This window comes from Amycolatopsis sp. NPDC052450 (assembly GCF_044547565.1).
Lineage (GTDB): Bacteria > Actinomycetota > Actinomycetes > Mycobacteriales > Pseudonocardiaceae > Amycolatopsis.
The window spans coordinates 1-51915 of the sequence record NZ_JBIUAQ010000030.1 but is presented as its reverse complement, the minus strand read 5'-3'; the positions used below and the strand labels follow the sequence as shown (position 1 = coordinate 51915).

Annotated in this window: 44 protein-coding genes; 11 read left to right on the top strand and 33 right to left on the bottom strand. The window is 69.1% G+C overall.

The window, feature by feature from the left end:
• Positions 1 to 128: 128 nt before the first annotated feature.
• On the bottom strand, positions 129 to 1517 hold the full coding sequence (locus ACIHAO_RS34435) for an amino acid permease (protein WP_396565097.1): 1389 nt from the start codon (positions 1515 to 1517) through the stop codon (positions 129 to 131).
• Positions 1518 to 1711: 194 nt separating this feature from the next.
• The gene (locus ACIHAO_RS34430; protein ID WP_396565003.1) at positions 1712 to 2599 is read right to left on the bottom strand and encodes a LysR family transcriptional regulator; all 888 of its coding nucleotides are present in this window, start codon (positions 2597 to 2599) and stop codon (positions 1712 to 1714) included.
• Between the two features lie 72 nt (positions 2600 to 2671).
• Here ACIHAO_RS34430 and ACIHAO_RS34425 point away from each other — a divergent pair, with 72 nt between their 5' ends.
• Positions 2672 to 3667: a YeiH family protein gene (locus ACIHAO_RS34425; protein ID WP_396565001.1), complete on the top strand. Its 996-nt coding sequence runs from the start codon at positions 2672 to 2674 to the stop codon at positions 3665 to 3667.
• On the opposite strand, the gene ACIHAO_RS34420 is transcribed toward ACIHAO_RS34425, so the two are convergent.
• The 3 genes from ACIHAO_RS34420 to xsc all read right to left on the bottom strand — a co-directional run bounded on the left by ACIHAO_RS34420 (position 3664) and on the right by xsc (position 8143).
• Positions 3664 to 4653 carry a phosphotransacetylase gene (locus tag ACIHAO_RS34420; protein ID WP_396564999.1) on the bottom strand — a complete coding sequence of 330 codons (990 nt, stop codon included), beginning with the start codon at positions 4651 to 4653 and terminating at the stop codon, positions 3664 to 3666. The genes ACIHAO_RS34425 and ACIHAO_RS34420 overlap by 4 nt on opposite strands.
• A gap of 70 nt (positions 4654 to 4723) precedes the next feature.
• Entirely contained in the window at positions 4724 to 6088 is a 1365-nt protein-coding gene (locus ACIHAO_RS34415; protein ID WP_396564997.1) for an aspartate aminotransferase family protein, read from the bottom strand.
• A gap of 246 nt (positions 6089 to 6334) precedes the next feature.
• Positions 6335 to 8143 carry a sulfoacetaldehyde acetyltransferase gene (gene xsc / locus ACIHAO_RS34410; RefSeq protein ID WP_396564995.1) on the bottom strand — a complete coding sequence of 603 codons (1809 nt, stop codon included), beginning with the start codon at positions 8141 to 8143 and terminating at the stop codon, positions 6335 to 6337.
• Positions 8144 to 8287: 144 nt separating this feature from the next.
• On the opposite strand from xsc, the gene ACIHAO_RS34405 reads away from it, so the two are divergent.
• The 3 genes from ACIHAO_RS34405 to ACIHAO_RS34395 are packed head-to-tail and all read left to right on the top strand — an operon-like array spanning position 8288 to position 11715.
• A complete protein-coding gene (locus ACIHAO_RS34405) occupies positions 8288 to 9088 on the top strand; it encodes an IclR family transcriptional regulator (RefSeq protein WP_125782937.1) in 801 nt (266 codons plus the stop codon).
• 9 nt (positions 9089 to 9097) lie between these two features.
• Positions 9098 to 10030, top strand: a complete 933-nt coding sequence (locus ACIHAO_RS34400) for an AAA family ATPase (protein WP_396564992.1) — start codon at positions 9098 to 9100, stop codon at positions 10028 to 10030.
• Positions 10027 to 11715, top strand: a complete 1689-nt coding sequence (locus tag ACIHAO_RS34395) for a cobalt chelatase (RefSeq protein ID WP_396564990.1) — start codon at positions 10027 to 10029, stop codon at positions 11713 to 11715. The genes ACIHAO_RS34400 and ACIHAO_RS34395 overlap by 4 nt, the downstream gene beginning before the upstream one ends.
• Here the strand turns inward: ACIHAO_RS34395 and ACIHAO_RS34390 are convergent.
• Positions 11698 to 11895: an Rv0909 family putative TA system antitoxin gene (locus ACIHAO_RS34390; protein ID WP_396564988.1), complete on the bottom strand. Its 198-nt coding sequence runs from the start codon at positions 11893 to 11895 to the stop codon at positions 11698 to 11700. The two genes, ACIHAO_RS34395 and ACIHAO_RS34390, sit on opposite strands and share 18 nt — an antisense overlap.
• Positions 11896 to 12247: 352 nt before the next feature.
• On the opposite strand from ACIHAO_RS34390, the gene ACIHAO_RS34385 reads away from it, so the two are divergent.
• Both ACIHAO_RS34385 and ACIHAO_RS34380 read left to right on the top strand, forming a co-directional pair.
• Positions 12248 to 12763, top strand: coding sequence for an OmpA family protein (locus ACIHAO_RS34385; RefSeq protein WP_396564986.1), 516 nt, complete (start codon positions 12248 to 12250; stop codon positions 12761 to 12763).
• On the top strand, positions 12760 to 13983 hold the full coding sequence (locus ACIHAO_RS34380) for a polysaccharide pyruvyl transferase family protein (RefSeq protein ID WP_396564984.1): 1224 nt from the start codon (positions 12760 to 12762) through the stop codon (positions 13981 to 13983). The genes ACIHAO_RS34385 and ACIHAO_RS34380 overlap by 4 nt, the downstream gene beginning before the upstream one ends.
• A gap of 117 nt (positions 13984 to 14100) precedes the next feature.
• On the opposite strand, the gene ACIHAO_RS34375 is transcribed toward ACIHAO_RS34380, so the two are convergent.
• The 5 genes from ACIHAO_RS34375 to ald form a co-directional block, all read right to left on the bottom strand.
• Positions 14101 to 15540 carry a sodium:solute symporter gene (locus tag ACIHAO_RS34375; protein ID WP_396564982.1) on the bottom strand — a complete coding sequence of 480 codons (1440 nt, stop codon included), beginning with the start codon at positions 15538 to 15540 and terminating at the stop codon, positions 14101 to 14103.
• Positions 15540 to 15752 (bottom strand): DUF3311 domain-containing protein, encoded by a 213-nt coding sequence (locus tag ACIHAO_RS34370; RefSeq protein ID WP_037339284.1) that lies wholly within the window; start codon positions 15750 to 15752, stop codon positions 15540 to 15542. Before ACIHAO_RS34370 ends, ACIHAO_RS34375 begins: the two co-directional genes overlap by 1 nt.
• On the bottom strand, positions 15749 to 17410 hold the full coding sequence (locus ACIHAO_RS34365) for an amidohydrolase (protein ID WP_396564979.1): 1662 nt from the start codon (positions 17408 to 17410) through the stop codon (positions 15749 to 15751). The genes ACIHAO_RS34370 and ACIHAO_RS34365 overlap by 4 nt, the downstream gene beginning before the upstream one ends.
• 112 nt (positions 17411 to 17522) lie before the next feature.
• Positions 17523 to 18986, bottom strand: coding sequence for a PLP-dependent aminotransferase family protein (locus ACIHAO_RS34360; protein ID WP_396564977.1), 1464 nt, complete (start codon positions 18984 to 18986; stop codon positions 17523 to 17525).
• A gap of 240 nt (positions 18987 to 19226) precedes the next feature.
• A complete protein-coding gene (ald, locus tag ACIHAO_RS34355) occupies positions 19227 to 20342 on the bottom strand; it encodes an alanine dehydrogenase (RefSeq protein ID WP_396564975.1) in 1116 nt (371 codons plus the stop codon).
• A gap of 177 nt (positions 20343 to 20519) precedes the next feature.
• Between ald and ACIHAO_RS34350 the strand changes: the two genes are divergently transcribed.
• From ACIHAO_RS34350 to ACIHAO_RS34340, 3 genes are read left to right on the top strand one after another with little or no spacing between them, the layout of a single operon-like run.
• Positions 20520 to 21233, top strand: a complete 714-nt coding sequence (locus ACIHAO_RS34350; protein ID WP_396564973.1) for a TSUP family transporter — start codon at positions 20520 to 20522, stop codon at positions 21231 to 21233.
• 29 nt (positions 21234 to 21262) lie between these two features.
• Entirely contained in the window at positions 21263 to 22462 is a 1200-nt protein-coding gene (locus ACIHAO_RS34345) for a sensor histidine kinase (RefSeq protein ID WP_396564971.1), read from the top strand.
• Positions 22450 to 23097, top strand: coding sequence for a response regulator (locus ACIHAO_RS34340; protein ID WP_396564969.1), 648 nt, complete (start codon positions 22450 to 22452; stop codon positions 23095 to 23097). The genes ACIHAO_RS34345 and ACIHAO_RS34340 overlap by 13 nt, the downstream gene beginning before the upstream one ends.
• A 449-nt stretch (positions 23098 to 23546) precedes the next feature.
• Here ACIHAO_RS34340 and ACIHAO_RS34335 read toward each other — a convergent pair whose 3' ends face one another.
• Entirely contained in the window at positions 23547 to 23678 is a 132-nt protein-coding gene (locus tag ACIHAO_RS34335) for a hypothetical protein (RefSeq protein WP_396564967.1), read from the bottom strand.
• On the opposite strand from ACIHAO_RS34335, the gene ACIHAO_RS34330 reads away from it, so the two are divergent.
• On the top strand, positions 23677 to 23871 hold the full coding sequence (locus ACIHAO_RS34330) for a hypothetical protein (protein ID WP_125782913.1): 195 nt from the start codon (positions 23677 to 23679) through the stop codon (positions 23869 to 23871). The genes ACIHAO_RS34335 and ACIHAO_RS34330 overlap by 2 nt on opposite strands.
• On the opposite strand, the gene ACIHAO_RS34325 is transcribed toward ACIHAO_RS34330, so the two are convergent.
• The 20 genes from ACIHAO_RS34325 to ACIHAO_RS34230 form a co-directional block, all read right to left on the bottom strand.
• On the bottom strand, positions 23868 to 27179 hold the full coding sequence (locus ACIHAO_RS34325; protein ID WP_396564964.1) for a serine hydrolase: 3312 nt from the start codon (positions 27177 to 27179) through the stop codon (positions 23868 to 23870). The two genes, ACIHAO_RS34330 and ACIHAO_RS34325, sit on opposite strands and share 4 nt — an antisense overlap.
• Positions 27176 to 28168, bottom strand: a complete 993-nt coding sequence (locus tag ACIHAO_RS34320; RefSeq protein WP_125795572.1) for an ABC transporter ATP-binding protein — start codon at positions 28166 to 28168, stop codon at positions 27176 to 27178. Before ACIHAO_RS34320 ends, ACIHAO_RS34325 begins: the two co-directional genes overlap by 4 nt.
• Positions 28165 to 30048, bottom strand: coding sequence for a dipeptide/oligopeptide/nickel ABC transporter permease/ATP-binding protein (locus ACIHAO_RS34315; protein ID WP_396564961.1), 1884 nt, complete (start codon positions 30046 to 30048; stop codon positions 28165 to 28167). The genes ACIHAO_RS34320 and ACIHAO_RS34315 overlap by 4 nt, the downstream gene beginning before the upstream one ends.
• Before the next feature lies 1 nt (position 30049).
• The gene (locus ACIHAO_RS34310; protein WP_396564959.1) at positions 30050 to 31030 is read right to left on the bottom strand and encodes an ABC transporter permease; all 981 of its coding nucleotides are present in this window, start codon (positions 31028 to 31030) and stop codon (positions 30050 to 30052) included.
• On the bottom strand, positions 31030 to 32628 hold the full coding sequence (locus ACIHAO_RS34305; RefSeq protein WP_396564957.1) for an ABC transporter substrate-binding protein: 1599 nt from the start codon (positions 32626 to 32628) through the stop codon (positions 31030 to 31032). Before ACIHAO_RS34305 ends, ACIHAO_RS34310 begins: the two co-directional genes overlap by 1 nt.
• 24 nt (positions 32629 to 32652) lie before the next feature.
• Positions 32653 to 33540 (bottom strand): serine hydrolase, encoded by an 888-nt coding sequence (locus ACIHAO_RS34300; protein WP_396564955.1) that lies wholly within the window; start codon positions 33538 to 33540, stop codon positions 32653 to 32655.
• Positions 33537 to 34925, bottom strand: a complete 1389-nt coding sequence (locus ACIHAO_RS34295) for a serine hydrolase domain-containing protein (protein WP_396564953.1) — start codon at positions 34923 to 34925, stop codon at positions 33537 to 33539. The genes ACIHAO_RS34300 and ACIHAO_RS34295 overlap by 4 nt, the downstream gene beginning before the upstream one ends.
• Positions 34926 to 35046: 121 nt before the next feature.
• Complete coding sequence (locus ACIHAO_RS34290) at positions 35047 to 35958, bottom strand: serine hydrolase (protein WP_396564951.1); 912 nt, start codon at positions 35956 to 35958, stop codon at positions 35047 to 35049.
• A gap of 144 nt (positions 35959 to 36102) precedes the next feature.
• Entirely contained in the window at positions 36103 to 37371 is a 1269-nt protein-coding gene (locus tag ACIHAO_RS34285) for an MFS transporter (protein ID WP_396564949.1), read from the bottom strand.
• Between the two features lie 140 nt (positions 37372 to 37511).
• Positions 37512 to 39182, bottom strand: coding sequence for a PucR family transcriptional regulator (locus ACIHAO_RS34280; RefSeq protein WP_396564947.1), 1671 nt, complete (start codon positions 39180 to 39182; stop codon positions 37512 to 37514).
• 76 nt (positions 39183 to 39258) lie between these two features.
• The gene (gene menC / locus ACIHAO_RS34275) at positions 39259 to 40365 is read right to left on the bottom strand and encodes an o-succinylbenzoate synthase (protein ID WP_396564945.1); all 1107 of its coding nucleotides are present in this window, start codon (positions 40363 to 40365) and stop codon (positions 39259 to 39261) included.
• Positions 40362 to 41246, bottom strand: coding sequence for a GNAT family N-acetyltransferase (locus ACIHAO_RS34270; protein WP_396564943.1), 885 nt, complete (start codon positions 41244 to 41246; stop codon positions 40362 to 40364). Before ACIHAO_RS34270 ends, menC begins: the two co-directional genes overlap by 4 nt.
• Positions 41247 to 41277: 31 nt before the next feature.
• Positions 41278 to 42420, bottom strand: a complete 1143-nt coding sequence (locus ACIHAO_RS34265) for a M20 family metallopeptidase (RefSeq protein ID WP_396564941.1) — start codon at positions 42418 to 42420, stop codon at positions 41278 to 41280.
• Positions 42417 to 43892, bottom strand: coding sequence for an amidohydrolase family protein (locus ACIHAO_RS34260; RefSeq protein WP_396564939.1), 1476 nt, complete (start codon positions 43890 to 43892; stop codon positions 42417 to 42419). The genes ACIHAO_RS34265 and ACIHAO_RS34260 overlap by 4 nt, the downstream gene beginning before the upstream one ends.
• A 630-nt stretch (positions 43893 to 44522) precedes the next feature.
• Positions 44523 to 45860 (bottom strand): GH1 family beta-glucosidase, encoded by a 1338-nt coding sequence (locus ACIHAO_RS34255; RefSeq protein ID WP_396564937.1) that lies wholly within the window; start codon positions 45858 to 45860, stop codon positions 44523 to 44525.
• A 32-nt stretch (positions 45861 to 45892) separates the two neighbouring features.
• Positions 45893 to 46732, bottom strand: coding sequence for a carbohydrate ABC transporter permease (locus ACIHAO_RS34250; RefSeq protein WP_396564935.1), 840 nt, complete (start codon positions 46730 to 46732; stop codon positions 45893 to 45895).
• Positions 46725 to 47681 carry a carbohydrate ABC transporter permease gene (locus tag ACIHAO_RS34245; protein ID WP_396564933.1) on the bottom strand — a complete coding sequence of 319 codons (957 nt, stop codon included), beginning with the start codon at positions 47679 to 47681 and terminating at the stop codon, positions 46725 to 46727. The genes ACIHAO_RS34250 and ACIHAO_RS34245 overlap by 8 nt, the downstream gene beginning before the upstream one ends.
• A complete protein-coding gene (locus ACIHAO_RS34240; RefSeq protein ID WP_396564931.1) occupies positions 47681 to 48991 on the bottom strand; it encodes an ABC transporter substrate-binding protein in 1311 nt (436 codons plus the stop codon). The genes ACIHAO_RS34245 and ACIHAO_RS34240 overlap by 1 nt, the downstream gene beginning before the upstream one ends.
• Positions 48992 to 49134: 143 nt before the next feature.
• On the bottom strand, positions 49135 to 49656 hold the full coding sequence (locus ACIHAO_RS34235; protein ID WP_396564929.1) for a hypothetical protein: 522 nt from the start codon (positions 49654 to 49656) through the stop codon (positions 49135 to 49137).
• Between the two features lie 2 nt (positions 49657 to 49658).
• Positions 49659 to 50315 (bottom strand): GntR family transcriptional regulator, encoded by a 657-nt coding sequence (locus ACIHAO_RS34230; protein ID WP_396564927.1) that lies wholly within the window; start codon positions 50313 to 50315, stop codon positions 49659 to 49661.
• Between the two features lie 104 nt (positions 50316 to 50419).
• On the opposite strand from ACIHAO_RS34230, the gene ACIHAO_RS34225 reads away from it, so the two are divergent.
• Positions 50420 to 50851, top strand: a complete 432-nt coding sequence (locus tag ACIHAO_RS34225) for a VOC family protein (protein WP_125795556.1) — start codon at positions 50420 to 50422, stop codon at positions 50849 to 50851.
• A gap of 266 nt (positions 50852 to 51117) precedes the next feature.
• On the opposite strand, the gene ACIHAO_RS34220 is transcribed toward ACIHAO_RS34225, so the two are convergent.
• Positions 51118 to 51915 (bottom strand): transposase (locus tag ACIHAO_RS34220; RefSeq protein WP_396564925.1); only part of this gene is annotated, 798 nt, incomplete at its 5' end.

Below are 51915 nucleotides of genomic sequence, written 5' to 3'. Positions count from 1 at the left end.
TGGGTGTCGTCGCGGTGGCGCGGCGCGCTCACGGCGCGCCGCGCCCCGCCCCGCCGACAGTCTCGGTGGTGCGGCTGGCGCTCCCCCCCCGGCCCGCCCCCCCCCCCACGCTGCCGTTGCGGGGCTTGTCAATCCCGGACGGCGGCCGAGGCAGCGTCCCGTTCGGACTCGTCGGGCAAGGGATCGACGGGGGCCGCCGGAACCTGGGCGACCGGTTTGCCACGCCGCCTGCGGATCTCGAAGCCGAGGAGGATCAGCACGAGCGTCACCGCGCTGAGCCAGAACTGCGAGCGGGTCGACGGCAGCAGCGCCATCGCCAGGATCACCCCGCCCATCAGCGCGATGGTCGCGTAGCTCAGCCAGGGGAACAGCCACATCTTGAGCGTGAGCTTCTCCGGATCCTCGCGTTCCAGGCGCCGGCGGAGCCGGACCTGCGCGAGCGCGATCGAGAGGTACACGAACAACGCGACGGCGCCGTAGGAGTTCACCAGGAACTGGAAGATCAGATCCGGAGAGGTGTAGGCGGCGATGACGGACACGTATCCGATGGCCGTCCCCGCGAGGATCGCGCGCCTCGGCACACCGCTGCGGGAGAGCCGGGTGAACGCCTTCGGGGCGTCGCCTTTGCTGGTCAGCGCGAACAGCATCCGCGACGAGGTGTACAGGGCCGAGTTCAGGCAGGACAGCACCGCCGTCAGGACGATCGCGTTCATGATCGTCGCCACCGCCGGGATGCCGAGCACCTCCAGCACGGCCGCGTACGGGCTGACCGCCGTCGCCGGATCGTCCCAGGACTTGATCGCGACGACGATGAACACGGAACCGACGTAGAACAGCACCACCCGCAGGATGATCGACCGCATGGCCTTCGCGACCGCCCGCTTCGGCTCCGCGGATTCGGCGGCGGCGATGGTGACGATCTCCGCGCCGGTGTAGAAACCGATGCACGGGACCACCGCCGCGAGTACGGCGCCGATGCCGAGTGGCGCGAATCCGCCGTGGGACACCAGGTTCGTCACGCCACCTTGGGCGCCCGGCCAGAAGCCGAACAGGTACAGGCCGCCGACGACCAGGAACACGACGATCGCGACGACCTTGATCGAGGAGAACCAGTATTCGAACTCGCCGTAGGACCGCGCCGAGACCATGTTGGTACCGGTCAGGATCAGGAGCAGGCCGAGACTGAGTACCCACAGTGGCACGTCCGGTACCCACAGCTGCAGGATCCGGCCGCCCGCGACGGCTTCGACCGCCACGACGATGACGAAGAAGTACCAGTACATCCAGCCGACGGCGAACCCGGCGCGGTTGCCGAGCGCTTCCCTGGCGTAGACGTAGAACGAGCCGAGCGCGGGTTTGGCGATCGTCATCTCCGCGAGCATGCGCATGATGAGCACGGTGATCAGGCCCGCGATCAGGAACGAGACCACCGCGGCCGGTCCCGCCGACTGGATGACCACGCCGCTGCCGACGAACAGCCCCGCTCCGATGACGCCACCGAGGGCGATCAAGTTCATATGTCGCTGCTTGAGCCCTGGTTTCAGGCCGCTGGTCTGTGCCGGGTCCGACGCTGAAGTCACGTCTCCTCCTTCTCGCACGCACCGCCGGAGCGGTCGCGCTGGGAGCTCCATTGTGGTTCCGGTCACCGTAGGAACAAGTCCGGCCCTTTGCGAGGGCCAGTTACGATGTGGGAAAGGGGTCCAGATACCACTCAGGACGGTCGCCGTACCGCCAAGGCCAGCAGTTCCGCCGCCGGTCCGGTGAGACGCCGTCCTTCGGGCCACACCGCGCGCAGCACCCGGGAGAAGTCGACGCCCTCCACCGCGACGGGCACCAGTTCGCGGTCCGTGACGTCCAGCGCGCTGATCACCGCGGGGCCGGCGCCCGCGACAACGGCGTTGCGGACGGCGGACGCGGAACCCAGTTCCAGCAACGGTTTCACCGGCCCCACCCCGGCCTTGCGCAACGCCGCGTCGACGGTCTCCCTGGTTCCGGAGCCGTGTTCCCGCACCACGAGCGGCGTGAGCGCCAGTTCCGCCGGCGTCAGCGGAAGGCGTTTCCGTGCCCAAGGATGCGCGCCGGGGGCGACCACCACGAGATGGTCGACGGCGACCTTCCGTGACGCGAGCCCGGCCGGTGTCCCCGGCGACTCGACGAAGCCGATGTCGGCCTTGCCCGCACGCGCCAGTTCGGCGACCTGGTCCGAATTAGTGACCTCGAGACCGAGGTGAAGTCGAGGGTTCGCGCGGTTGAGCTCGCCGATCCAGCCGGGGACCAAGTGCTCGGCAAGAGTCATGCTGGCCGCGACGCGGAGTTCGCCGGCGTGCCGGGTCCTCAGAGCCTCGGCGCCGTCGAGCAGTCCGTCGAGTTCGGCGAGCACGCGGTACGCCCAGCCGGCGATCACCCGGCCGTCCGGGGTGAGCGCGGAACCGCGGCGGGTCCGGTCGACCAGCACCAGCCCGAGCCGTCGCTCCACTGAGGACAGTCGATTGCTCGCCGACGGCTGCGCGATCCCGATGGCGACGGCGGCCTGGCCGATGCTGCCCAGTTCGTCGACGAGTACGAGCAAACGCAAAGCGTCCAGTTCCGGAGCTGTCATAGCCAAACCGCATGACCTACCCGGTGTTCTCCCGACTACCGGCGTTGCGGTTGCCGGACGACGCTCATCACCATGAGCACCACGTCCGCGCGGCGAACGAAGCCGCACCTGACCGGTCTGGCCGTCACCGCCCTCGGGGTGGCTGTCGCGTACCTGCTGAGCACCGCAGTTCCCGTGCTCAGCGCGCTCACCCTCGCGGTCGTGCTCGGGGTGCTCGCCGGCTCGCTCCCGGTGCTCTCCGACGGCACCCGGCAGGCGATCGCGAAGGTGACCAAGAAGCTGCTGCGCGCCGGTGTCGTCCTTCTCGGCTTGCAACTCGCGCTCCCTTCGGTGCTCTCGCTCGGTCCCGGCACGCTGCTCGCGGTCGTGCTGACGGTCGGCCTCACGTTCCTCGGCACGCTCGGGCTCGGCAGGCTGATCGGCGTTCCGCGCGGTCTCGCGATGCTGGTCGCGACCGGGTTCTCCATCTGTGGCGCGTCGGCGATCGCGGCGATGGAAGGCGTCGTCGAGCGCGAGGATTCCGACGTCGCGACCGCGGTCGCCCTGGTCACCTTCTACGGTGGACTGGCGATCGCGGCAGTCCCGCTCCTCGGCGGCTGGCTCGGGATGGACGCGCTGCGAATCGGCGGCTGGGCCGGGCTGAGCGTGCACGAGGTCGCCCAGGTGGTCGCGGCCGCCACCCCCGCCGGGACCGCCGCCGTCGCGGTCGCCGTGGTGGTGAAGCTCAGCCGCGTCGTCCTGCTGGCCCCCATGGTCGCCGCGGTCAGCGTGCACGAACGCCGACGCCGCCCGTCCGCGGCCGGGAAGCGCACCCCGCTGGTCCCGCTGTTCGTCCTCGGTTTCCTGGCGATGGTCGTGGTGCGGAGCACCGGGATCCTGCCCGGCGTGGCGCTCGACGTCGCCAAAGTTGTCTGCACGCTGCTGCTGGCGGGAGCGTTGTTCGGGCTCGGTTGCGCGGTCCGGATCGGTACCCTGGTCCGCACCGGCGGCCGGGCGCTGCTGCTCGGCCTGCTCTCCACGCTGCTGGTCGGCACCATCGCCTACGTCGCACTGGCGCTGCTCGGCTAGCACGGAACATCCAAGGCCTGAGCGGCGGTCAGGAGCGCGAGCGTCTCGATGTCGGAGGCCGAGCAGCCGCGGGAAAGATCGTTGAGCGGGGCCGCGAGGCCCTGGAGGATCGGGCCGAGCGCGACGGCGCCCCCGAGCCGTTCGGCGATCTTGTAGCCGATGTTGCCGGCGTCCAGATTCGGGAACACCAGGACGTTCGCGCGTCCGGCGACCGCGGATCCGGGAGCCTTCGCCGCCGCGATGGAGGCCACCAGCGCGGCGTCGAACTGCAACTCGCCGTCCACGGGGAGGCCGGGTTCCCGTTGCCGCACCAGGGAAGTCGCCTCGCGGACGACCTCGACGCGCTGATGGTCGGCACTCCCCTGCGTGCTGAACGACAGCATCGCGACCGCGGGATCCTCGCCCGTCAGACCGCGATGGGTGGCCGCGGCGGCGAGGGCGATGTCCGCCAGCTGTGCGGCCCCCGGTTCGGGCACCACCGCGCAGTCCGAAAAGGTCAGCCGCCGCCCGTCCGGGAGCAGCAACAGGAAGCAACTGCTCAAAGTGGACACTCCCGGCGCCAGGCCCACGACCCTCAATCCCGCGCGCAACACGTCGGCGGTCGGCCGGGTCGCCCCGGCGACACAGGCGTCCACCCGGCCCGCCCGCAAGGCGGCGGCCGCCACGAACACCGGATCACGCCGGGCGGCGGCGAGCTTTTCCGGGCGACTGGCGAATCCCGCCGTCAACGCATCCGCGGTCCGGCCGTCGGCAAGGGCGTCCGCGACGTCCACGATCACGTCTTCCGGGACACCGGCGGCACGGAGACGCGGCCCGTCACCGAACAGGAGCGGCCGGACGACGCCCTCCGCGCGGAGGGCGAAAGCGGCACGGACGGCGCGGTCGTCGTCGCCGTCCGGCAGGGCGACACGGAGATTCCTGCCGCGCAACGCCTTCCGCCATCTGCCGAGCGTCGCGTCCGGCGTGGCCTCGGTGGTCAGGCTCATCGAAGTACCTCCACAGACGAAGCGGGGGCCGCCGGAAGACGGCGACCCCCACCGGGTGAAAAGAACTGGTTCAGGGCTGGACGGCCTTCTCGACGTCGTTGAGCATCGCGTCGACGCCGTGGAGCAGCTCGGTCAGCACCTCGCGATCGGCGACGAGCGGCGGCGAGATCATCAGCATCGTCGCGCCGCGATCGTCTCCGCGGAGGATGACGCCCGTGCGGCGGAACGCCTCCGGGAGCACCTCGCGGAGCACCTTCAGCGATTCGGCCTCGGTGAGCTCACGACCGCTGTCGCGATCGGCCATCAGCTCGATGGCGTAGAAGAACCCGGTCCCGCGGACATCCTTGACGCACCGGTGCGCCGACTTCAGCGAGTTCAGCGCGGCGAACAGTTCCGGGCCCTCGGTGAGCACGTTGTCGAGCACCTTCTCGTCCCGCATCGCGGTGAGGTTCGCGACGGCGACGGCGGTCGCGACCGGGTGCCCGCCCCAGGTGGCGCCGTGCGTGAAGACGCCGCCCTTCGGCGAGTCGTACAGCTCGGTGACCAACTTCTCGCGCACGATCACGCCGCCGAGCGGCGCGTACCCCGACGTCGAACCCTTGGCGAAGGTGATCAGGTCCGGCACCACCCCGGTGAGACCGTGCCCGAACCAGTGCCCCAGCCTGCCGAACGAGCAGATGACCTCGTCCGACACGAGCAGGATGCCGTACTTGTCGCACAGCGCGCGCAAAGCGGGCCAGTACCCCTTCGGCGGGACGAGCGCGCCGCGGCCGTTCTGCACCGGCTCGGCGAACAGCGCCGCGATGGTCTCCGGCCCCTCCTCCAGGATGACCTGCTCGATCGCCGTGACACAGTCCAATTCGGCCGCCGGCCCGCAGTCACCCAGCAGCCCCAACGTGTTCGGCACGTGCCGGACGCCGGGCATGAGCGGGCCGAACGGCTCCTTGATCTTCGCGAGCCCGGTCACCGAGAGGGCACCGATGGTCGTGCCGTGGTAAGCCATGTCGCGGCTGATGATCTTCGTCCGCTCGGGCCTGCCCTGGCTGCGGTGATACTGCCGGGCGAACTTCAACGCGGTTTCGACCGCCTCCGAGCCGGAGTTGACGAAGAACGTCGTCCCGAGGTCGCCCGGCGCGAGTTCGGCCAGCAGCGTGGCCGCCTCGATCGCGGGGGTGTGCGCCGAACCCCAGTTGCTCGCGTAGGCCAGCGTGCCGACCTGGTCGGCGGCGGCCTTGGCGATGTCGGCCCGCCCGTGGCCCATGTTGACGCAGAAGAGCCCGGCTAGACCGTCGAGGTGGCGGCGTCCCTCGGTGTCGATCAGGTAGCTTCCCTCGCCGCGTACGAACACCGGGAAATCCGAGGCCCAGGTGTCCTTGCGGGTGAAGTGCGGGCCGAGATGCCTGCGGGCCTGCGCTCGCAGCTGGGTGACGTCCACCGGAGACCTCCTTCGAGACACGAGTCTGTGCTTTGACTTTCGCAACCCGGCCGGCACCGGCCCAGCACCAGAGCGGCGGCGTTCGATGGGTCCAGTTTCTTTCCGGCCCGGCTGAAGATGTTTGTCGGGTGGCAGGTCCGTGAAGGACTCCTTGAGGGACTCTGGGTCCCTCAAGGAGTCCTTCACGGCAGGTGTGCCCGCATTTAGTCGACTGAACGCGAACGCGCGCGGGTGGCGAACCGCGGCCTACACGTAGTCCTTGTACTTCTCCAGGAAGCGCACGGGCTTGGACAGCGCGTCGCGGCGGAACGGGTCGCCGAGTTCGCGGGTGCACATGATCTCGATGACGGTGGTCTTGCCCTCGTTCATCTGCGCGTCGACGGCGCGCTGCAGTGCGGGGCCGACCTCGTCGAGCTTCTCGACGACGATGCCTTCCGCGCCCATCGCCTTCGCGATGCCCGCGAAGCTCTCGCTTTCCAGCTCGCCCGCGACGAACCGGCGGTTGTAGAAGTCGACCTGGTTCTTCTTCTCCGCGCCCCATTGCCGGTTGTGGAACACCACGGCGGTGACCGGAATGTCGTGGCGGACGGCCGTCATGATCTCGCCCATGCTCATCCCCCAGGCACCGTCACCGGCGTAGGAGATCGCGGGCCGGTCGGGCGCCGCGGCCTTGGCGCCGATGATGGTCGGCAGCGCGTATCCGCAGTTGCCGAAGCTCATCGGGGCGAAGAAGCTGCGTGGCTCCTCGAAGCGCAGATAGCTGTTCGCGACCGAGTTGATGTTGCCGATGTCGGTCGACACCATCACCCGTGGCGGCATGGCCTTCTCCAGTTCCCGCAACACTTCCCGCGGGTGCAGCCAGTTGCCCTCCTCGGTCTCCTGCTCCGCGATCATGTCGAGGCTGAACGGGTCGGTCTCGTGGGTCCAGGCGTCGAGTTCGGCCTCCCACGCGTCCTTCTCCGCCTTGATCTTGGCCGCGCGGGCGTCCTTTGTGGAGTCGCAGGCCAGCGTCCGGTCCGCAAGGCGCCGGGTCAGCGCGACCGCCGCGTCCTTGGCGTCGCCGCAGATGCCGACGGTGATCTTCTTGACCAGGCCGAGCATCTTGTGGTCCGCGTCGATCTGGATGATCTTCGCGTCCTTGGGCCAGTAGTCCATGCCGTGCTGCGGCAGGGTGCCGAACGGGCCGAGCCGCGAGCCGAGTGCGATCACGACGTCCGCCTGCGAGATCAGCTTCATCGCGGCCTTGGAACCCTGGTAGCCCAGCGGTCCGCACCACTGCGGGTGACTCGCCGGGAACGAGTCGTTGTGCAGGTAGCTGTTCACGACGGGGGCGCCGAGGCGTTCGGCGAGGTCCTTGCACTCCTCTACGCCGTCGGCCATCACGACGCCGCCACCGGAGATGATCACCGGGAACTCCGCCGTGGCCAGCAGCGCGGCGGCCTCGTCGAGGCTCCGCTCGCCGCCGGGACCGCGGTCGAGACTGGCGGGCTCCGGGATCTCGGCCTCGATCTCGCCGTAGAAGAAGTCGCGCGGGATGTTGAGCTGCGTCGGGCCGAGCTCGGAGTGCGCCCGGTCGAAGCAGCGGCCGGTGTACTCCGCCATCCGCTTCGGGTTGTTGACGTGCCCCTGGTATTTGGTGAACTCCTGGAACATCGGCAGCTGGTTGGCCTCCTGGAAGCCGCCGAGGCCGGTGCCCATCGTGCCCGCCTCCGGCGTCACGATGACGACCGGGCTGTGCGCCCAGTAGGCGGCCGCGATCGCGGTGACGCAGTTGCTGATGCCGGGGCCGTTCTGCCCGATGACGACGCCGTGCCTGCCGCTCACCCTGGCGTAGCCGTCGGCCATGTGCCCGGCGCCCTGTTCGTGCACGACCGGTACCAGCCGGATGCCCGCCGGCGCGAAGATGTCCATCGCGTCCATGAACGCCGACCCCATGATGCCGAAGATGTCGGTGACGCCGTTGGCCACGAGCGTCTCGACGAAGGCCTCGGACGGGGTCATCTTCTTCCGGCCGCTGACGACCACGCGGCCGTCACCCGTCTTCCGTTCCGTCATGTTCCGCTCCTTCGACAGGCGAGAGTTACAAAAATCGGTACGTGGCGTTCCTGAAATCAGGATGCGACCGACGATAGGACGCGGATCGTCAAGCGTCAACGCCGGATTCTGAAAACCGAGACTCCATGTGCTACTTTCCGGAACATGGAGCTGCTTCGCGAACCCGATCCGATCAACGGGGACACGCCGACCATGCGGCTGTTCTCCCTGCTCGAGCTGATCGCCGCCAAGGATCAGCTGGTCTCCCTGCAGGGTCTCGTCGAGGAGACCGGCCTGCCGAAACCGACCCTGCACCGCATGCTGCAGCAACTCGAAGGCGCGGGCCTGCTGGTCCGCCAGGCCGACGGCCGCCACTACGGCACCGGCCACCGGCTGCGACGGCTCGCGGAGAACCTGCTCCTCAACGCGACCCACCACGGCGCCCGGCACGCCGTCCTGCGCCACCTCGTCGACGAACTCGGCGAGAGCTGCAACGTGACCACGTTGTCGGGCAACGAGATCGTGTACCTCGACCGGGTGGAGACGCCGGAACCGCTGCGGTTCTACCTCCGGCCCGGCTCACGCGTGCCGATCCACTGTTCGGCGAGCGGCAAGATGATCCTCGCGCAGATGAGCCCCTCACAGCGGCGGAAACTGCTCGCGCACGCGCCGCTCAAGCAGTACACGAACAAGACCATCACCGACCTCGACACGCTCGAGGCCGAGTTCGCCCGCATTCGCCGTGACGGCTTCGCGCTCGACGACGAGGAGTTCCTGCCCGGCCTGGTGTGCGTCGCGGTGCTCGTCCCGGGCCGCGCCAACCTCTGCGTCGCGGTGCAGGCGCCGGTCATGCGGCTGACCCCGGACAAGGCGCTCCAGACGCTTCCGGCGCTGCAGCGTGCGGCCGAGGCGATCAGCCGCGTCGACGCCGAGGGCGCGTCCGAACCGGAAAGTGTTCCGTCGTAAGGAGTTCTCATGGTCCCCGAGCTTCGGCTCCCGGTGCGCGACCTCTTCGGCATCGATTCGGATCTCGTCGTCGGCGCGTTCCGCGAACGCGGCGAGCACGTTCCCGAGATCGACGAGGCGTACCGCTTCAACCCGGACGTGACACTGGCCCTGCTCGCCGGGTTCACCCGCGACCGCCGCGTGCTGGTGCAGGGATTGCACGGCACCGGGAAGTCGACCCACATCGAACAGGTCGCGGCCCGGCTCAACTGGCCGTGTGTGCGGGTCAACCTGGACGGTCACCTGAACCGCCTCGACCTCGTCGGCCGCGACGCCGTCGTGCTGCGCGAGGGCAAGCAGGTCACCGAGTTCCAGGAGGGCATCCTCCCGTGGGCACTGCAGCGGCCGGTCGCGCTGGTGCTCGACGAGTACGACGCCGGCCGTCCGGACGTCATGTTCGTGCTCCAGCGGGTGCTCGAACGCGACGGCAAGTTCACCCTCACCGACCAGAACCGGGTCCTGCGGCCGCATCCGTCCTTCCGGCTGTTCGCCACCGCCAACACGGTCGGGCTCGGCAACCTCAACGGGCTCTACCACGGGGCGCAGCGGTTGAACCACGCGCAGATCGACCGCTGGAACATCGTGGCGTCGCTGAACTACCTGCCCGCCGCCGAGGAGATCGCGATCGTGCGGGCCAGGGTCCCCAGCGTTCCGGAACCGCTGGCGGCCTCACTGGTCGCGGTGGCCGCCTTGACACGTAAGGGTTTCCAGGTCGGCGACCTGTCCACACTGATGTCCCCGCGCACGGTGATCACCTGGGCGGAGAACATCGAGATCTTCGGTGATCCGGCGACGGCGTTCCGGTTGTCCTTCGTGAACAAATGCGACGAAGCCGAGCGCGCTCTCGTGGCGGAGTACTTCCAGCGCTGCTTCGACGACGAGCTCCAGCTGCTTTCGGCATGACGGCCGGGCAGACGGAAACTCGGCGCCGCCACCAGGTCGAGGAGCTGTGCGCGGCCGCGGTCCGGGCGCTCAGCGGCGACCCGGCGCTGCACTTCCGGGCGCGGCGCCTGCATCGGGGACGCGAACCGCTGCCGCTGCACGCACCGCATCTGCGTCACTCCGCCGACGACGACCTGGTGTCCTCACGCGGGATCGCGGACGGGATGGCGTTGCGCCTGAGGGCCTCGGACGCCGCCCTGCATCGAAGTCTCTGCCCGCAGGATCCGGCCGAACGCGGGATTTTCGAGCTGCTGGAACAGTTCCGTGTCGAGTCGCTCCCGCCCGCGGAGCTGCCGGGCATGCGGCGGAACCTTCGCCTTCGCCACCTCCGCTGGTCCCTCGAATTCCACCGATCCGGGCTGACCGAAACCGCCCGCGGGCTGTTGCTGTACACGGTCGCGCAGATCTGCCGGTCACGGATCACCGGAGAACCCGTGGTCGAGGAGACCGAGGACCTGATCGAGGCGACCCGATTCGCGCTGGCGCCGAGGCTGGGTCACGACCTCGCGGGGCTGCGACGGCACCGCACCGATCAGAAGGCGTTCGCCGAACACGCGCTGTCGATCGCCCGGACGGCCGGCGGACTGCTCACCGCGACCGAGCGGGACGCCGAAGACGACGGCGACCCCACCGACCCGCGCTTCAGCCTCCTGATCGAATTCGACGCGAGCCACGGCGATCAGATCCCGTCCGCGACCGCCGGAACCAGCCGTACGCTCGGTGAATCCGCGGCGACGTACCGGGTCTTCACCACCGCGTACGACCGCGAACGGCGTGCGTCGGACCTGGTTCGCCCTGGGCTGCTGGCCGAACTCCGGGAACGGCTCGACCGGCGTGTCGGCAGGCAGGGCGTCGGCCCGGGGCGGCTGGCGCGCGACCTCAAGGCGGTGCTCGCCGTACCCACCCGCGACGGCTGGGACGGCGGGCAGGAGGAAGGTCACCTGGACGGCCGGACTCTGGCGCAGCTGATCAGCTCTCCCACTGAACGCCGCATCTTCCGCACCGAGCGAATCGAACCGGTGGCCGACACCCTCGTGACGTTCCTGATCGACTGCTCGGGTTCGATGACCGCGCACACGGAACCCGTCGCCGCACTGGTCGACCTCTTCGCGCGCTCGCTCGAACTAGCCGGCGCCGCCTGCGAAGTCCTCGGCTTCACCACCGGCGCCTGGAACGGCGGCAGGCCGCGGCGGGAGTGGATCCGGGCGGGACGGCCACGGCATCCCGGCAGGCTCAACGAACGACTTCACGTCGTGTTCAAGGACGCCGAAACCCCGTGGCGCCGGGCGCGCCCCGATCTCGCGGCATTGCTGAAAGCCGATCTGTTCCGGGAAGGGATCGACGGCGAGGCCGTGGCCTGGGCCTGCGACCGGATGCGCGCGCGGCCGGAGGAGCGCCGGATCCTGCTCGTCCTCTCCGACGGCAGTCCCATGGACAGCGCGACGAGCCTGGCGAACGATCCGCACTACCTGGACGAACATCTACGGGAAACGGTGCCACTACAGGAGGACACCGTCGAGATCCGCGGGGTCGGCGTCGGGCTCGACCTCAGCCCGTTCTACCGCCGGTCCCGGGTTCTCGACACCTCGGTGACGTCCGGATACGCGCCGTTCCGGGACGTCCTCGAATTACTGACCCTGCGGTGAGTCCTGCTGCTGTTCGCCCTGCTGCTCGCCACCGGACTCGCCGAGGTAGTCCTTCGCCTTGTCCGCGGCCGAGTCGATCTTGTCGGAGTGATCACCGAATCGGGATTTCGCGAAATCGGCGGCCTTGTCGACGTGCTCTCCGCTCACCTTGTCCTTCATGCCTTCGAAGTCGATACCCATGACATCTCCTCACTTATTGTGAATACCGGAATGGAACTCCGGGACGCCGTCGACCGGCGTACACCCAACCATCAAAGTCCATTCGCGCTCCATCGCAACTCGAGCCGGACGGTTGGGTGAGTCTCGCGAACTTCACCTCATTTACCCTTTGCGGGTAAGGAAAAAGCACTCGACCACCGCGAACACGCATCGCCAGAGGTAGCTCACTCGGGTGGTTTTGCCGCCGCTCCACCGGGCCACGATTGGCGCGTTTAGCCCTTTCGTGTTCGTATCCCTGGGGTCAGCCAAAGCGGACACGGCCAAAGGGAGTTCGAACTTCATGCGCAGGAATATTGCCCGGACGGTAACGGGCGTGGCGATCGTGGCCGGCCTGGTCGCCGCGTGCGGCTCCGAGGGCGAGAACGGTGCGGCTGGGACATCTGGCGCGAATGGAACCGCTTCAAGCGCGGCCGCCGCGCCGTCCTCCGGCGACGGAGCCCCGGCTTCCTCGGGAGCCGGCACCGGAGACGCGGGTCAGGCAGGCGGCGAGGCGGCACAGAAGGTGACCGCCGCGATCCAGCAGGCGCAGCAGCAGTCGCCGATCACCTTCACCACGGAAAGCGCCGAACTGTCCGAGAAGAGCAAAACGGCACTCGGCGAGATCGCCAAGGCCATGCAGGGCAACGACGTCAAGATCACCGTCGCCACCCACGCGGGTTACCCCGACGCGGAAAAGTCCAAGGCTCTCTCCGAGAAGCGCGCGGAAGCGATCACCGCCGCGCTCGAAGGAGCGGGCGTGGCCAAGGATCGCGTCAAGACCGAGGCGACCGGCAGTGAGAAGGCGCAGGGCGATCAGGCGTTGAACACGCAGATCACCGTCGCACAGTGACCTACGACGGTAGCGCGGACGGGCGGAACGATCCGCCCGTCCGCGCTTGCCACTATCTGATCGGCCCGAGCGGTTTTCCCAACTACGGCGACGAACTGATCGCGGCGACGTGGCTGCGCCATCTGGCGCGCACGGATCCGGAGGCCGACGTCTGGCTCGACACCCACTCGCCGGGTCCCGCGCAACTGCTGCTGAACGATCTGCACCCACGCCTGCGTTGCACGGACACCCTGTGGCGGCTGTGCGGTGAGGCGCCGTCGGACGATCCGTGGGAGGTCGCGGGCTGGGTGCAGTCGGCGGTCAACGACCCCGGCCTCGCGCCGCGATGGGACGCGGGCATCGACCTGCTCGGCCGGACCGACGTGATCCACCTGATCGGCGGCGGCTACCTCAACGCGCTGTGGCCCCGGCATATCGGGCTGATCGCGGGCGCCGCGGCCGCCGCCCGGCGCTCGGGGGCCCGCACGGCCATGACCGGACAGGGGCTGACACCGTTCCCGCCCGGTGCCGTGGACCTTCTCCGGTCCCTCACCGACCGCTTCGACGTCGTCGACGTGCGCGACGACCCTTCGGCCGAACTACTCCCCGGAGTCGTCCGGACGTGCGACGACGTCTTCCTCGATCCGCCCGAGCCGACGCCCTCCGCGCAGGCGCGCGAATTCGTCCTGTGCATCCAGTCCGACATCGGCGCCTTCGAACCGTCGATGCTCGCCTCCCAGGTGCTGGGCCTGTTGCGGGCGTGGGAGGTCCATCCCGAACAACTGGCGATCCTCGAAGGGATCCCTCGGATCGACCGTGCCGTTCCGGCGCTGCTGGAACACGAGATCGCCGGCGCGGAGTTCCACCCGTTCCGCGACATCTGGCGCACCGGGCTGCCGTCGGCGCCCGGCCAGACCTGGATCTCCAGCCGGTACCATCTGCACCTCGCCGCCGCGGCCGCCGGAGCGACCGGTCTCGCGGTCAGCGTGTCGCGCGGGTACTACACGACCAAGCACCGCAGCCTGATCGATCTCGGCTCCGGGTGGACCTCGTTCGACGCCGAGGCGGGCGGGACACCGGACCGGCCGACCGGGACCGGGTTCCCGCCCCATGTCCTCAGGCGGTGCCGCGACCTGAAACGGTCGGTCGCGGAGGCGGTGTACGGACGCCAGGCGGCCGAGCCCGCTCAGCCCGCTCCGCGACGCCTCACCCTGCGCTCGTGGCGGACCCGGTCGAGCTAGCCGTATCTCGCGTGCTTGAAGCCGTAACTCGCGTGATCCGGGGCGTAAGACACGCGGTGCGAGAGTTACGCCTCCAATCACGCGAGTTACGTCTCTGATCACGCGAGATACGGCGTGTCACCCGCTGAGTGAGGGCACCGCCTCGGTGTCCGGGGCGCTTTCGGCCGACCGTGCCACCGGGATCCGCGCCTGGTCCGGCGCCATCAGGCTCCAGATCAGCACCACGGCCAGGTTCACCCCGAGCGACACCAGCCCCGCGTTGACACCACCGAACGTAGCGCCGGTGACGTACAGGACGATCGCGGTGATCACCCCGGTGACCATCCCCGCCGCGACCGCGGCCGTCCGCACCCGGCGCACGAACAGGATCGCGAGCCAGCCGGGGACGACCTGCGCCAGCAGGTTGTAGGTCAGGTTCAGGATGGTGAGCATCAGCGTCGAGGCGACGAGCGTCAGTACCGCCGCCAGCACCAGGAAACTCGCCACCGCGACGACGGTCCACCGGCGCTGCGCCGCGGCGGGGATGTTCGGCGCGAGATTGCGGCAGACCATCCCGCCGATGGTGAGCGCGGTCGCGGCGAGCACGAGTACGCCCGACAGCGCGGCGCCGGCGGCGACGAGGCCCAGCAGCCAGTCGGGCAGCAAACCCTTGGCGGTCACCATGAACACCGTGTTCGGATTGTCCAGATCCGGATGCGCGCGCACGCCGTAGTAGGCGGCCAGCACCAGGAACGGGTAGATCAGCATGTACATCGGCATCCACACGGTCGAGCTCTTCACCGCGCGTTCGGAACGGGCCGGGAACACGTACGCCCCACCGAATCCGAGGTAGAACACGACGCTCTGGAAAAGGATCGTCGTCATCGCGAACGTCAGATCCGAACCGCCCATGGTGGTCTGGGCCGCGCTGAGCACCTCGGGTCCGCTGACCTTGGCGGTGCCGCCGGCGGCGAGTACCACCGCCACCCCGACGAGCACCACGCCGACCAGCATGAACACGTCCTTGAGGATCGACACGAACGCAGGTGACCGCACTCCGGAGACGGCGATGTAGACGAACGCCACGATGCCAGCCAGCACCACGCACTGCAGGGGATCCAGCCGCAGCCCCAGATTGCTGAGCACCACCTGGAGACCGATGAACTGGTACTGCCCCCACGGGACCAGCGCGATCAGCATCGTGACACAGGTGATCAGCTCGAGCCGCCTGCTGCCGAAATGCCGTCCGAACACGTCCGGCACGGTCATCGCGTCGTACCGTTTCGCCGCCCGCCACACCAGCGGAGCCAGGAAGTAGCCCAGCGAGTACGCGAGCAGGATGTAGCCGAGGAACCAGATCCCGTAGCTCGCGCCGTTCGCGTAGATCCCGCTCGGGAAGCCGATCATCGTCCCGATGCTGTACACCTCGCCGACCGCGAGGAAGTACACCAGCCACGCCGGGAACGACCGGCCGCCGACAAGGAACTCGGAGATCCCGCCGCCACGGGTGGACCGCCCGGCCCACACCGCGAGCCCGATCGAGCCCGCCATCACCACCGCCACGATCGCGATCAGCATCAGTCGTCCTCCGGGTAGTGGGCACGGTCGAAGAAGCGCCAGCTGATCCACAGGCACAGCGTGGTCAGCGGGCAGCAGCAGAACACCCAGAAGAACAGCACCGGGATACCGAGCACCGATGCCGTCGATCCGGACAGCAGAAGAATTCCCGCCAGCAGGGCGAAAGCGGGAACGAACAGTCCGATGAGGACACTCGGCCAGCTCCGGATCATCGATGTGCTCCCGTCGTCCCGCGCCGCCAGACGACCTCACCGCCGCTGACGGTGGCGTCCACGGTCAGCTCGCGGATCCGGTCGGGGTCGATCGTGGTGGGGTCCCCGGACAGCACCGCCAGATCGGCGAGCTTCCCGATCTCCAGGCTGCCCTTGATGTCCTCCTCGCCCGCCAGGTATGCGGCGTCGATCGTGTAACCCCGCAACGCGGCATCGACGTCGACCGCCTGCTCGGGGCCGAGCACCTTGCCCTGCCTGGTGATCCGGCGGACGGCGCACCAGATCCCCTCCAGCGGCGGCACCGGGGTCACCGGCGTGTCCGAATGCAGTCCGAAGTGGATTCCCCGCGAGCGGGCCGAAACCAGCGGGCTGATCCGGCGCGCGCGTTCGGGCCCGAGGAAGACGTCACGATGCCGGTCGCCCCAGTAGTAGACGTGTTTGACGAAGAACGACGCGAGGACGTCGTGGGCGGCCATCCGGTCCAACTGGTCTTCGCGCACCGTCTGGCAGTGTTCGATCCGGTGCCGCCTGCCGGTGCCGCGCGGCGAACCCAGCCGCGAGTAGCCGTCGATGATCGCGTCGATCGCCGCGTCCCCGTTGCCGTGCACGGCGACCTGCCAGCCTGCCGCGTCGAGCGCGGCGATCCGGCGGCCGAGGTCGGCGGGTTCGAGCAGCATCATGCCGTGCTCGTCCGGGTCGCAGGTGTAGCCCTCCGCGAGACAGCCGGTCTTGCCCTGGATCGACCCGTCCGCGACGATCTTGACGCCGGTCATCGCGAACTTGTCGTCCGCGGCGCCTTCCGGAGCTTCCGGTTCACCCTCGTCGAGGCCGGGCAGCAGCCCGTCGAACAGGTATCCGCGCACCCGGACACGCAGTTTCCCGGACCGCCGCAGCAGTGCGTACGCCTCGAGTTCCGCCGCGCCTCCGATGAGGCCGATTCCGGTGTCGTGCACGGAGGTCACGCCGTTGGCGAGGTATTCCTCGTCCGCCAGGAGCAGGGCTTCGGCGAGTTCGCCGGCGCTCTGGCCGGGCAGCCGGGACGTGACCAGGAAGGCCGCCGTCTCGACGAGCACCCCGGTCGGCTCGCCCCTGGCGTCGCGCACGATGAGCCCGCCGGGCGGATCCGGTGTCTCGGCGGTGATCCCGACTTCGCGCAGGGCGAGCGAGTTCGCGGTGCAGAAGTGCCCCGACACGTGGGTCAGGACCACGGGATTGCGGCCGGAGACGGGGTCGAGGTCCGCGCGCGTCGGGTGACGGCCGTCCGCGAGCAGCGTGTCGTCGTACCGGAAACCGCGGATCCACTCCCCCGGTCCGAGATCCTTGGCCGCCTGGGCGACCCGGCCGGCGATGTCGGCGATGGTGTCGTTGGGCGGGCTGCCGGCGTCGACAGGCGCGGCCAGCGTCATCCCGAAGAACGCCGGATGGTTGTGGGACTCCACGAAACCGGGGATCACCGTGCGCCCGGCCAGGTCGAGCACGGTGGTTCCCGGCCCGATCAGCTTCGATACTTCGCGTTCGGAACCCAGCGCGGTGACCCGCCCGCCGCTCGCGGCCAGCGCGCGGACCCTTCTCCCCGCCGGGTCGAGGGTGAGCACGGTGCCACCGAGCGCGACGAAATCGGCGGCACCCCGGGGATCTTCTCGAACGAACTCCACCACACGGACCTCCTGGCGACGTGTCCTGGCTCACGAAGGATCCCCAGACAGTGCGGCACATCTGGCCGCCTGAACAGGTCCAGAACGCTCCGGTGCGGTGGTACCAGTTGTGCGTTCAGCCGCCGAGGAGATCGCGGCAGGCCTCACCGAGCAGCCGGATACCGGGGTCGATGTCGCGCAACGGCACGGCCGCGAAGCCGATCCGGAAGTGGTTCCGCGGCGGGCTTTCCCCGACGAAGAAGATGTCACCGCGCTCGATCAGGACGCCGTCGCGCTCGGCACGGTCCATCAGCGCCCGGCAGTCCAGTTCGGACGGTCCGGTCATCCAGAGGCTGACCCCGCCGGGCGGGTACGCCATCTGCGCCCACGGCAGATGCTCGGCGACCGCGGCCCCGGTCGCCTCCCATTTCCGCATCAGCTTCGTGCGATAGCGCCGCAGGGAACGGTGGTACTCGCCGCTGTCGATGAGCAGCGCCAGTGCCCGTTGCAGGTGACCGGGTGGATGCCGCAGTACGTACCGCCGGATCTCGCGCAACTCCTTCACCAGTTCGCGGGGTCCGACCAGGTATCCCAGCCGCAGACCCGGTGACAGGAACTTGGAGAAGGTGCCGAGGTAGATCGCGTCGCCGGTGCCGTCGAGCGCCTTGAGCGCGGGCGTGGGGCTGCCGTGGTACCGGAATTCGCTGTCGTAGTCGTCCTCGACGAGCACCGTGCCCGCACTCGCGGCGAGATCGAGCAGCCGTCGGCGGCGGCCGATGCTCAACGTCGCGTTCGTCGGGTGGTGGTGGCTCGGGGTGAGGTAGAGCAGATCGACACCGTCGAGCGTCTCCGGCGGTCGCAGGCCACTCTGATCGACGTCGAGGCCGCGTAATCCGGCGCCGGTGCGCAGGAAGATATGCCGGGCGTCGAGGTACCCCGGGTTCTCCATCGCCACGACGCTGTCCGCCCCGAGCAGCGCGCGGCCGAGCAGGTCGAGCCCCTGCTGCGAACCGACGGTGATCAGCACCTCGGACGGATCGGCCTCGATCCCCCGCGCGGTGAGCAGCTGACGGCAGATCAGGTCGACCAGCATCGGGTCGTCGGAGCCGACGCTGTCCTGCAGGCTCGGGAACACGTGCGGCCGGTACAGCGCGTCACGCAGACAGCGGGTCCACGACCTCGCGGGGAAGGCCGTGACGTCCACCTGCCCGGCGAGGAACGGATACGGGTAGGTGTGCCAGTCCACGCGTTTCTCGACGTGCGGCACGCCGGCGTCCGGATACCGGCGCACCCGCGCGCTCCAGTCGATGGCCGGGCTGGTGCCCCGCTCCTGCACCGCGCAGTGCGGCCGCATCTCCGCGTTGATGAACAGCCCGCTGCGCTCGCGGCTCTCCACGAACCCTTCGGCGACCAGCTCCTGGTACGCGAGGTTGATGGTGTTGCGGGAAACGCTCAGTTCGGCCGCCAGCTCACGCGAGCTCGGCAGCCGGTGGGCCGGGTCGAACGTGCCGATCGCGATGCCGTGCTCGATCGCGCGTCGCACCTGCCGGTAGAGCGGCTCGGCGGACGTCCGGTCGATTTCGATCAACGTTCGCGGCAACGGCACCTCCCTCACGGCGACTCGGCCGGGATCCGAACCTAGCTCCAGATCCCGGCCGGCACCAGCTAGCTGTGCCTCTCAAAGCGCGCTTTCGGATTTCCGCAGCCGGGCCGCGAGATCAGCTGTCCGCTCACTTGGCCGTGTCAGCGGCCCGCCTCCGCAAATCCGAGGCCTCCGGCCGAAGAGAACGCGCGCGCGTGCCCTCGCCCAGCCTCCCAACTTCAGTCTGGGAGGCACTACCTAACCGAGCACGTCGTCGAGCGCGACCGAGCCGATTCCGAGCGCCTCGCCGACCGGCGCGGACGTCAGCCGCCCGTCCACCGTGCTGACCCCGCCGCGCAGCTCCGGGCACCGCGCGACAGCCCCGGCGAGGCCGTTGTTCGCCAGCTCCAGCGCGTAGGGCAGCGTGACGTTGGTCAGCGCGTACGTCGAGGTATGCGGAACGGCGCCGGGCATGTTGGCGACGCAGTAGAACACCGAGTTGTGCACGGCGAACGTCGGTTCCGCGTGCGTCGTCGGCCGCGTGTCCTCGAAGCAACCGCCCTGGTCGACGGAGATGTCGACGAGCACGCTGCCCGGCTTCATCCGGGACACCAGCTCGTTCGACACCAGGCTCGGCGCCTTGGCACCGGGCACGAGTACCGCGCCGATCACGAGATCCGCTTCGAGCACGGCCTCTTCGATCGAGTACGCGTTGGCCGCGGCGGTGCGGATCCGGCCCTGGTACATGCGGTCCGCGGCACGGAGCTTGTCGACGTTCTTGTCGAACAAAACGACGTCGGCCCAGGTCCCGGCCGCGCCGGCGACCGCGTTCATCCCCGCGACACCGGCGCCGAGCACGACCACTCGCGCCGGGGCCACGCCGGAGACCCCGCCGATGAGCACCCCGCGTCCACCGTTGGCGCGCATCAGCGTCTGCGCGCCGACCTGCGGGGCCAGCCGCCCGGCGACCTCGCTCATCGGGAACAGCAGGGGCAGCGAACCGTTCGGCAGCTGCACCGTCTCATACGCCACCGACGTCGTGCCCGCGTCCAGCAGCGCCCGCGTGCACGGCTCGCTCGCGGCGAGGTGCAGGTAGGTGAACAGCAGCTGGTCGTGCCGCAGCCGGTGGTACTCCTCGGCGATCGGCTCCTTGACCTTGAGCACGAGCTCACCGGTCGCCCAGACGTCGTCGGCGCTGTCGAGTACCTTCGCCCCGGCCGCGGCGTAGTCCTCGTCGCGGAGGGACGACCCTTCCCCGGCACCGCGTTCGACGAACACCTCATGCCCGGCCGAAGTGAACTCGTGTACGCCCGCAGGCGTCACCGCGACCCGGTACTCGTGGTTCTTGACTTCACGAGGGACACCGATCTTCATCTCACGCTCCCGTCTGTTCCAAAGGCAGTGACGCTGAGCGTGCGGCACGACTGGAATGGCAAGAAGGGCCAGAATCCGCGCGATCGACGGGTCCAGTTCGCGGTCATAGCCACGAGCTATGAGGTGCTCGTCAGGCACCGGCTACCGCCGCGTGCGCACCGGCCGCACCATGGCCGGGTGGGAACCCTGGCCATCACTTCGCTGGCGGCGGCGGCCGGGGTCGTCGCCCAGCGCCTCTCCGGTATGGGGCTTTCCCTGATGTGCGTGCCGTTCCTGGCGCTGACGCTCGGCCCGCTCGACGCCGTCCGGCTTACCCTGCTGCTCGGTTTCCCGGTCTACCTCGCGGTCGCGATCACGCATCGGCGGGCGATCAGATGGGCACAGGTCGCCTGGCTGACGGTGCCCGCGGTGGTGTTCACCCCAGTCGTCGCGCTCCTGGTGCGCAACGCTCCCGAACGTCCACTGCTGCTCGCCGCGGGCGGTTGCTGTGTCCTCGCCGTCGGCGTGCTGGCGAGCGGAGTCACCAGCAGACGGCTTGCAGGGAGGACGGGTGCGATCGGCGCGGGCGTGCTGAGCGCGGCGATGAACTCCGTCGCCGGGCTCTCCGGCCCCGCCGTGGCGGTGTACGGGGCGAGCGCGGGCTGGGGCGCGGACGAGACACGCGGGACGCTGTCGATCTACTTCTTCCTGCTAGGCCTGGTCGCGCTGCCGAGCCTCGGCTGGGTGGAGGTGCCCGTGAGCGTGCTCCTCGCCGTCGCGGGCTCGGCTCTCGCGGGCGATCTGCTGGGAAGGGCGCTGAGCCGCCGCGTCGGCGACCGGTCCGTCCGCTGGTCGGTCCTCGTCCTCTCGGCGGCCGGTGGCGTGCTGACGCTGGGGCACGCCGCGTTCTGAACCGATGGCCCGGATGGGAGACTGTCCGGGTGATCACCCGGCTCCGGTCCTGTTGGTCCGCGATCCGGTACCTGGCGGTCGGCGCGGCTTCTTCGATGGTCGACTGGTTCGTTCTCGTCGGCATGCTGTTCGTGCTGCTGATGTGCCCGTTCGGCGTCGGGATCCCGGCGGTGCCGCACGCGCTCAAGCTGATCAGGTACCCGGTCAACTTCGAACGCCGTCGCGCCGCGCGCCTGCTCGACGAGCCGATCCCCGAGCCGTACCGGTCCGGGAACCCGGTGACCGATCCGGCCTCGCGCCGGGACCTCGCGTGGCTCGCCTTCCACGCCGCGACCGGTTTCATCATCGGCATCTTCGCCATCGCCTTCCCGCTCGGCGGGCTGCGCCAGGTGGTCACCGCGTTCATCTGGCCGATGGTGCCCGGCGGAGTGCAAAGTTCACTCGGCTTCATGGTGACGTCGTGGCCGATGGCCGCCCTCAGCCTGATCACCGGGGTCGGCATGGTCGCGCTCGTCTTCCTGTACCCCCGCTTGGCCCGGTGGCAGGCGTCCATCGCGCGCAAACTGCTCGCGCCCGCACCCGGTGTCGTGCTGACCGACCGCGTCGTCGAACTGGCCGCGTCGCGTGCCGCCGCGCTGGAGGCGCACGGCGCCGAACTCAGGCGGCTGGAACGCGATCTGCACGACGGGACGCAGGCGAGGATCGCCGCGGTGGTACTGCAACTGGGGATCGCCGATTCGCTGTTCGACAGGGATCCTCAGCGGGCAAGGGAATTGCTGGGCAAGGCGCAGGACACCGCGACCGGCGCCCTGGCCGAACTGCGCAGCGTCGTACGGAGCATCTACCCGCCGCTGCTGACCGACCGCGGTCTCGACGGTGCCGTCACGGCGCTGGCCGATCGCTGCCCCGTTCCGTGCACAGTGGACGTTCTGAGCAGCAGCCGCCGCCCCGCCGCGGTGGAGGCGGCCGCCTACTTCGTCGTCGCCGAAATGCTGACCAACATCACCAAGCACTCCGGCGCCGAACACGCCTGGATCACCCTCAACGGCACCGCCGAAACCCTGCTCATCGAAATCCGCGACAACGGCCACGGCGGCGCCGACGAATCCGGCGGCTCCGGCCTGTCCGGGATCCGCAAGCGCGCCGAGGCGTTCGACGGGACCTTGCAGTTGTCCAGCCCCATCGGTGGGCCGACCGTACTGAAAGTGGAGTTGCCATGCGGGTCGTGATCGTCGAGGACGACGCGCTGCTGCGCGAAGGCCTGGTGATGCTGCTGAACACGTCCGGCATCGACGTCGCCGCGGCGGTGGACGATGTGGACGAGTTCCTCGAACTGGTCACCAACGACCGTCCCGACGCGGTGATCACCGACGTCCGGTTGCCGCCGACCCACACCGACGAAGGTCTCCGCGCCGCCGTCAAGGCGCGGAAGATGTATCCGGGACTGCCCGTGCTCGTGCTGTCCGCACACGTCGAAACCGGCTACGCGGCGGAACTTCTGGCCGACGGCAAAGGAGCGGTCGGGTACCTGCTCAAGGAGCGGGTCGGGAAGGTCGAGAAGTTCCTCGACGCGCTGGACCGGGTCGTCAAGGGCGGGACGGCGATGGATCCCGAGGTGATCACCCAGCTGATGGCGCACCGCCGGGCGACCGACCCCCTCGAAGGGCTGACCGCGCGCGAGCGTGAGGTGCTCGGGCTGATGGCGGAGGGCTACAACAACACGACCATCGCCGAACTACTGGTGGTGAGCGACGGCGCCGTGCACAAGCACATCCGGAACATCTTCGCGAAACTCGGGTTGCCGGAGGACAGCGGGCATCGGCGGGTGCTGGCCGTGCTCGCCTACTTGAGCGGGAAACGTTAAGCGCCCGTCAGGCTCTCGTGCCAGGTGGTCGCGAATGGAGCGTTGAAGTACATGAAGGTCGAGTTTCCTCGGCTCAGCCGAGGAAAAGGGCCTTCACGCGCTGTCGTCGCGGTGGGTGGTGCCACTGAGGCTCAAGGTGGCGTTCCGGGCCCGCCCTCTTGGCCCTGACAGTCCGGGTCACTCACGACCGCCCGGCCAAGATGTCGCGAAAGCCACTTTCGGGACATCCAGCGTCCCGTACGCGGACTGGTATTTGCTTGCCCACGCTTGACCAGGGCGAAGGTGAAGCGTCAGCGGCGGCGCGTTTCGGGTGTGGAGGATTCGGGACGTTGGACGTCCTGAATCCTCCACGCTCGGATCACACGACCACCTGGCCTGTGCGAGGGTGACGGCTGAGCGTGTGCCGGGTGTCGACGATGCAGGAATCGGGACGTTGAGTGTCCCAATTCCTACATCGTCGAAGGGAGTTCGCCGAGCCGGGCAAGTTCCCAGAACGCGTCGCGGGGTAGCGCCAGCACCACCCCGCGACGGGGGTCACTCCCCTGTTCGCCCGGCCCGCCGTTCCATAACGTCTTTCCCATGAACGACACCAAGAACGCCGGCGGCACGATGGTCACCGCTTCCCTCTGGCTGGTCCTCCTCGTCAGCGCCGCCGCCAACTCGATCGGACAGTTCGCGGGGATGGACTGGACCCTCCGCATGATCGCGGGAGGCGTCTCGGTCGTCTGCATCGTGCTTCTGGTCATCCGTTACGTGGCAAGGCGCCGAAGCTAGACCTTCGGTGTCGCACGCACTCCGTGGTGCACGTACGGCTCCCCGGTCGGCAACGTGTAGAAGGTGACCGGCATCCAGGTCCGCGCTCCCGGCTCACGGCAGACGTAGAGCGAGTCGGTCACCGGGACCAGGTCGAACTCCTGCGTCTTCTCCGGCACGAGTTCGGCCAGCGGTCCGGTGACGGTCTGCCGGAGCCGGAGTCCGTCCCCTTCGGACAGTACCTCCATCGTCACGCCGGCCCGTTCGTAGACACCGACGTGCCTCGAACCGTCGACGGTGACCGGTGTCGCGGGCGGCTCCAGCGGCCGCGGCATCGCCACGTCGGCGAGTTCGGCGAAGATCTCGCGGTACAGCTCCTGGAACAGGTCGCGGGTGTTGCCGCCGTTGGTGAGCAGGGTGACGGCGAGCCCTTGATCGGGCAGCAGCCGCAGGAACGCGGACTGCCCGATCGTGTTGCCGTCGTGGCCGATGACCCGCCGTCCGCTCCAGTCGTCGCGGATCCAGCCGAGACCCCACGAATCGCCGAGCGAGTGCTTGTCGGGGATGTCGGCCTGCTTTTCGGCCATCGCGGCGACGGACGCCGTGGTCAGGATCCGCTCGCCGGACGGCGTCAGGCCGCCGGTCAGGTGCAGGCGGGCGAAGCCGAGCACGTCCTTGGTGGTGGCGGTGATCAAACCCGCCGGGCCCATGTTCCTCGGCAGGCCCCAAATCGGTGCGGGCCGCGGTTCCTCGTCCTCACCGGCGACGTGACCGACGGCGGCGCGGAACATCAGCGCTTCCTCGGGCAGCGTCACGGTGTGGGTGAGACCGAGCGGGGTGAACAGCTTCTCCCGCATCGCCGCGTCCCACGTCTGCCCGGTGAGCTTCTCGATCACCCGGCCCATGAGCACGAAACCCGAGTTGCAGTAGGAGAAAGTCTCGCCGAGCGGATGGTTCTGCGCGGCCTGGTCGAGGATCTCGACGTAGCGCTCCAGGGTGTCGTCGCCGCGCCCGGTGTCGGTGAAGACGTCTCCGTCGATCCCGCTGGTGTGCGTCAGCAGATGCCGCATGGTCACCTGTTTGGCAACGTCCGGATCGGCCAGCCGCAGTTCGGGGACGACGTCGGAGATCGGCGCGTCCAGGTCGAGGAGTCCTTCGTCGACCAGCTGCATCACCACGGTCGCGGTCCACACCTTCGAGACCGAGCCGATCTGGAACACCGAGTCTTCGGTGACTTCGACGCCGGTCGCCGTGTTCAGCACGCCGTGGGACACATGGGTCTCCGTGTCGTCCCCGATCCGCATGATGCCGAGCGCCGCACCGGGAACGCCGTATTTGCGCGCGAGTTCGGCCAGCCGCCGCTGCCAGTGCGCCGCCTCGATCGGCACGCGGGACACCCCGTCCGCCGGGGCCGCGTACTGCTCGACCCATTCGAGGACGCGCCGGTTGAAGTCGACGCGGTGCGAGGGCGGTCCGTCGAGGATGAACAGATGCGAGCCGCCCGGGTACAGCACCAGCCGGGTCGGGACGCCACGCGCACGCAGCGCGCCGAACCACTGCTCGGCCTGGCCGACCGGGCAGCGCTCGTCTTCCGCGCCCTGGATGACCAGGGTCGGTGTCCGCACCTGGTCGACCTTGGCGAACGGTGAGAACTTCGCATAGTCCCGTGATTGGTCGCCGATCTCACGGAGGGCCAGGTAGTACCCGGCGTCGGAGGTGCCTTCCATACTGGTCAGGTCGCTGACAACGCCCCCGGAGACTGCGGCGGCGAAGCGGTTGTCGCGGCTGGTCAGATAGCAGGTCATGAAGCCGCCGTAGCTGTATCCCGCCACGGCGAGCCGGTCGGCGTCGGCGATCCCTTCAGCGACCAGGTGGTCCAGCGGTTCGAGGAAGTCCGCGGCGTCGGCGACACCCCAGCCGCCGACGGCGCCCGTGTAGAAATCCTCGCCGTAGCCGTCGCTGCCGCGCGGGTTGAGCAGCAGCACCGCCCAGCCTCGCGCGACGAGCGCCTGGTGATAGAGGTGGATCGAGTCGGCCACGCCGTTCCAGGCGTTGTGCGGGCCGCCGTGGATGTCGAGCAACAGCGGCGCCGCCTCTGACCTGGCGGGGTCACGCAGCAGCCAGCCATGGACGACGGTGCCGTCCGCGATGGTGAATTCCCGCTCCTCGTGGCGGAACAGTTCCACCTCGGCGACCGAGGCGCCGTGCTTCGTCCGCACGTCGACGGCGCCGGTGGCCTGATCGACGACGGCGATCTCGCCGAACGAGCTGGCCGTGGCGAGAACCACCACGATCCTCCCGCTCGCGGTGTCCATTCCGGACACGACGCGGTCCGCGCCCGCCAGCACCGCGCGCGGATTTCCGCCGTCGGCGTCCACTTGGTACAGGTGCGTGCAGCCGCGGTCGCGGAGAGCGAACAGCACGGAACCGCCGTCCGCGGTCCGCTTCGGCAGCGCGCCCGGATAGCCGGCGCCGCCGGGCATCACGCTACGGTCCAAAGTGGACGCCAGGTCCACGGGGTCGCCGCCGTCGAGCGGGACCCGCAGCAACCCGATGTGGCCGACTTCGGTGTCGACCCGGCCTGCCACCAGGAGTTCGCTCCCGTCCGCGGTCCAGGTGACGGTTCCCACCATGCCCTCGCCGGAGCCGATCAGCCGCGGTTCTGCGGCCTTCGTGGTCACGTCGAGAACATAGGCGCCGGAACGGAAGGTCAGGTCCGCGTCGGCGTCCCGTCCGGCCGGGAAGCCCAGGTGCGTCCCGTCGGGTGACCAGGCGGGGTCGCCCGCGTGCCAATCGCCGAAGGTCACTTGCCGGACCTCACGCGTGGCGACGTCGAGAACGTGCAGATGCTTGCGGATGGTCTTGATCAGCCCGGCGCCGTCGGCCTTGAAGTCCAGCCGGTCCGCCACCACCGGGGCGTTCGGCGCGGGTTCGCCGCCCGCCGGGTCGGTCGCGGCCGAGAACGCGATCTTGCCGCCGTCGGGGCTCCAGACCGGGGCGCCCGCACCGAGCGGGAGTTCGGTGATCCGTTCGGCCTCGCCGCCCGACGACGGCAGGAACCACACCTGCGGCGGGCCGTCCTCGGCACGGAGGAACGCGATCCGCGTGCCGTCCGGAGCCCACATCGGCGCCAGGTCGGCGGTACCGCGCGTGAGCTGCCGCGCTTCGCCGTCGGTCGCGCCGACCTCCCACAGCGTGTGCTCGTTCCGGTCCTCGTCGCGGTTCGCGGTGCGCAGGACGTAGGCGATCCGGTCGCCGTCCGGCGACAACGCGGGCTGGCTGGGGACGGCGATTCCGTACAGGTCGTCGAGACCGAGACGTCGGGTCATGATGCGGTCGCTCCTCGGGGGATCGTGAGCCGTCGGCTCTCGTTTTCGCTGAAGTGGCAGGCCGCCGAATGACGCCGGTGTGCCGCGTCGTCGGCAGGGTCCGCCTGGAGGCAGAGTTCTCGGTCGGCGCGGACGAGCGGACCGACCGGGCAGCGGGTGTGATAGCGGCATCCGGACGGCGGGTGGTGCGGGTCGGCGGGCTCGGTGTCCGCGGTCGCCTCGTCCGCGCCGGTGTCGAACAGCGACGTGTGCGCGGAAGGCGCCGCGGCGAGCAGGTCGCGCGTGTACGGATGCTGCGGGTCGCCGAGCACTTGCTCGGCCGGACCCACCTCGACGATCCGGCCGAGGTACATCACGGCGACGATGTCGCTGAGATAGCGGATCACCGCGAGGTTGTGCGAGATGAAGAGCATCGACAGGCCCAGCCGCCGTTGCACGGACCGGACGAGGTTGAGCACCGCGCCCTGCACGGAGACGTCGAGCGCGGAGGTGATCTCGTCGGCGATCAGCACGTCGGGCCGCCCGGCCAGCGCACGGGCGAGCGCCACGCGCTGACGCTGACCGCCGGAAAGCTGCCCCGGCAGATGACCAGCGCGTTCAGGATCGAGGTTCACCAGCTCCAGCAGCCGGGCCACCTCCTCCCGGCGCGCCGCGCGACCGGGGAGCACGCCACGCGGAATCGCTTCGGTGATCGACTCCCCGATGCTCATCCTGGGGTCCAAAGAGGAATACGGATCCTGGAACACCATCTGCAGTGGAGGGCGCCGGGGCAGCTTCCGGACGTCGACCCCGCCCAGCAGGACCCGTCCCTCGCTGATCGGCGAGAGCCCGACGGCGGCACGGGCCAGCGTCGACTTCCCCGAGCCCGATTCACCGACGAGTCCGACGACCTGTCCGGAAGGGACGGTCAGCCCGACCCGGTCGACCGCGGTGAGTCCACGCCGCCCGCCGTACCGCACGCTCACCGTGTCGAAGACGAGATCGCTCATTCCGCACCTCCGGCGGTCACGGTTTCCTTGGCGGGCAGGGAAAGCGGCGCCGGGTGCCAGCACGCGACGCGATGCCCGGGTTCCACGCGCTCCAGCACCGGGTCTTCGAGACGGCACCGGTCGGTCACCGCGGGACACCGGTCGGCGAAAGCGCAGCCGTTGGGCACACGATCCGGTTCCGGCGGACGGCCGGGAATCACCGCGAGCGGCGCGTCACGATCGGTCTCGAGGTCGAGCGTCGCGGCCAGCAGAGCCCGCGTGTACGGATGCCGCGGCGTCCCGGCCGACGGCAGGTCCTCCACCACCCGGCCCGCGTACATCACCAGCATCCGCTCACACGTCTGCGAAACGACCGCGATGTCGTGGCTGATCAGGATGATGGCCGTGTCGCGTTCGGTCCTGGTGCGCGCCAGCAGCCGCAGCAACTGCCGCTGCACGGTGACGTCCAGCGCCGTGGTCGGTTCGTCGGCGATGATCAGCTTCGGATCTCCCATCAGGCCCATGCCGATCATCGCGCGCTGCCGCATACCACCGGAGAACTCGTGCGGGTACTGCCGCGCACGCCGTTCGGCCGCCGGGATCCGCACCGCACGCAACCGGTCCACGGCTCGTTCGAAGGCCTTGGCGCGTGGGAGTCCCTGATGCTGTTCGGCGACCTCGGCCAGCTGACGGCCGATCCGCCTGGTCGGGTTGAAGGAGGTCATCGGATCCTGGAACACCATCGCCAGCGACGTGCCGAGCAGGCCGCGCAACTCCCGTTCCGGTGTCGTCAGCAGGGGTTTCCCGGCGAAGTCGAGCCGGTCCGCGGTGACCACGGCCGGTGCTTCGACCAGCCGTGACACCGCCAGGCCGGTCAGGCTCTTCCCCGAACCCGATTCACCGACGACGCCGATCGCCTCGCCCGCGCGGACGGTGAAGCTCACACCGCGCACGGGAACGGTCCAGCCAGACGGACGCGGGAACGCCACTTGGAGGTTCTCCACCACCAGCACGGCGTCGTCGTCGCGCTCACAGGACTCCCGTGCCGGGGAGACCGGCCGTGGCGCGAGTTCGCGCAGCCCGGTCCGGACGCCGATCACGCCTGCCACGGCCTCGCCGACCAGGTTGAAGGCGAGCCCGGCCAGCACCACCGCGACGCCGGGCGCGAGCGCGGCCGCCGGATTGACGTAGATCCCGTTGAGCCCTTCGCCGAGCAGCCGTCCCCAGTCGTAATCCGGTGCCTGCACACCGATGCCGAGGAACGACAGCCCGGAGAACGCCAGCAGGCAGGCACCCGCGCCGATGGTCGCGTTCACCACCAGCGGTTCACCGATGTTGGGCAGGATGTGCCGCACCAGCAACCGGATCCGGCCGACGCCGGAGATCCGCGCCGCGGACACGAAGTCCTGGCCCGCCACGGAAGCCGACAGCGTCTGCGCCAGCCGCGCGAACGCCGGGGCGAGCGCGAAACCGACCGCCAGCACGGCGCCGTGTGTCCCGACTCCGAAGATGACCGAGAAGAACAGCACCAGCAGCAGCCCGGGGAACGCGACCGCGATGTTCACCGCCGAGGTGACCAGCCGGGCGGCCGGCCGGGGCAGCAGCGAAGGCAGGGTGCCGAGGACGAGCCCGGTCACCACCCCGATCACCGTCGCGAGCAGCGCCAGCAGCACCGAAAGCCGGGTCGCCACCAGCACACGGAAGAGGATGTCGCGGCCGAGGTCGTCGGTGCCCAGCCAATGCGCGGCGGACGGGCCCTGTCCGATCGCGTCCGTGTCGATCGCGAAGGCGTTGTCGTGCCACAGGACCGGGGCCAGCACCGCGAGTGCGATCACCACCAGCAGCAGGGCCGCCGCGAACCCGCCCACCGGGGTGCGCAGGGCCGCGAACCATTTCGCCATCTCAGTTCTCCCGGATCGTCGAACGCGGATCGAGGACGGCCAGCAGCACGTCCACCGTCAGATTCACCAGCAGGACCCCGATGCCGTAGACGAGCACGATGCCCTGCACCAGCGGATAGTCCTTCTGCAGGATCGACTGCGCGATGGTGGAACCGAGACCGGGCCAGGCGAACACGTTCTCCACCAGCACCGTCCCGGCGACCATCCCGGTCAGCATCAGGCCGCCCATGGTCAGCGTCGCGGTCAGCGCGTTCGGCAGCGCGTGCCGCAGGTAGACCAGCCGCGCGGGCAGCCGTTTCGCCCGCGCGGTGCGGATGAAGTCGTGGCCCAGCACGGAAAGTGTCTCCACCCGGACGATGCGGGAGAGCACCGACGCCGGACCGAGCGCCAGCGCGATCACCGGGAGCACGAGCGAACCCGCCCCGTCGCTCCCGGCCACCGGGAACCAGCCGAGCCGCACCGCGAAGAACGCGACCAGCGCGACCGCGAGCAGGAACTCCGGGATGGCCGCGAGCAGCACGGTCGTCGACGTGAACGCCAGCTCGCCGCCCCGCCGCCGTCCGCCGCGGGTCAGCACGGCGAACAGGAGGCCCAGCGGGATCGCCACCGCGATGACCACCGCGAAGGCGGGCAAGGCCAGCTGGAGGGTGGCGGGCAGCCGGTCGCCGATCACCTCGGAGACCGGCTGCCCGCTCGTCATCGACGTCCCGAAGTCACCGGTGACCACTCCGCCGAGGTAGCGGACGTACTGAAGCCACAGCGGATCGTCGAGGCCGAGTGCCGCCCGTCGCGCGTTCACCAGCTCGACCGGCGCGGTCAGCCCGAGCGCCGCCCGGACCGGGTCGCCGGGGATCAGCTGGATCATCAGGAACGCCGTGGTGATCAAAACCCACAGCGAGACCGCGAACCGGCCGAGACGGCGCACGGCGAACGACAGCCAGGGACTGCCACGCAACCCGGACGGGGCGACCGCGACCGCCATCAGCCGTACATCCGGATCGACGACGGCTCGACCGAGCCGAAACTGACCTTGAATCGCGCGTTGCTCCCGAAGGTCGGGATGACCGAGTTGACATAGGGCACGACGTCCAGCCGCTCGATGAGTGCCGTTTCCGCCGCGAGCCAGGTCGCGCAGCCCGAATCACCCGGCATCCGCGCCGCCTGCGCGGCCTGCGCCGTGTACCGCTCGTTCTCGATATGCGCGAAGTTCGTGCCGGCGGGCGGTTTCGGTCCCGAGACGAACGGGACGGCCTGGCTCGGCAGCAGCAGGGTCACCGGCGCGAGCGAGATGTCCCACTCGCCGGTGTTGAAGAGCACCTGGCTGGTTCCCGGGCTGTCGAGGCCCTTGAGGGTGACCTCCACGCCGGCGGCCTTCCACGACTGCTGCATCAGCTCCGCCGAGGGCGCCATCGTCGGCCCCACCTGGCTGCCGTAGATGGCCGTCAGTGCGAGGCGCTTGCCGTCCTTGACCCGCACGCCGTCCGCTCCCGGCTTCCAGCCCGCCGCGTCGAGGCCCGCCTTGGCGGCGGCGACGTCGAACGCGGGAAGCTTCCCGCTCACCGCGTCGCCGGAGCACGCCCTGGGTTCGGTGGTGACCATTCCCTGACTGGGCGCCCCGGAACCACCGGTGAGCACTTTGCCGATCTGGGGCAGGTCGAGTGCCTGCACCAGCGCGCGGCGCACGGCGAGATCGGCTCCCGGGCGACCGGGCCCCTGGTTGAAGAACATCTCGCCCATCGGCACGACCTGCTCGCCGTGATACAGCTTCTGGGCGCGCAGGCGCTGCTGGTCCTGACCGGTGATCCTGGCGCTGTTGAGCTCACCGGACAGCAGCAGGTTCGCGGCGGTCGTGGTGTTCTGGATGACCCGGAACACCACCTTCTCCGGCAGCCCCGGCTGCTCACGCTGCCACTCCCCCGGTCCCCACGCGTAGTCCTTCCGCCGGGTGAGGGTGTAGTGGTCGTTCGGGACGATCTCGGTCATGGTGTACATGCCGGTGCCGTACTTCCCCTTGGCCAGCGCCTGCCGGTCGGTGACGCCCTTGCCGCAGACGATCGGCAGGCCGCCCACGTTGCGCAGCAGGAACGCGTCCGGTGCCCCGCTGGTGACGGTGACCGTCCTGGCCGCGTCGTCAGCGGTGGCCTTGGTACCCGGCGCGATCGCGAGCCCTGCCATCGGGGACTTGTTAGCGGGGTCGCCGATGAAGCCGATGTTCGCCGCCACGTCGCTCGCGGTCAGCGGCGTGCCGTCGTCACAGGTGATCCCGTTCCGCAGGGTGAAGGAGGCCGTGGTCGTGGTGGCCTCCCACTTCTCGGCGAGCCCCGCGATCGGTTTGCCGGTGTCGTCGAGGTTCACCAGGCTGTCGTAGAGGAAGCGGCCGATGTCCAGCGCGACCGCGAGCACGGTCATCGCCGGATCCAGCGCTCCCGGATCGGAGCCGATCGCCATGGTGAAGGTCCTGCCTTCGACCGGTTTCTGGTTCGCGGTCCGGTCCTGTCCGGATTGCGACGTCCCCCCGCACGCGCTCACGGTCAAGGCCACCACGCTCGTGATCGCGGCGGTGAGCCGGGCTTTCTTCATGCGGTTCTCCTACTGGGTCGCGCTCTACGCGCGGAGGTGGGCGACGGCGAGGCAGGCGGCCTCGCCGATGGCGGAATCGACCGCGGGCTGGCGGTCGGCGAGGGATTCGGCGCGGGTGAACACCGCGACGGCGTACCGGCGACCGTCCACATCGGTCACCACACCCGCTTCGTTGCGGACGGCGGGCAGCGTCCCGGTCTTCGCCGCGATCGCCACCCCGGCCGGGAAACCGGACGAGATCCGATGCGGCCAGATCTGCTGGGCCATGATCGTCCGCACGCGTTCGCAGGCGGCCGGGTCGCCCGCGCGGTCGGTCCAGATGGCGTCGAGCAACGTGGTGATCTCGCGCGGGGTCGACGCCGTGGTGCGTTCCGGGTCGAGTAAGGAAAGCTTCCAGAGCTGTTCCGGTGTGGCCGCGGCGAAGACGGCTTCCAGATCGTCGTCCGGTTGCGCGCCGAGGTCGGCGATCACCGAGGCGAAGAGGTCCTCGCAGCAGCCGATCAGCCGGGTCCTGGTGAGTCCGAGGTCGGTCAGGACCCGGTCCACCGCTTCCTGCCCGACCCGGTGGTAGACGACGTCGGTCGCGGCGTTGTCGCTCATCGTCAGCATGAACTGCGCGAGGTCGCGCCAGCTCATCTCGACGTCGTCCGCGCAGCCGGCGGTGCCGATCCCGCCGATCCGGTACCGCGCGACGACGCGAGTCCGCTCGGTTTCGTCGAGCCGTCCGGCGGCCACCTCACGGGCGAAGGCGACCGCCACCGGGATCTTGAACACGGACGCGAGCACGACCGGATCGTCCGCGCCGACGCCGACTTCGGGACCATCGGCGACGCCGACCTCGCGCGCGTGCACGAATCCGCGCGCCCCCGCGTTCGCGAAGACGGCCTCGATCTCGGCGCCGATTCCGGTCACCGGCTCACCCGCCGGTCCGCCCGTCCGGTGTGGACGTACAACGCCCGTCCGTTGCCGTCGTCGCCGACGAAGGCGTGCGGGAGGTGCAGGCCGAGCTCACCGTGCTCGGCGACCAGGGTGTCGCCCTTGTAGCCCAGCAGCCGGTTCTTCTCCGGCCCGGAACCGAGGTCGGCGAACACGCCCTTCGGCGTCCGTTCCAGCCACAGGCCACCGTCCTCGTCCTGGCTCACGACGATGTCCGCGACCTGCGACGAGTACTCGCCCACATAGCGCGACGGATCCGCCGGGGCCTCCGCGGCGTTGGGCTCCGGCAGCGGCGGGACCTCGACGCCCGCCAGCTCGCCCAGCACCTTCCGGAAGACGTCCCGGTAGAGGTGCAGCGGTTTGCCGCCGTTGGTCAGCAGCGCCACCGCGACATTGCTGCCCGGCACCACCCGCAGGAACGCGGACTGGCCGATGGTGCCGCCGTCGTGGCCGATCACCGGGCCGCCGTCCCAGTCGAAGATCATCCAGCCGAGCCCCCACGCGCCGCCCATCAGGCCGAGGTAGGGCAGTTCGACCTGGCGTTCCCACATGGCGCGCGCGGTTTCCGGCTTGAGCACCTGGGTGCCGTCGTCGGCTCGGCCCTCGTTGAGGTGCATGCGCACGAAGGTCAGCAGGTCGCGCGGGCGCATCGCGAGATGCGAACCCGCCGGCACGTTCGAGCGCGTCAGCGCCCAGACGGGCGCGGCCACCGGCTCCTCGTCCGGCGACGGCTGGACGTGGCCGATCGCGGCGCGATACCGGATCGCGTCGTACGGTCCGGCCGCGGCGTGGGTCAGCCCGAGCGGCGCGAAGAGGTGATCGCGCAGGCAGTCGTCGTAGGACTTGCCGCGCAGGACCTCGACGATCCTGCCGAGCACGCAGTATCCGGCGTTGTTGTAGGAGAACATCTCCCCCGGGCCGAACAGCTGGGGCACGTCGGAAAGCGTGGCCACGAGCTTGGCGACGCAGTCGTCGCCCTGCCCGGTGTCGGTGAAGATGTCGCCCTCGAAGCCGGAGGTGTGGCAGGTCAGCTGCCTTACGGTGATCCGCGACGCCGCGTCGTCGTCCGCGAGGGTGAACTCGGGAAGATAGTCACGGACCGGCTTGTCGAGGTCCAGCCTGCCCTCGTCGACGAGCTGCATCGCCAGGGTCGTCGTCCACACCTTGGTGATCGACCCGATCTGGAAGACGGAGTCCACTGTGGACTCGACGCCGGTGTTCTTGTTCAGCACGCCTGCCGCGTGGTCGATCACCTCTCCGCCCGCGAAGACCGCGACGGCCGCGCCGGGCACCTGATGCTTCTCCAGCAAGGCGGAAAAATTCTCCGCGAGCCAGGTCTCGATTTCGGAAAGTTTCGACATGCGCACCTCTTGTCCGTGGAAAGGGCGGTCCGGCGGTTCCCGGAATGCTAGGACGGTGACCGGCGTCACCGGTTCGTGCGGAACGACGAGAGCGACGGGAAAATTCATCCGGGCGGACGAATCATTCGCTCCCGGCCTCGGGAAGCCTGAGCCATTCGACGGCCTGCGCGGCGGCGAACCCGATGAACGCGTCCCGCTCCGGCACCCTCGACCGCCCGTCGACGGCTTCGGTGAAAATCCCTACCGCGTAACGGCCGCCATCCGGGTACTCGACCACGCCGACCTCGTTGCGCACCGAAGGCAGGGTCCCGGTCTTGCCGCTGACGCGGATCCCGTCGTCCGGGAACCCGGACCGCAGCCGGTGCGGCCACACCTGGAGTTCCATCCAGCGCCGGACGTCCGCGCACGCGACCGGCGCGGCCGCCTCGTCCCGCCAGATCAGCCCGAGCAGCCGGGTGATCTCTTCGGCGGTCGTGGCGCAGGTGTGCTCCGGACGCAGGGCGCGCAACGCGGCGATCCGCTCCATCGGGAGGTCCGCCAGCAGCCTTTCGTCGTCCTCGTAGGAGATCCCGAGGTCTTCCCCGATACTGCCGAGCACCTCCCCGCAGTCCTGCGGCACGGTGGTGTGTTCGAAACCGAGCCGCCGCAACGACTTTTCCGTCGATTCCTTCCCGACCCGGTCGAGGATCAGGTCGGTCGCGACGTTGTCGCTGATCCCGATCATCAGGATCGCGAGGTCGTACCACGACATCGTGATCTCGTGACGGAAGGTGGCCAAGCCGTACGGGCTCGGCGTCGGATGCCCCGGCAGGACGGTGATCCGCTCACCGAGGTCGAGCCCGCCGTCTGCGGCCTGCCTCGCCAGCTCCAGCGCGATCGGGACCTTGAAGACCGACGCCGTCACGACGGGGGTGTGCTCATCGACGCCGATCCGCCGGGTGCCGTCGACTTCGGCCGCGTGCAGCCGGACCCGGACGCCGGCCTCCTTCGCACGGTCGTTGATCGTTTCGATGACTTCGGACGCGGTGGGCATGGGTCTCCTGTCTGGTGTCGTGGTTGGGCACTGTTGAGCGAGCAGGTCGCGAAAGCCACTTTCGGGACGTCCAGCGTCGCGAAAGTGGCTTTCGCGACACGCGGGCTTGAGTGGCTGATCGCCTAGAGGCGCGGCCACGACCACTCAAGACCCCGCGCTGGGACTCGCCGGGGCGAACGAGAACTGGCCGGGGTTCTGCGGCACCCAGAACGCCATCACGGCGGTGAGGAAGGTGGTGCCGATGAGGAAACCGAACGCGGCGGTGTAGGAGAAGGTGTCGGCGAGCCAGCCCATCGCCACCGGCGCGACCGCGCCTGCCACCTGGCCGCCGAAGTTCATCACTCCCATGCCGATCCCGGTGACCGCGGTGGGGAGCACCCGCAGCGGCAGGCCGAAGACGGCCATCGTCGCCATGCCGAAGACGGCGAGGGCGAGGGTCTCGTAGACGGTGAACTCCGTCGTGCTGTCCGCGTTCACCATCAGCGTCAGCAGCACCACGGTCACCAGCGCGATCGAACCGAGGTACCAGCGGCCGTGATCGTGGAAGTACCGGTCGAACAGCCAGCCGCCGAGGATGGTCGTGCCGATGCTGACCAGCATCGGGATCGCGGCCAGTACCCCGGTCTGGCTCAACGACAGACCCCTCGACTCCAGCAGGTAGCTGGGCACCCAGGTGATCATCCCGTAGTTGAGCATGTTGGTGACGCAGAACAGCAGGGTGAACTTCCAGATCACCGGCGACTTCAGTACCTGTTTGCGGGATACCTCAGGGGTTTTCGCCTCGTCGCGCGGAAGGCTGCTCAGTTCCTTCGGCAGGGCCTTGGGCAGCATCGTCCACACGATCACCCCGATGATCGCGCCGATCCCGGCCATCCAGAAGAACGTGTGCCGCCAGCCGATCGCCATCAGCAGCGGGCCGACGATCAGCGGCGCCAGCCCGGCACCGATCCCGCCGGCGGACAGCATCACGCCGGTCACCGTCGCGCGGTTGCCGGGGGTGGTCCGTTCGGCGATCGCCTTGAACGAGGCCGCCGGGAAAAGTCCTTGGCACACACCGAAAAGGCCACGGACGACGAGCAGCATGCCGAAGGTGCCCGCCATCCCGGTCATCGCGGTGAACGCCGACCAGAGCAGCAGCGTGACCAGCATCGGCCCTCGCGAGCCGTACCGGTCGGCGAGGAATCCCGCCGGGATCTGGCAGACCATGTAGACGAGCGCGAACACGGTGACGAGCCAGCCCTGTTCGGTCTTGCTGAGCTCGAATTCGGCGCCGATCATCGGCAGCGCCATCCCGATCGAGAAGCGGTCGATGTAGTCGACCGCCCAGGCGAACACCATCACCACCATGGTGATAAGCGCCGTCCGGTTGATCCGCCGCGCTGTCCAGGTGTCCTCGTTGACCACTGCCGTCATGGCGCCTCCGCGGAAACTGTGGGAGAGAAGGAGAACGGCGCGAGCGTGGCGCCGATCACTCATTCTGAAACGCGTCCCGCGGGTGGAGTTCGTGCGATCACACGAACATCGGCCGTCGTTTCGGGGCGGTCAGACCAAGGTCAGTCTTCGATGCCGGGCGGCCCGGTCCGCGCGTCGCGGGGCAGCAGCCGCAGTTGCAGCATCGCGGCGAACCGCTCCCCCGCGTCGTCGAGGTCGATCTCGCCGACTTCGGCAAGCCGGCGTAACCGGTAGCGGAAGGTGTTCGGATGGACGTAGGCCGACGCGGACGCGGCGCCGATGTCCCCGAAGGCGTCCAGCCAGCAACGCAGCGTGTGCACCAGTTGTGACTGGTGCTGGGCGTCGTAGGCGAGCAACCGCGCGACAGGTCCTGTCGCGACGTCTCCCCTGGCCGCGGCGAGATCGGCCAGATCCAGCATGAGCGCGTCGACGTGGACGTCGTCGGCGGTCGCGACGCGTTTGGCTCCACCGTTGGTGAGCAGCACGCGCAGCGCCCGGTCGGCGCCGTCACGGGAGGCGTGGAGCCCGGAGGCGTCGAGCGCGAGCGGCCCGACGCCGATCGCGGCCGCCGCGCGGCGGCCGGTGCGTTCCAGGAAGGTCGAAGCGACCCGCACCGAACGTTCCTGACAGTCGGAGTGGCCGCCGGGCATCGGCACGATGCCGTAGGCGACGTCGCCCACGAGCGCGACGGCCGAACGAGGCTGGACGGCGCTCAGGTGCATGGCCAGCGCGTCGGCGACCCGCTGGCGGTCCGCGACCAGACGGAGATCGTCCTCGAGCGCGGTCGAGCCGAGCAGGCCCATGGCGAGCACGACCGACGGCCGGCCGAGCAAGCCGAGCCGGGCGATGGCCTCCGGTGCCCCGGCGCCGCCTTCGAGTGCCGTGCTCACGAGATCCGCACGCAGCCGCCGTTCGACGTCGGCACCCGCTCGCAGCCGGAGCATGTGCAACGCGACGAGCTTCGCGGCGTCGATCAGCGCCTGGGTCCGCTCGTCACTGAGCGGCTCCCGCACCGCCGCCCAGATCGACCCGAGCACCTCGTCACCCGCCCGGACGGCGAGGGCCACGCGGGGAATCGCGATCTGGTTGTCGTCGTAACGCTGCGGATCGACGTACACGGGCGCCTGATCGCGATACAGCTTCTCGAAGACGCCGTCCTGTTCGAGGCCGCGGGCGAACCGCTCCGGTACCTGCCTGCCGAGGATCGTCTCCACCCGGGACGGATCCGCTTCGTCCTGGCGTCCGGAGAACGCGAGGATCCGGTTGTTGCGATCCTCGATGGTCACCGGCGCGTCGATGAGCGCGGCGATCGCGTTGGCCAGGGCGAACAGATCGCCCGACGGCATTCCGCCGAGCGTCTGCGGCGAGACCTCGCCGACGTCCTCCTCGGCGAGCAAGGTCCTGAGCATGGCGGCGAGCTGGGCCCAGGACGCGCCGCGCGCCAGCCCGAGCAGGGCGACGCCGGACGACTCCGCGGCTCGCCGGAGTTCCGGCGCCGGGGTGACGGGAGACCGGACGACGAGCGCCGCCGCACCCCTCGCACCCACGTCGTGCAAAAGGCGGACGACCTCGTCCTGCTCCCGCACCCCGACGCCGAGCACGACGGCTCCGCCAGGGATGTCGGATTCGTCGTGCGGATCGTGGATGACCACCCCGCCGAGTTGCCTGCGGGTGGTCCGGCCGACCGCGACCGGCTCCAGGAGCACGTCCCCGAGGTCTTCGAGGACGCGTCCCAAACTCGTATGCGGCTTGCTGGGCACCGGTGTCAGCACCCCCCGAAGTTAGACCCGGTCTCGCCGAACCGATTGGTCCGAGCCGACCAAATCTAACCCCGGAATTCGTAGAACGCTACGAACCGATCCACGCTTTCTCCACGGTGACCTCGTCGAGCAGCTCCGGAATCGGAGTCACGCCGAGGCCGGGACCGGTCGGCACCGGCAGATGCCCGGCCTCGAGCACGAACGGCTCGGTGATGTCGGTGCGGTAGAACCGGCCGGACGCCGAGGTGTCACCCGGCAGCGTGAAGCCGGGCAGTGAGGCCAGCGCGACGTTGGCCGCCCGGCCGAGGCCGGTCTCGATCATCCCGCCGCACCACACCGCGATCCCGTGCGCCGCGCAGACGTCGTGCACCCGGCGGGCTTCGAGGTAGCCGCCGACGCGGCCCGGTTTGATGTTGACGATCTGGCAGGCGCCGAGCTTGATCGCGTCCGCAGCCGCCCTGGCGGAGACGATCGATTCGTCGAGGCAGATCGGGGTCCGGATGCGTTTCGCCAGTTCGGCGTGCCCGAGCACGTCCTCTTCTTCGAGCGGTTGCTCGATCAGCAGCAGGTCGAACGGGTCGAGCCGGGCGAGCAGGGGCGCGTCGCCCAGGGTGTACGCGGTGTTCGCGTCGACCTGCAGCAGCACGTCGTCACCGAAGCGTTCCCGCACCCGGCGGACCGGTTCGACGTCCCAGCCGGGTTCGATCTTGAGCTTGATCCGGACGTAGCCCTCGTCGAGGTAGCCGCCGACGACGTCGAGCAGCTGCGGGATCGAGTCCATGATCCCGACCGAGACCCCGCAGGCCACGGAGTCGCGAGTGGACCCCAGTTCGGCCGCGAACGACCGGTCGTGCGCGCGGAGTTCGGCGTCGAGGACCGCCATCTCCAGCGCCCCCTTCGCCATCCGGTGGCCCTTGAACTTCGCCAGCAACGGCGTCACCTTGTACGCGGTCACGTCCTCCGCGGCCAGCAAAGCCGGGATCAGGTGATTCCGCAGCACATGCTCGGCGGCGTCGTTGTACTCCGACGAGTAGAGCGGCGCCTCCATCGCCACGCATTCGCCCCAGCCCTCGCCCGCGGGGGTCACCGCGCGGACGAGCAGCAGTTCCCGTTCGGCCTGCGTTCCGAACGACGTCCGGAACGGGGCCACGAGCGGCATCCGGACCCGGCGCAGTTCCACACCGCTGAGTTTCACGACTGCTCCTTCGAGATCACGTACCAGCCGGCACGATCGAAACCGGCGACCTTGGCGTTGTCCGCCATCAGTCCGCCGAGGACTTCGCGCAGGGCGACCCGCCACGCGTTGCCGCGACCGGGATCGGTGCGGCGCAACCGTTCGATATCGGACGGGACGGCGACGAGGACGGTCGGCGCGTCGGTGGAGCCGATGCTCGGACCGCCGTCGGATCCGACCGACAACGCCTTCGCCGCTCCCAGCGCTTCCGCGTCGATCAGCACCGGTTCACCGAAAGTGGCGGCGCGGACCGCGGGGCTCGCCAGGTCCCAGCCGACCATCAACCGGTCGGTGTCGCCCGAACCGTTGATGCTGTCCTCCATCGGACCGTAGAAATCGGGCAGGTACCCGATCGGCCGCGCGCCGAGCTTCCCCAGGTTGAAGTAGGCGTTGCGCCGCACCAGCGGGTCGAAGGTCCAGGTGATCACCGAGACGTCCTGGAGCAGCGCCCAGCCGCGCTGGTGCAGTTTGAGCGCGTGCCCGATCCCCCTGCCGACGCCCGCCTTGACGACGCCGGCGATGTGGCTGTGCAGGCTCGCCTTCCCGGGATTCCCGAAGAAACCGAAACAGGCACCCAGCAGTTCGCCGTGTTCGAAAGCGCCCGCGACGTAGTTCCCGGCCGAGGACATCGCCCGCAGCAGTTCCGTGCTCACCGGCCGGGCGCCGGGCGCGGTCTGCCAGATCGACTCGAACAGGCCGACCACCGCGGCCAGATCGGCGATTTCGGTGAGTTCGCGGATTTCGACGCCCGAAGCCGCGGCCGCGGCCCGCGCGGCGGCGACGGCTTCGTCGCGCACCTCCCGGGTGACCAGGCTTTCCGCGTTCGTCGCAAGATTCGTCACGGGACGATCCTTTCCCGGCTCGGCGGTGGAGTCACCGTCGTGCCGTACCAGATTCACCCGCGGGATTCGTCGCACCGGACGGACCCCGCTTCGCGAGCACGTTTTCCACGAGCGCGGCCAGCAAAGCGGTGCGCCGCGGCAGTTCCGCGACGACGACGTGTTCGTGATCCGCGTGTGCCCCGCCGCCGACGGCGCCGAGGCCGTCCAGGGTCGGGACGCCCATCCCCGCGGTGTAGTTGCCGTCCGAGGCGCCGCCGACCGACGCGGAAGTCAGTTCCCCGAGACCGAGGTCGTCCGCGAGTTCCCGTGCCAGCGCGAACAATCCCGCCGACGATCCCGCTTCGAGCGGCGGCCGGTTGATCCCGCCGGTCACCCCGACCACGGCGCCCTCCAGTACCGGACGGAGGTCCCGCATGGCCCTGTCGACGCGGAGTTGCTCGGCCTCGTTCCACACGCGGACGTCGACGGCCACACTCGCGGCGGCGGGAACGGTGTTGACGGTCGTTCCCGCCGAGACGACGGTGGGCGTCACGCTGGTCCCCGCTTCGGGGTCGGCGAGGGCGGCCACCGCGAGGATCTGGTGGGAGATCTCGATTCCAGCGTTGACCCCCTTCTCCGGTTCGAGCCCGGCGTGCGCGGCCCGGCCGGTCACCTCGACCCGGTAGTGGGATACGCCTTTACGGCGGCACTTCAACGCGCCGCCGTCGGCCGAAGCCTCCAGTACGAACGCCGCGTCGCAACCCGCCGCGGTCTCCTCGATCAGGGCGCGGGACGACGGCGAGCCGATCTCCTCGTCGCCGGTGACCAGAATGGACAGTCCGTCGCGGTCGGGCACGGTCGCGGCGGCGTGCAGCGCCATCACGACGCCCGCCTTCATGTCGAAGCATCCGGGGCCGCGCAACACGCCGTCCCGGATGGAAAACGGATGCGTCTCCAGCGAACCGTGCGGCCACACCGTGTCGTGGTGACCGAGCAAGAGAACCCGGGCCGGCCCGTCGCCGAAACGCCAGCGCAGATGGGTGACGCCGTCGATGACGATCCGCTCCGGTTCCGCGCCGAGGAGCCGCCGTCCCAGTCCGGCCACCACCTCGGCGCTGCGGGCCACCGCCTCGTGGTCCGATGACGGCGACTCGCAGCGGACCAGGGTTTCGATGTCGGCGAGCAGATCGCTCATCGCGGCTCACCGCGCAGCGGCTTGCCGGGGAAGGCGTCCGTGCGCAGATTCCCGTCGGTGACGACCGGGACCCCCGAGACGAACAGGTGCCGGACGCCGACCGACGGCCTGGTCGAGTCGAAGTAGGTCGCCGCGTCGGTGACGGTGTTCGGGTCGATCACGACGATGTCGGCGTCGGCGCCGACGTTGAGCCGTCCCTTGGCCAGCGCCCCGGGCGCGACCTCGTCGAGCACGCGCGCCGGCAGGTAGGAGCAGCGCCGGAACGCCTCCAGCCACGTCCATGCCTTGCTCTCGCGCACCATCAAGCGCAGCGTCTTCGCGTACGTCCCGGACGTGCGCGGATGCGTCGCGCCGCCGGGCGGCAACGGCCATTCGGTGCTCTCGCTGGTTCCGTTCTTCCAGTACACGGGCAGCGCGTCGCTGGCGACGATGGCGTCGGGGAACGCGAGTGCCTGACGCAGCAGGTCGAGGTCGTGCGCGCTGCTCTCGTCGAGGAACTCGAGGATGCACGGCGCACCAGGGTCTTCGGCGCGAACCTGGAGCAGGCGGCCCTCGTCGGCGATGCGCTCCCCCGACTCCAGCATGATCACGCTGGACGGGGACAGGCCCTTCATCTTCAACCGTTCGGGCGAGAGGAACGCCGCGCCGATCCCGGTGCTGCCCGCCCCGTACGGATACGCCTCGACGGTCACCCGCGAGCCCGCCGCACGGCCCGCTTCGAGCGCCGCGAGCACACGCTCGATCTGGTGGCCGGACGTGCTGTTCACGTGACAGTGGTGCATCGCGGCCCCGGTCTCGGCCGCGACGATCGCGATCTCCGCCGAACCGTCGATCGGTGTCGCCGGGTTCACCTCGACCAGTTCACGGACGTGGGTGTACGTCGGCGCGCCCGCCTCCTTGGCCAGACGGGCCAGCGCGAGGAACTCGGCCGGGTCGGTGTCGGGCGCGTAACCGAGGAGCACGCCGACGCCGAGCGCGCCGGCGGCCAGCTCACCGTCCACAAGGGACAGCCAGGCGGCCAGTTCCTTCGGCGACGAAGTTCGTTGCCAGGCCGGGTTTCCGAGCACCGCCAGCCCGCTGTCGATATTCGCGTCCGGCTCGATCCCGGCCAGCACCTGCGCCCGCGCCGCGCCCCAGGACGCGGAGAACCCGTAGTGCAGCGGACGTCCCGCCGCGGCGGCTTCGGCGTAGGCCCGCTCGATCGGCATCAGCCCGGCTTCGAGGTCGAGCGCGGTCGTCACACCGTCCATCGCCTGGAGCCGCTGGCCCGCGATGGTGTGCACGTGGCTGTGCAGGTCGATGAACCCCGGTCCGACGACGAGCCCGGTGACGTCGATCTCCGTGTCGCCCGCTTCCGAAGGCAGGCCCGCCCCCACGGCGGTGACCACCCCGTCCGTCACCAGCACGTCCGCCGTGCCGTCGAAGCCCGTCTCCGGGTCGATGACACGACCGCCACGCAAGACTGTCCGCATACTTCGCCTCCTAGGATCGCCTCTCATGGCGACCCTAGGAGGTTTCGGCGGACGTCCGTTCGTACCACGCGACGAATCCGGACCCCTCGGTCCATCCGCCCGCACGAACCGCTCGTGAGTGGTCAGGACGGTCAGAGAGGGGTGAGGCGAAGGTGTCGGGTCGCGGGGATTCGCTCGCGGCCGTGGGGCGACCGTGTCGCGAAAGCCACTTACGGGACGTCAGGCGTCGCGAAAGTGGCTTTCGCGACACATCTCTCCCCATGAGTTCAGCGAGGGTCACGTCACCGCAGCGAACGCCTCTCTTCGCTACCGCACCCTGCCCCAGACGTTGCGAAAGCCACTTTCGCAACGTTGAAGGTTGCGAAAGTGGCTTTCGCAACCCGCCACCTCTGCCGTACCCCTGTTATTGAGAGGTAAGGCAAAGGTGGCGGGGTTGCCTCGCTCGTCCACGCATCGACCTCGGGCGTCGCGAAAGCCACTTCGCCGCGTCATCGATTCTCCGTCAGCCATAGAGACTACTAGCCCTCGGGGTGAAGGGGACTTTCCCCGCATGCGATGCGCGGAAAGTCCCCTTCACCTCGCCTGTCGCAACCTGCCACCTTTGCCGTACCCCTCACTCACGAGGCCCGACTAGCGGTTCCGGTGTTCGGCGATGATCTCCGCATACCGATGGCCACTCGCCTTGACCGTACGGACCTGGGTTTCGTAGTCGACCCGAACGAGCCCGAACCGTTTGCTCAGCCCGCTGTCCCATTCGAAGTTGTCGAGCAACGACCAGGCGAAGTACCCCTTCACCGGCGCGCCCGCTTCGGCCGCGCCCGCCACCGCGCCGAGATGTTCTTCCAGGTAGGCGATGCGGTCGGCGTCGTCGATCGAACCGTCCTCGGCGACCTTGTCGTCGAAGGCGGCCCCACTTTCGGTGACATAGATGGCGCGGGCGCCGTACTCGTTGGCGAGCCGGTGGATCAGGTCCGCGAGGCCCTGCCCGTGGATCTCCCAGCCCATCGCGGTCGTCGCGGCTCCCTCGACCGGCACCTGCCGCGCGCGGGGCGCCGGACCGTCCGGGTCGTCCTCGACGATCTGGCGGAAGTAGTAGTTCAGCCCGTGGAAACCGACCGGGGCCGAGATCACCTCGAGGTCGTCCCCGCGCACAGGCGGTTCGACGCCGTAGACGTCGATCATGTCCGCCGGGTAGCCACGCCCGTTCGAGGGGTCGAGCCACCAGCGGTTGACGTGCCCGTCCATCCGGGCCGCAGCCTCGACGTCCGCAGCGGAATCCGACGCGGGTTCGATTCCGCTGAGGTTGACCACCAGACCGACGTTGGCGGGCCGCGCGGCGTTCGCGGTGATCGCCTGCACCCCGAGACCGTGCGCGAGCAGAAGATGGTGCGACGCGTGGATCGCCTGCTTGAGATCCTTGATCCCGGGAGCGAACCGGCCTTCGAGATAGCCGAGCCAGGCCGAGCACAGTGGCTCGTTGACGGTGTTCCAGTCCGTCACCCGGTCACCCAGCCGAGCCGCCACGACCGCCGCGTAATCCGCGTAGGCGTACGCCGTGTCGCGTTCGGGCCAGCCGCCGTCCGCCTGCGACGCCGAAGGCAGATCCCAGTGGAACAGCGTGACGAACGGCCGGATCCCGGCTTCCAGCAACGCGTCGACCAGCCGGTCGTAATGGTCGAGGCCGAGCGCGTTGACCTCGCCGCGGCCGGTGGGGATCACCCGCGGCCAAGCGACCGAGAAGCGGTACGCGTCCAGGCCGAGTCCCTTCATGATCGCGAGATCCTCCGGCCAACGCCGATAGTGATCGCACGCGACATCGGCGGTGTCGCCGTTCAGGACGGCACCCGGGACCCGGACGAAGTCGTCCCAGATGGACGGGAGGCGGCCGTCGGCGTCGACGGCGCCCTCGACCTGGTACGCGGCGGTGGCCGCACCCCACAGGAAATCGGCGGGCAGGTGCAGATTCAAGGCGGACCTCTCTGTACGGAGCGACGGGCGGGTCATTTCACGGCGCCGGCGGTGAGCCCGGCGACGAGATAACGCTGGAGCAGCAGGAATCCGGCGACGACCGGGACGGAGACGATCAGGGACGCGGCCATGACCTGGTTCCAGTACACCTGGACCTGGGTGGAGTACTCCTGGAGCCCGACGGCGAGGGTCCGCGTGCCCGAGTCGGTCATCACCGATGCGAACAGGACCTCGCCCCAGGCCGTCATGAACGAGTAGATCCCCACCGCCACGATGCCCGGCATCGCCGCGGGGATGACCACCCGGATCAGCGCGCCGAGCGGCCCGGTGCCGTCGACCATCGCGGCTTCGTCGAGCTCTTTGGGGATCGAGTCGATGTAGCCGGCGAGCATCCAGATGGCGAACGGCAGCGAGAAGGTCAGGTAGGTGATGATCAACCCGAGGCGCGAGCCGTACAGGACGATGCCGGTGGTGTTGCCGATGTTGACGAAGATGAGGAACAGCGGCAGCAGGAACAGGATGCCGGGGAACATCTGGGTGGAGAGCACGGTCATCTTGAAGAAGTTCTTGCCCCGGAACCGGAAACGGCTCAACGCGTAGGCCGCGAAGATCGCGATCACCACCGAGAGGATCGCCGCCGATCCGGAGATGACCAGGCTGTTCACGAAGTACTCGGCGAGCGGGATCGTCTCCCAGATGTCGAAGAACGGCTGGATGGTCAACGTCGTCGGAAGCCACTCCCACTTGCCTTGCACGTCCCCGAGCGGTTTCAGCGACGACGAAACCATCGCGTACAACGGCACGAGGGTGAACAAGGCGAGGAAGCCGAGGACGAATCGGCGGGCCCACGGGACCCAGCGAGGCTCAGACAACGGCGTTCCTCCTCCGCGCGGTCAGTCCCAAGTAGACAGTGCTGACGATCAGCAGGAACAGCAGCAACAGCACCGACATCGCCGAGCCGAGACCGAAGTTCCAGGTCACGAAGGAACTCTGGTAGATGTGGATCGAGATCAGCGACGCCTCCTTCGGCGCGGACGCTCCGAAAAGGACATACGGCGTGTTGAAGTCGTTGAAGGTCCACAGGAACAACACCAGCAGCAGCACCTGGTTGACCGGCCGCAGCATCGGCTGGGTGATCGACTGGAACCGGCGCCACCAGCCCGCGCCGTCGATGGCCGCCGCTTCGTACAGTTCGCCGGGGATGTTCTGCAGCCCGGCCATCACGATCAGGAAGGCGAACGGCCAGTTCCGCCAGACCGAAACCACCACCAGCGACCAGAAGCTGTTGTCCCCGATGAGCCAGAACGAATCCGTGCCCAGCAGGTCGTTCACCAGGCCGGTGTCCTTCTGGAACATGAACGACCAGGTGATCACGGCGGCGTACATCGGCAGCGCGTACGGCACCAGGAACAGCGTCCGGAGCAAGCCACGGCCGCGGAAGTTCTTCTGCATCAGCACGGCGGCCGAGGTGCCGAAGAGCCAGCAGAACCCGACCGAGAGAACCGTGTAGAGGACGCTGATCCAGAACGAACCGAGCAGTGACTTCCCCGCCGCGGAGTTGAAGTCGAGGACGAACTTGTAGTTGTCCAGCCCCGCCGCCGGGGCGGACGAGAAGTCCCGGATGGAGAACTGCGTCAGCTTGAAGAAGCTCATCACGAGCCCGGCGATCATCGGGATCACGTGGACGAGCAGTTCGAGCAGGATCGCCGGCAGCAGGAGCAGATACGGCAGCGCGATCCGGCGTCGTTTATGCCGGGTACCCCGGGGCCCTGGAGCCCCGGCCGTCTTCAAGGCCGGGGCGTCGTCGAGAGCGGTCGGCATCAACCACCGGCCGCGATCTGCTGGTCCGCCTGGTTCAGCTGGTCCCGGATCTTGGCTCCGTCCACCGGCTTGCCCGCGGCGACGTCGGCGAACATCGCCTTCATCGCGGTGCCGATCAGGGTCTCGAACTGGGACTCCTGCGGAACCTGCGGCATCGGCTCGGCCGAATTCGCGAGCACGTTCTGGAAGACCTTGACGTCCTCGGTCTGGAACGCCGCGTCACTGTAAGCGTCCTGGACGGTCGGCAGCGAACCGTAGGTCTTGTTGAGCAACGCCTGTTCCGGCGCCGAGACCATGAACTTCACGAAGTCCAGTGCGGCATCGGGGTTCTTGGTGTTCTTGAAGACCGCCATGTTGATGCCCGCGACGAAGCTGGTCACCTTCCGGCCGTTCGGCGGCGCGGCGGCGGGCAGCGGGATCGGCGCGACACCGAGGTTCGCCATGTCCATCCCGATGTTCTTGAACGAACCCGCGGAGGCCTGGTTCATGAACATCGCGGCCTTGCCGTCCGACAGATCCTTGAGGGATTTGGCGGTGTCGGCGTACTCGGCGTTGGCCGGGTTGACGATCTTGTCCTTCTGCATGAGGTCGACGAACTGCCGCACGGCCGCGACCGACGGATCCGACGCGAGCTGCGGTTTGCCCTCGGCGGTGAAGAACTGCGCGCCCTGCTGAGCGCCGAGGATCGCCGCGTGGTGACTGTTCTCCGTGACCTGGCCGGCTTGGAGCGAGAGCCCCCACTGGCCCTTGTCGGGTTTGGTGAGTTTCTTGCCGTCCTCGACGAGTTCCTCCCAGGTGGCGGGCGGCTTGGTGATCCCGGCCTCGGCGAAGAGCTTCTTGTTGTAATACAGGCCGTACGCCTGGCCGTAGAGCGGTACGCCGACCGGCGGCTGACCGCTCGCCCCGGTGGCCGCCAGCGACGGGCCGAGGAACCGCGCCTTGCCGCCGACCTTCTCCAGCGCGGCGTCGTCGAACGGCAGGAACGCCCCTGTCGCCTGCAATGAGGCCGACCAGGTGTTGCCGATGTTGAGCACGTCCGGTCCCTTGCCGGAGGTGGTGGCGGCGAGGATCCGGTTGAGCAGATCCGTCCACGGGACGACCTCGAGCTTGACCTTGATCCCGGAGGCCTTCTCGAACTTGTCGAGTTCGGGCCGCAGGACCGCCTTGTCGTTGTCGAGACTGGTGCCCTGGTTGGACGCCCAGTACACGAGCTCCTTGGGAGCACTGGACGACGTGTCGCCGCCGCATGCCGTCGTGGCGGCGGCCGCCAGCGCCAGGACGAGCGCGGGAGCGATCTTTCCGATTCGCATCGATGGTCCTCGGGGTGAGTGGCCAGGCCGCGTCCGGAGCCTGTGACCCGGGACACGTCTTATTTCAGGGCTTGAGTTAAGCCTTGGCCAACCTTGCCGTCAAGACCTTGAACGCCATTTCGTCCGCCTTGCCACCGTATCGTTCACCAGGGGGTTCCACCCAGGGTCGCGGGGCCGCGGTCGATGGTGATCATCTTCTCAAGACGATAGGCGTCGAGATCCGCGTCGAGCCAGGACTCCCCTGACCGGGCGCGATGGAATCGGAAGGTCCCGTTCGTGCTGTTGGCGCCGATGACACACCGGACCGGGACCGGCGCGATGCGGGCGATTTCGAGCGCGAACCCGACACCGTGACGCAACATCAGGACCTGATCCGCTTCGGAGATCACCGGCTCGCCGTCCGGCAGGCGTCCCACCTCGACCGGCAGATGGTCTTCGAGATGGAAGCTACTGACAAAGCACTCCCAGGCGGTCAGGTCGGCCTGCCTTCCCGGTGGCCGTCCGGCCCAGGCGGGGATCCCGCCGAAAGTGATCACGTCACCGGTCAGAACCACGCCGTCGGCGAGCATCTCCCGCAGCCCGGGCGCCAACCGGTCCGGAGGTATCGCGACGGGCAAGGGGCCGAGCGCCTCGACGGCCAGGTCGTTCAGGCGAACGTTGAGCACGGTCACTTCCCCGTCAGCACGTCGAAGGCCTCGCCTCGGTGCACGGCGAACAGTTCGAGCGCCTTCTCGCCGTCACGGGCACGAAGCGCGGACGCCAGCCGGCGGTGCTCGGCCGGGATGCTCGCGAGGTAGCCGTCGGAGCTCACGCCGATCCGGGTCAGCAGGAACAGGTACACCTGTGACCGGATCGCCTGCCACGCCTCGACGAGCCGCCGATGCCCGGACGCCGCGTAGACCGCGTCGTGGAAGTCGATGTCGCGGCGGACCATCTCGTGCTCGTCGCGCGCCCGGTCCATCCGCTCGACGACCTCGTCGATCGCGGCCAGGTCCGCGTCCGACGCCCTCGCGACGACCAGCTGAACCGCCAACTGCTCCAGCGCCGACCGCAGGCTGTCGAGTTCGGCGACGTCCACATCGGACAAGGTGGTGACGATCGCGCCGCGATGCCATTCGCTGCGGACCAGCCCCTCGCGCTCGAGCTTGAGCAGCGCTTCGCGCACGGGACCGCGACTGACGCCGAGCGCCGCCGAAAGCTCGACCTCGCGCAACTGCGCGCCAGGCGGATAGGCGCCACCGAAGATGGCGTCCCGGACCCTGTCGGCCACCTCGTCCGCCAGCCCGCGGCGACGCGCCGGCACCACCCTGCCGGGTTCGCTCATCCTCATCCCTCCCACTGGAACGGCCGATCGTAGCGGCTCGCCGAGCTTTGTCCTAATGTTAACATTACGACAAGTGCTAGTCCGCCGGAAAGGATTCCCTGGGTATGACCGTCCTCGACTCCCCCATCCCGCGCTTCCACCTCGCCATGCCTGTCGACGACCTCGCCGCCGCGCGCACCTTCTACGGCGACGTCCTCGGCCTCGAACAGGGCCGCAGCTCCGACACCTGGATCGACTGGAACCTCCACGGCCACCAGTTCGTCACGCACCTCGCCCCGGAGCGGCCGCGTCAGATCCACAACCCCGTCGACGGTCACGACGTGCCCGTCCCCCACTTCGGCCTGATCCTCACCGTGCCGGAATTCCGGAAACTGGCGGACCGGCTGCGCGCGGCGGACACCTCGTTCGTCATCGAGCCCTACGTGCGCTTCGAGGGCCAGACCGGGGAACAGTGGACGATGTTCCTGCTGGACCCCGCGGGCAACGCCCTGGAGTTCAAGGCGTTCGCCGACGATTCGCAGGTCTTCGCCGCATGACCGGTCGTGAGTGGCGATTCGGAATCTGGCGAGCTCGCTCTTAGGTACCTGAGGACTACCAGGCGGCTGCTTCAGTGCTTCCGACGGCCAGGCGTCGAATTCTCGTGTCGTGAAGGGTCCCTTTGAGACCTTCACCCTGGATCCACCGGTGTGTTTGTTAGGTGATCTTGGTGGGGGTTTTTGATCTTCTGGTTGGTTGGTGGGCAGGGTGGGTTGCCGGTCGTCTCATCCGGTGTGTCCACTGTGGTCTGGTTGTCGGGGCGGGATCAGGTTGTTCGGTGCGTTGTGGTGAAGAGTGCCTGGTAGGCGGCTTGCCAGGGCCAGTTGGCGGGTAGTCGGAGGGTGATGCGGCGGGCGGTGCGGGTGATGCGGGCGGGAATGGTGATCAGCTGTTTGCGGAGGGTGCCGGTGCGGGCTTTGGCGTGGAAACCGCTGGTCAGGCAGCCTGCGGCGCGGAGCAGGTTGTGGGTGAGGCAGGCCAGGATCAGCCAGGCGTGGTTGGCGGGGAAGCGGCCGGAGGGGAAGTGTGCGAGGGCTGCGTCGTTGAGGTCGGCGAAGACCTGTTCGATGATCGCGTGCCGGCGGTGGTATTTGTCGGCGGTGTGCAGGTCGAAGCCGGTGTCGGTGAACACGGCGTGGTAGTTCCAGACGCGGAACAACTCGCCTTGGGTGTTCCGCTTGAATCTCGGGGTGCGGCGGACCAGCAACCGGGCGGTGACCTGACGGCCGGGATTCTGGGTGGTGTTGATGAACGCGGTCAGCGTGGTTTCGGCGATCTCGGCATGGGTGATCAACTGCCCGGTTTCGGGGTCGGGGATCGGATGCCGGTATTCGATCTCGTCCCAGGCGTCCTCGCCGATCCGGTCGATCACGGCCTGGGTCGCCACGTTTTTCTGGGCGGTGACCGAGAAATAGGCGCCCGCCTTGCGGATCGCGGCGATGATCGGGCCGGTGAAGAACGCCGAATCGGCGCGGACCACGATCGTCCCGGTCGCCCCGGCCCGGCGCGCGAGACCGATCGCCTCGGTGATCATCGACGCGGCCCCGCGCCGGGAATCACAGTT

Coding starts and splice junctions, on each gene's coding strand:
- ACIHAO_RS34435 (WP_396565097.1), bottom strand. CDS start 1,517: ATGAACTTGATCGCCCTCGGTGGCGTCATCGGAGCGGGGCTGTTCGTC.
- ACIHAO_RS34430 (WP_396565003.1), bottom strand. CDS start 2,599: ATGACAGCTCCGGAACTGGACGCTTTGCGTTTGCTCGTACTCGTCGAC.
- ACIHAO_RS34425 (WP_396565001.1), top strand. CDS start 2,672: ATGAGCACCACGTCCGCGCGGCGAACGAAGCCGCACCTGACCGGTCTG.
- ACIHAO_RS34420 (WP_396564999.1), bottom strand. CDS start 4,653: ATGAGCCTGACCACCGAGGCCACGCCGGACGCGACGCTCGGCAGATGG.
- xsc (WP_396564995.1), bottom strand. CDS start 8,143: ATGACGGAACGGAAGACGGGTGACGGCCGCGTGGTCGTCAGCGGCCGG.
- ACIHAO_RS34405 (WP_125782937.1), top strand. CDS start 8,288: ATGGAGCTGCTTCGCGAACCCGATCCGATCAACGGGGACACGCCGACC.
- ACIHAO_RS34400 (WP_396564992.1), top strand. CDS start 9,098: ATGGTCCCCGAGCTTCGGCTCCCGGTGCGCGACCTCTTCGGCATCGAT.
- ACIHAO_RS34395 (WP_396564990.1), top strand. CDS start 10,027: ATGACGGCCGGGCAGACGGAAACTCGGCGCCGCCACCAGGTCGAGGAG.
- ACIHAO_RS34390 (WP_396564988.1), bottom strand. CDS start 11,895: ATGGGTATCGACTTCGAAGGCATGAAGGACAAGGTGAGCGGAGAGCAC.
- ACIHAO_RS34375 (WP_396564982.1), bottom strand. CDS start 15,540: ATGCTGATCGCGATCGTGGCGGTGGTGATGGCGGGCTCGATCGGGCTC.
- ACIHAO_RS34370 (WP_037339284.1), bottom strand. CDS start 15,752: ATGATCCGGAGCTGGCCGAGTGTCCTCATCGGACTGTTCGTTCCCGCT.
- ald (WP_396564975.1), bottom strand. CDS start 20,342: ATGAAGATCGGTGTCCCTCGTGAAGTCAAGAACCACGAGTACCGGGTC.
- ACIHAO_RS34340 (WP_396564969.1), top strand. CDS start 22,450: ATGCGGGTCGTGATCGTCGAGGACGACGCGCTGCTGCGCGAAGGCCTG.
- ACIHAO_RS34330 (WP_125782913.1), top strand. CDS start 23,677: ATGAACGACACCAAGAACGCCGGCGGCACGATGGTCACCGCTTCCCTC.
- ACIHAO_RS34335 (WP_396564967.1), bottom strand. CDS start 23,678: ATGGGAAAGACGTTATGGAACGGCGGGCCGGGCGAACAGGGGAGTGAC.
- ACIHAO_RS34325 (WP_396564964.1), bottom strand. CDS start 27,179: ATGACCCGACGTCTCGGTCTCGACGACCTGTACGGAATCGCCGTCCCC.
- ACIHAO_RS34320 (WP_125795572.1), bottom strand. CDS start 28,168: ATGAGCGATCTCGTCTTCGACACGGTGAGCGTGCGGTACGGCGGGCGG.
- ACIHAO_RS34315 (WP_396564961.1), bottom strand. CDS start 30,048: ATGGCGAAATGGTTCGCGGCCCTGCGCACCCCGGTGGGCGGGTTCGCG.
- ACIHAO_RS34310 (WP_396564959.1), bottom strand. CDS start 31,030: ATGGCGGTCGCGGTCGCCCCGTCCGGGTTGCGTGGCAGTCCCTGGCTG.
- ACIHAO_RS34305 (WP_396564957.1), bottom strand. CDS start 32,628: ATGAAGAAAGCCCGGCTCACCGCCGCGATCACGAGCGTGGTGGCCTTG.
- ACIHAO_RS34295 (WP_396564953.1), bottom strand. CDS start 34,925: ATGTCGAAACTTTCCGAAATCGAGACCTGGCTCGCGGAGAATTTTTCC.
- ACIHAO_RS34290 (WP_396564951.1), bottom strand. CDS start 35,958: ATGCCCACCGCGTCCGAAGTCATCGAAACGATCAACGACCGTGCGAAG.
- ACIHAO_RS34285 (WP_396564949.1), bottom strand. CDS start 37,371: ATGACGGCAGTGGTCAACGAGGACACCTGGACAGCGCGGCGGATCAAC.
- ACIHAO_RS34265 (WP_396564941.1), bottom strand. CDS start 42,420: ATGAGCGATCTGCTCGCCGACATCGAAACCCTGGTCCGCTGCGAGTCG.
- ACIHAO_RS34260 (WP_396564939.1), bottom strand. CDS start 43,892: ATGCGGACAGTCTTGCGTGGCGGTCGTGTCATCGACCCGGAGACGGGC.
- ACIHAO_RS34245 (WP_396564933.1), bottom strand. CDS start 47,681: ATGCCGACCGCTCTCGACGACGCCCCGGCCTTGAAGACGGCCGGGGCT.
- ACIHAO_RS34240 (WP_396564931.1), bottom strand. CDS start 48,991: ATGCGAATCGGAAAGATCGCTCCCGCGCTCGTCCTGGCGCTGGCGGCC.
- ACIHAO_RS34230 (WP_396564927.1), bottom strand. CDS start 50,315: ATGAGCGAACCCGGCAGGGTGGTGCCGGCGCGTCGCCGCGGGCTGGCG.
- ACIHAO_RS34225 (WP_125795556.1), top strand. CDS start 50,420: ATGACCGTCCTCGACTCCCCCATCCCGCGCTTCCACCTCGCCATGCCT.